Source organism: Fuscovulum sp. (assembly GCA_035192965.1).
Lineage (GTDB): Bacteria > Pseudomonadota > Alphaproteobacteria > Rhodobacterales > Rhodobacteraceae > Paragemmobacter.
In genome coordinates this window covers 3,101,678-3,157,557 of the sequence record CP136571.1, presented here as the reverse complement: position 1 = coordinate 3,157,557, position 55,880 = coordinate 3,101,678, and the positions used below count along the sequence as shown (strand labels likewise).

The following is a 55,880-nucleotide window of genomic DNA, read 5'->3' as shown; positions in this document are numbered from 1 at the left end:
TGGAGGCGTTGAAGACCACGGCGGTAAAGATCCCCAATGTCGACAACCCGATCCGCAACATGAGCGGGGGGCAGAGGCAATGCGTTTCCATCGCGCGAACGGCGGCCTTTGCGTCGAAGCTGGTGATCATGGATGAACCAACGGCGGCGCTGGGCGTGCAGGAAACCGCGCAGGTGGAAAACATCATCCGGGGGCTGAAAGAGCGGGGGGTGCCTTTGGTGCTGATCTCGCACAATTTGCGGCAGGTGTTTGATCTGGTGGACAGGATCGTCGTGTTCCGCCGGGGCCGGATCGTGGCGAGTCTGCGCAAGGATGAAACCGACGGCAATGACATCGTCAGTTACATCACCGGGGTTAAGGGCGGGCAGGACGCGGCGTAAAGATCACGCGGTCAGCGGTTTGCGCGCCAGACCCATGTAGAGGATCGCGGTCAGCGGCAGGGGACCGAAGGTCAGATCGAGCCTGCGGTTTATCCCGCGCGGGCCAAGCCCGGTGATAGGGCCGGGAACCAGCCCTGCACCCGTCAGGGCGTGGCGCAATTCGCGCGGCTTGATGAACATGGCCGGGTCATGGGTGCCGCGCGGCAAGAGGCGCAGTAGGTCTTCGGCCACCGTGATGGTGGCCAAACGGGCCAGCGGATTGCGGTTGATGGTGTCGAACAGGAACAGGCCGCCTGGGCGCAGGGTGCGGGCTACCTCGGCCAGCACGCGGTTCAGGTCTGAGACATGTTCCAGAACATCGACGCAGACCACGGCGTCAAAAGCGGCGGCGTCATAGGGCAGCGCCTCGCCTATCCCCACGTCATAGCCGATGCGCAGGTTGGAGGCGCGGGCGTGGCGGCGTGCGGCCTCGATCGCATCAGCCGCTGGATCAATGCCGGTGACATTTGCGCCGCGCAGGGCCATGGCTTCTGCCATGAAGCCCCCGGCGCAACCCAGATCCAGCACGTCTTTGCCGTGCCAGTCGATATGCCGGTCGAACCATGCCAGACGGCCGGGGACGAGATTTTTCAGCGTGCGGACCCAGCGGATATCATCCGACCACCATCGGTCGGCGACGCGGTCATAGATCGTCAGGTCATTGCGCATGGGTCTGGTCCTTGGCAGGCGCGCGGCGGGGCAGGGCATAGGGGACGCGGGCGCGATAGTGCAGGAACCGCTCGCCATAGCGTGCGGCGAAGCGGCGTTCCTTGAACCGGGGGGCGAGCAGGCAATAGGCGGTGTAGCTGATGGCGAGGGCCAATTGATCCGGGGTCCAGACGGGGACTGTCCAGAGCGTCAGGGCGAAGGCCACATAGATCGGCTGACGGATGAGGCGGAACAGGCCTTGGGTCGGCATGTCGGGAAAGACCGGGCGGATGCGGGCCATCAGGGACATCCAGCCCAGAGCGCCGGATTGCACCTCGGCCCCGGCATCGAAGCTGGCCTTGAGCAGCAGAAGCCAGCTTGCGCCATAGGCGGTGGTGATCAGCCAGAACACCGCGCCATCGGCCTGCCACCAGATGATGCCGGACGGCGTCCATAGTGTGAACAGCGCAAGGAGTTGGGCGGAGGCGATGATGGCATAGGTGGTGGTGGCCAGCGTTTTGCCATGTGGTCCGGGGATCAGGCGCGCGAGGAGGCGCCCGCCGGGCCCGGTAAGCAAAAGTGAATGGGCGAGCGGGAATTGCGCGATCAGGGCCGCGTTGGCAAGGATGGCCCAAGGCCATGGCACGGTGCCGAAGCTTTGGCTCAAGCCGAAGAACATGGCGATGATCATTGCAAGAACGGCCAGCGCAAAGACCGTATGGCAGATGACCCCGAGTGTCAGTGCCAGCGCGATGCGCCCAGCGCCCGCGGGCGGTTTAAGCGCCGCGCGGATCAGTGCCAGCAAGCGCGTGATGCGGGGGTCTGCCATCATGGGACCCGGGCCAGCATGTCCTGTGCGATTGCGGTGCCGCTGGTCCATGCAGCCTCGACCCTTGGGCCAAGGCACCAATCGCCGCCGAGGTAGAGCGAGGCATCAGACGTGGCGATAAAGGGTTGACCTAGGGGGGCGGTGACGCGCGCATAGCGCCAGCGATGGGCGGCGGCATGGGTGACGGCGTCGAGGTTTGCGCCGATACGGTCGCAGAGCAGGGGCAGCATCAGCGCGGCGATGGCGGTAGGGTCTTTTTCCAGATGCTGGGTGCTGAAGTCAGGGCTGGCTTGGGCGACCCAGAGGGTGGCATCGCCAGCGGGGCGTCCGGGTTTGCTGTTGTCCTGCGCGATCCAAGCGAGGTCGTCTTCAGGTTCATTGCGGGTGATGAAAGGGGCCGGCGCGCGGATGGCGGCCATGAGCGTGAGGCAGGGGGCAAGCCGGACGGCAGAGACTGCCCGCGCAAGCGGATGATCTGGACCCAGCAGCGAGGCGACCTGTGGGGCGGGGGCAGTGAGGACCACACGGGCGGCGTGTTGGTCGGTGTCGCCGATGCGCAGGTTCCAGCCGTCATCGCTGTGTGTGAGCGAGGTGACCTGCGCGTTCTGGTGGATGGTCAGGCCCGGGGCCATGGCCTTGGCCAGTGCGGCCATGCCGGGTGTGCCAACCGTATGGGTGCGGCCCATGCCATCTGCCCAGGGCGCAGCAGCTCCGGCGACGGTGAGTTGGTCCAGAAGCGCTGCAAAGCCCGGTGTATGGGCATTCACAAATTGTGCGCCATGGTCAAATTGCAGGCCATCGGCCCGGCGGGTGGCCAGACGGCCACCGATGCCGCGCCCCTTGTCAAAGATGACTGGGGCATGCCCGGCCTGCGCCAGATGCCGCGCGCAGGCCAGACCGGACATTCCGGCCCCGATGATGGCGATGGGGATCATGCAGGCACCAATTGGTTCAGGATTTGGGGGATTTGCTGTTTCACCTTGAAGAAACCTGCCGTGGCATGGGGCCAGATGGCGCGGTCCCAGTCACGTTGCCATTCCGTGAGGGTGATGCCGCGCGCGGAAAGGTAGGGGGCGGCCTCGGTCATCCAGTCGTGCAAGGGGCCACGCGTGACATAGGGGGTGACGATCTGGCTGGCCCCGGTCTGCACAGCCCATTTTGCCAGAATATCCGGGTGATCGGCGCTGAGCAGGGTCGGGGAAAAACCGGCGCGGGCGGCCGTATCAGTGAGCGCCCCGGTCTCAAACGCGGTCACAGCATCAGCCACGGCAAGGGGCGAGCGCAGGTGGCTGGTGGCGAGGGTGGCCACGCCACAGATGTCCAATGCGGAAAGGTCGAAGTCTTCGATGCGGCAATCTTCATCCGTGATCAGCAGGGCAGTGGGCTTGCCTCGTTGTGGCGGGGTGACGGCGCGCAGGGGTTGCACAGAGGGCAAGCCCTCGGGTTCGGTCGACTCCAGCCCTTGGGTTACCTCGGCCAGATCGGTGGGGCGCGGGTTAAAGCGGCCATGGGTAAAGGTGGCGATGTTGTCGGCGCGGGCGGGATAGGGTTTGCCGCGTGTGTGCAGGCCTGCCGCCCAGCGCCACCCCAGTGTGTTTGCGGCAGCATCCCCGTCCAGCAGATGACGGTAGAAGAAATCCGCCCCAAGGCGCCAGGGCAGACCGAGCGTGAAAATCCAGATTGAGGCGAACCACATGCGCGCATGGTTGTGGAGGTACCCAGTTTGAACAAGTTCCTCGGCCCAGGCATCGAAACAGTCCAGCCCGGTCTGGCCATCCTGTGCGCGCGTCACATCGCGGCGCAGGCGACGGTCACGGTCAAGGGCGGCAAGATCGGCCATCAGGCCCTGCTGATAAGTGCCCCAGACCTGTGGGCGGCGTTCCAGCCATCCCTTGAAATAGCCGCGCCAGACCACCTCTTCGACGAATTTCTCGGCGGTTTCCGGGCCATGCGCTGCCAGCGCGGCGGCGGTGACTTCCTGTTCGGTCACCAAGCGGCGGCGGATATAGGGGGAAAGGAGCGAAACGGCGGTGTGCCGCCCTGCGCCAAGGTCATAGTTGCGACCATTGGCATAGCGCCGCCCCATGGCCGGAACAAAGGCCTGAAGGCGCGCCAGTCCGGCGGCGCGGGTTGCAAGGGGCGGGTTTGTCATGGATGGTGCCTTCGTTAGCCGAGGGCGACAGATGTTTCACCGGGGCCGGAATTCAACGTGCTGCGGCACCGTGTCGTGGGCCGGATGTGGCAGGGGCGGGCCGGTGCCTCCAACACACTCAAGCGCGGAAGTGTGCTTGCCTGGGCTGGCGCCGGACCAGAGGGCCTCATGTGCGGAGGGGGAGACCCGGCAATGCTCATGGGCACCGCCGGGTTGCCGGCCGTGGCCCGACTACGGCCACGCTGCCGATGACGGACTGTCCGGTCATGCCCCAGAGCGAGACAGCACAAAATCGAAAGCAAGGTCAAGGAAGGGGCCGTCAAACCCGGCGGCCTTTGCGGCGTCGGGGTCGGTGACGGGCTGGAACTTGGCCATCAGGCTTTGCTTCACGCCAAAAACAGCATCTGAACGGATATAGGGATCGTCGGGATCAAAGATATGCGTGACGAGGCGATCAAATCCCGGGGCCTCGACGATGTAATGTAGATGGGCCGGGCGATAAGGATGGCGGCCCAGTTGCGCCAGCAGTTTGCCGACTGGACCATCATCGGGAATGGGATAGAATTTTGGCTTCACCCCGCGGAAGTGATAGCTGCCATCTGCCCCGGTGCGGAACACGCCGCGGAGGTTGAAATCGGGCTGGATGCCCTTTTGCTGCACATCGTAGAAGCCTTCGTCATTGGCTTGCCACACGTCGATCTTTGCCCCGGCAATCGGGTTTCCATCGGTATCCAGGATGCGGCCACGCACCCGCATCGGTTCGCCCTTCTGATCCAGGCAGATGTTGGACCCCATCGGCAGTTCCGGCGCATCGGCCACGTGAAAGGGGCCAAGGACGGTGGATTCGGACGCGCCCGAAGGTTTGCGGTTGTTGATCGCATCCACCAGCATCGACACACCCAGCACATCCGACAGCAGGATGAATTCCTGCCGCCAATCGTTGCACATATGGCCTGTGTCCGTGAGGAACATGATGGCGCGGAACCATTCCTCTTCGGTTGGTTCGATTTCCTTGACCGCCTCATGCAATTTGCGGGTGATGACGGCCATCACCTGTTTCAGGCGTTCATCCTGCGCGTTCAGGTTGCGGCTGATGACCACATCTGCGCTGTCGGCCTCGGTGAAGAATCCCTGTTCGGTGGTCATGGTCAGTGTCCCAGAATGGCGTGCAGGACGCGTGTGAGATCGGCCTGCGGATCGTTGGTGAGGGTGGCCGCGCGCCATGCGACGTGCTGGTCCGGGCGCACCAGAAGGCAGCCCGCATCGCGGATTTCGCTGGCGCGGGCCCAGTCGCCGCCGTGATCTTCGAATGCGCAGCGCGGGCCAATTTTTACGGTGCGGATGGGCAGGCCGAGGGTTTTCGACAGCGCCTCTGCTGCCGCAATCCAAGCTTCGCCGCCGATGCCGGTGATCAGGGTGAACTGGCCCTTTCCGGTAAGGTCGAGCGTCGAATGTTTCGCGCCATTCCGGTCAAAGACCCAAACATGGGGCATGCGCGCACCGGGATATGTGGTGGGCTGATAGTGCAGTTCCATATCCGCATTCGGGGCTGGCGGTTGCTGGCCATCGGTGACCACCGCGCCCGAAGTGTAGCGCTGGTTCATCTCTACCCCGTGGCAATCGAATTCGTACTTTTTGAATTCGATGGCTTTGCGCAGGGCCTCTCGCTGTGCCTCGGCCGCCGGGGTGGCATCGCAGCGGGCGGCCATGCTGCGCTGGATCTTGTCGTGATCGACGCCGCCATCCATGCCCAACGCCTCAAAAATCGGGCCGAATTCGGCGATGGACTGGTTGGCGCGGGTAACGATCTGGCGTGCGATGGGGGCGCGTTCCGCGCTGTAGCTATCAAGCAGTTTCGGTGTGGCTTGCCCTTTGACCACGGCAGCCAGTTTCCAGGCAAGGTTGTAGCCATCCTGAATGGAGGTATTGGACCCAAGCCCGTTCGACGGCGGATGGCGGTGGGCGGCGTCGCCCATGATGAAGACGCGACCCTTTTGCATATGGGTGGCAAAGCAGTTGTTGACGGTCCAGGTGTTGGCAGAGATCAGGTCGATCTCCAGATCCGGGTCACCAACAAGTTGGCGTGCCACTTGCGTGGCCATCGCAGCATCCACCACGGGGGCAGGCTGGTTGATGTCATAGCCCCACACGATCAGCCATTCATTCCATGGCCGCACCATCCGGACCAGACCCATGCCGATGCCGCCTACATCCGCGCCGGGCTGCATCACCCAATACAGGACCGAGGGGCGGTGCGCGACGTACCGCGACAGGTCGGCGCGGAACAGGATGTTCATCGACCCGCCCACGCCCATCTTGCCTTCGAACGGCAGGCCAAGATGTTCGGCGACAAGGCTGTTGCCGCCATCGGCGCCCACCAAGAATTTCGACCGCACGGTAAAGGTCTTGCCTGTCAGGCGATCCCGGCAGGTGGTGGTGACGCCGTCATCATCCTGTTCGTGGCTGACATACTCTGTGCTCATCCGCGCCTGCGCGCCGCGCGAACAGGCGGTCTTGAACAGGATGGGTTCCATGAAGGTTTGCGGCAGATCGTTCATCTCGCAGGGCGAGGACAGCAGGTGTTCGGCTTTGGACAGGGGTGAGGTGCCCCAGCTTTTCATCCGGCCCAGTTCCTCGCCCGCCAGACTTTCGCAAAAGACGTTTTCGCCCATCAGGTGCTGGGGGGCGGCGTGCATCATCGCCTCGGCTTCCACCTCGGCCCCCAGATCGCGCAGCACCTCCATCGTGCGCTGGTTGGTGATGTGCGCGCGGGGGGTGTTGGACAGCCAGCGATAGCGGTTGATGACCATGACCTCGACGCCGTAGCTGGCCAGCAGGGCGGCGGTGGCACTGCCAGCGGGGCCTGTGCCGATGATCAGGACGTCGGTTGTGATGTCTGCGGACATTGCGAAAGCCTCTTGTCAGGGGATGCCGCCGGGATCAGCCCGGCGGCGATGTGATCTCAGGCCGGGATCCAGCCGTAACGGGCGGTGTCCTTGCCGGCATAATCAGGGTCGAGATAGATGAACAACCGGGTGATCTTGCCGTCCTTGACGGTAAAGCAATCGCAGAAACGGCCTGCACCCCATTTGGGCTGATCAGCCATCCAAGGGCCATCGCGATGCTCGCCTTCGCTGGTGCCTTCGACGGCAAAACTGTCACTGCCGTTCATGTACCAGATGAACTTGTCATAATGGTGCGTGATGCCCTTCAGCGTGCCGCCGACATCCGAGAACATCTTGATCACTTCTTCCTTGCCGCGCGCGACACCCCATTTGGGAAAGAAAACCTCGGCATCGTCAGAGAAATGGTCGAACAGGCCAAGGCCGGTGGTGGGTGACACGCCGCCCGCATCCAGAGATTTCAGATAGCTTTCTGCGACGGCCTTGCGGTCATCATCGGTTGCGGATTGCGCGACGGCTGGCGCGGCCACGGCGGCGGCGCCTGCCGCAGCAACAGCGGCCAGTGCATCGCGGCGGGTCAGGCCGGTTTTTTCGTTGGTCATGATCGTTCCTCCCTTTGGGTCATGGACGGGCCAGCGTCGGGCCCGCTTTGGACGAGACGGCGTTGAACAGGGAACAGGTGCAGGCCGGTACGGTCGGACAAGAGGCCCCAGAGCCCGCGCGGGGCGAACAGCATCACCGCTATGGCGATCAGGCCAAGCGTCAGTAGATACCACGCACCATAATCGGCGAGCGTGGATTGCAGTATGTAGAAGACGATGACACCGACGATCGGGCCTTCGATGCGGCCGATGCCGCCGATGACGACGATGAAGATGACATAGGCGGTCCAGTCGGTGACGCTGAAGGCGGCATCCGGCGAGATGCGGGCGGTCTGGACATAAATCAGCGCGCCGGTCACGCCGGTGACGAAGGCCGCGATCAGGAACACCGCCCATTTGATGCGGCGGGCATCAACGCCCACGGATTTCGCGGCCTCGGTGTTGTCGCGGACGGCGGCAAGGGCCAGGCCGAGGCGGTTGCGCAAAAGCCAGTAGATTGCTGCGATGGTGACGGCGGCCAGCGCCAGTGCCAGCCAATAGGCGAGGATGTCGCGGGCGGCTGCTTCACGCACGTCGAACAGCGTGCGGATCGCCTCGACCCCGATGATATCGGAGGTTGCCTCGCGCGGGAGGGATGTGCCTGTGCCACCGCCCAGCGCCTTCCATTGGGCGACGAGCAGGCGGGTGACCTCGGCGATGACCCAGGTGCCAATGGCGAAATAGGCGCCTTGCAGGCGAAAGGCGAAGAAGGCGGTGGGGATCGACAGGGCCAGTGCAGCGATGCCGCCCAGCGGGATGGCAAGGACCGGGTCCATGCCCCACAGGATGACACCTGCAAACATGGCATAGGCCCCGATGCCGACGAAGGCCTGCTGGCCCACGCTGACAAGGCCGCCATAGCCTGCAAGCAGGTTCCAGAGCTGCGCAAGCGTGAGCAGGGTGAGGATGGTGAACAGATCTTGCATCAGCGCGCGGGGCGCGATGGCGGGCAAGGCAAGGCCCAGCACGATCAGTGCGAGCGCGGCGATGCCTGCGATGGTGCCGGTGCGGGTGCGGGTGGCGACGTGATGGGTCATGTCAATCCACCGCCCGTGGGAACAGGCCGCGCGGGCGAATGAGAAGCACGATCAGAAAGGCGATGTGGCCAGCCAGGATTTGCCATTCCGGGTTGATCGCCGCGCCCATCGTTTGCGCCACCCCGATGATGATGCCGCCCGCCAACGTGCCCCAGAGGCTGCCCAGACCGCCGATGATCACCGCCTCGAAGGCATAGATCAGGCGCGCGGGGCCGATGGAGGGATCGAAATTCGCCCGCATGCCAAGGTAGAGTGCTGCGATGGTGACCACGACCATTGCAAGGCCTGTGGCGATGGCGAAGATGCCCTTCGGGGCGATGCCCATCAGGCTAGCCGTGACCGGATCATCGCTGGTGGCGCGGAAGGCACGGCCAAGGGCGGTGCGGTAGAAGATCTGGTTCAGCCCCACGATCACTGCGATGGCGGTGGCAAAGGTCAATAGCGGCATCCAGCCCACGGTCATGATGCCGAGGTCAACTGACGCGCTTTCCAGTGGTCCTGCGGGGATGCGCTGGCTGTCGGCGGAGAAAGCCTCCAGCATTCCGTTCTGGAGCGCGACGGAAAGGCCGAAGGTGACCAGCAGAGGGGGAAGGATATCCTTGCCCAGCACGCGGTTCAGCACGAAGCGTTGCAGTGCCCAGCCCAGTGCGAACATCAGTGGCGCGGCGATCAGCGCGGCAAGGAACGGGTTCAGGCCAAGGCTGCCGGTGATCAGCAGGATGGCGAAGGCGGCAAAGATGATCATGTCGCCATGCGCCAGATTGACCAGCCGCATGATGCCGAAGACGAGGCTAAGGCCGGCTGCGAACAGGGCGTAAAGCCCGCCCAGCAGGATGCCTTGGACGAGGGTATCGATCCAGATCATGCGGCATCTCCGAAATAGGCGGTGTGGATGGCGGCACGGCTGACCGTGGCCGCAGGGGCGGCAAGGGTGACCCGGCCCTCCATCATGCAATAGACGCGGTCGGCGACTGAAAGCGCACGGCCGATGTCCTGTTCGACCACTATGATCGCGGCCCCCGATGCCTTGATGCGGGGCATGGCGGCATAGATGTCGCGGATCACGACGGGAGCGAGGCCGAGGCTGATTTCATCGCAGAGCAGAACTTCGGGGTTGGACATCAGCGCGCGCCCTATGGCCACCATCTGCTGCTGGCCCCCCGAAAGCGCGGTGCCGGGCACGTTCCGCTTTTCGCGCAGGATCGGGAAGAGGTCATAGATCGCGTCCAGCGACCAAGGGCCAGACGCCTTGCGGACCTGACCGCCGATCTTGAGGTTTTCTTCGACCGAGAGCGAGGGGAACAGTTTGCGCCCTTCGGGTACCATAGCAATGCCGCGCTGCATGACGGACTCGGGCGGCAGTGTCCCGATAGCGTCGCCCCTGTGAAGGACCATGCCTGCGTCATTGCGCAGGATGCCGGTGATCGACCGCAATAGGGTGGATTTGCCCGCGCCATTCGCGCCGATGATGGCGACGGTTTCGCCCGCCGACAGCGAGACATCCACGCCGAATAGGGCGCGGAACTGGCCATAGCTGGCGGTGAGGCCCTTTGTTTCCAGCAAGGTCATGCCTCGATCCCCAGATAGATCTCGCGCACTTCCTTGGAGGCCATGATCGCCTCCGGCTCGCCAATTCCGATGACTCGGCCAAAATCCAGCACCAGCAGACGTTCGACGACGGCGGTCAGGGCGTGCAGGACGTGTTCGATCCAGATGATTGTCATGCCCTGCGCGTGCAGCCCTTTGATCGTGGCGACCAGCGCCTTGCATTCGCCCTCGGTCAGCCCGCCCGCGATTTCATCCAAGAGCAGCAGTTCCGGCCCTGTGGCCATAGCGCGGGCCAGTTCCAGCCGCTTGCGATCGAGCAGGGAAAGCGCCCCTGCGGGCGTGTTGGCCAGGCGCATCAGTTCGGTGTCGTGCAGGATACGCACGCAGTCATCGGTAACCGCTGCCTCAGACTTGCCCTGTCCGAAACTGGCGGCCACGGCGAGGTTTTCATAGACGGTCAGCCCTTCGAACGGCTGGGGGATCTGAAAGCTGCGGCCCACGCCCATGCGGACGCGGTCCATCGCCGGGCGGCGCGTGACATCCTGACCGAGGAAGGTGATCTTTCCGGCATCGGGCGCGATATTGCCGGTGATCAGGTTGAACAGGGTGGATTTGCCCGCCCCGTTCGGCCCGATGATCCCCAGCGCCTGTCCGCGCGGCACGGAAAAGGACACGCCATCGGTGACCTTGAGGGCACCGAAGCTTTTGGACACGTCGCTGAGGTCGAGGATGGTCATGCACCGCTCCGAAAGTGGCCCCGGCCCTTGGATGGGCCGGGGCAGGGGGATCAGGCCAGCGCCTCCATCACGCCGCCGGTGGGGATGTTCGGCGCGGTCTGATTGTCGACCACGACGAGGGCAAAGGTGCCGTCGGCATTGCGCCGCCACTGGCCACCCACCAGTTGCGTCTTGCAGACGTTGGTGGCAGCAAAGGGCGGCAGGCCAGCGCCATCCCATGCGATCTTGCCCACCATCGTATCCATGTTGGTGGCGGCGATCGCAGCGGCCACGCCTTCGGCATCGGTCACGTCGTCGACGCGGCCCATGACGTTGGTCGCCACCTCGAACAGCGAATGAATGAAGCCGATAGGTTGCGTCCAGGGGCGGCCGGTCTGCGCGGTGAAATCGGCAGCAAGGTCGGCTGCCGACATGCCGGTGAGCGAGGATTTGAACGGGTGGGTGTTGGACCACCACACTTCGGATGACAGGTTATGCCCGGCCTCACCCAGCGCTTCCACCGATTGCGGGAAGAGGATGGCCTTGGCCACAGTGATGATCTTGGGATTGAAACCCTGCTGGATGGCCTGATTGCGGAAGGTGGTGAAATCGGGCGGGATCACAACGCCGGTGACGATTTCTGCGCTCGCGGCCTTGAAGGCGTTGATCTGGGCGCTGAAATCATCGGTCAGGTTCTGATAGCGACCCGGATCGGTGAGGGTGTAACCCGCCGCCGCGAAACCGGGGCCCACGCCCACATTCGGATCACCCCAAGCGTTTCCGTCGCCGTCATTTGGGAAAAGGCCGCCGACCATCTTGTTGGTCTCTATCTGGTTCCACATGTTCAGGAAGACGGCGATCACGTCCTCCAGCCCCCAGAAATAGTGGAAGGCGAAGTCGAAGGGCTTCCAGCTGGCCGGATCGCCGGGGTTGCCCTGCTGGCCGATGAACCACGGCTGCCAGGGCGCCTTGGTCGAGATGACGGGAACGCCCTCGGCTTCGCAAGTGGTGGCCACCGGGTTGGTGTTTTCCGGGGTAGAGGCGACCAGCATCAGGTCGATCTCATCGGACACGATCAGTTCCTTGGCCACTTCCGCCGCGCGGTTGGGGTTGGACTGGCTGTCCTTGACGATCACCTCAAAGTTCTTGCCCGCGTCGGTCGCGAGGAAGGATTTGATGTTGTAGTCGTCGCTTTCGGCAAAGCCTGCCAGCGGCCCGGATTGCGGGCTGACATAGCCCAGCTTGATTTTCGCCCCTTGCGCGATGGCGGGGGCGGCAAGGCCGGACGCGGCAATCGTCAGGCCGGTTGCGGCGGTGGAGTGCAGGAATTTCCGTCTGGTCAGCATGGTCGTCCTCCCTAGAAGTTCTGTTGGCCTTTGATTTCAGTTGGTTGGGCGGCGCCCTTCAAACGCCGCCTGAAGCAGATCGCGGATATCGTCGCGGCTGAAGGGGCGCGGGTTCCAATAGGCATTGCGCAGCGCGATGTCGGCGGCGCGGTCGAGGTCGGGTTCCGCAAGACCGAGATCAGCGAGGCGCTGGGGCGCGCCGATGCGAGCGGCGAAATCCCACAGCCCGGCGCCGGCGGGGGAGCCGAAGATGTCGGAGATCGGGGCCAAAAGCGCGGGCGCCGCCACTTCATTGAAGGCAGTGGTATGGGGAAGCAGCACGGCGTGGGTTTCTGCATGCGGCATCCCGAAAGACCCGCCCAGCACATGGGCCAGCTTGTGATGCAGGGCCATGCTGACCTGCCCCAGCGCGGTGGAGCAGCACCACGCGGCATAGAGCGCCTCGGCCCGCGCGTCGCGGTTAAGCGGATCGCTGTGCAGGACGGGCAAAGCGGTGTGAAAGGCGCGCATGGCATCGCGGCACATCGCCTCGATCACCGGGTTGCGATCGGGGGCATAGAAGGCCTCCATCGCGTGGGCGATGGCGTTCAGCGCCGAAGTCATGGTCAGGGTGACAGGCAACGACAGCGTCAGGTCGACGTCATAGATCACCACCTCGGGCCGGATGGCGGGGTCGCGGCGGGTGGTTTTCTCGCCAGCTGCAGTTTCGCCGAGGATGTCGGTCATTTCCGACCCGGCATAGGTGGTGGGGATCACCAGTTGATCGGCCCCTGTCCGCACGGCAATCGCCTTGCCCAGCCCCGTGGTGGAGCCGCCGCCCAAACTGATCACGCAGGTGGCCCCGCTGTCCGTGAAGGCCGCAACGGCGGTTTCGGTCACGTCTGTTGGCGTGTGCATCGCCGCCCCGGCAAAGACGCCTGCGGCAAGGGGGCCGAGCGTGTCGGCCAGCGATTGCGCCTGATCGGCCTGATGCGGGGTGGACAGGATCAGCGCACGGGCATGGCCCAAACGCTGCACCTCATCTGCCACTTGCGCGAGGGTGCCCGCCCCAAAGATGACGCGGGTGGTCAGGCCTGGAAAGGTGAAGGATCGGGTCATCTGGGGGCCGCCAATCCGGGCAGATGGCCCGATGCGAGGTCAGTCAGGATGGCAGCGAGCATGGCGCGTTCTGCGGCGCTGACTTCATGCCCGCGCCCTGGGAAAAGATCGGCGCGCAGCGCTGCGCCCTGCGAGCCAAGGTCGGCCACGGCTTCGGCAAACGCGGTGACAGGTATCCACGGATCGGCGTCGCCACCCGTCAAGTAGACCGGCAGACCGCGCGGCAGCGCACGCGGGCGGTTGTCCGCCGGAGTGCCGACGCGGCAGCCGGTAAAGGCGACCACAGTATCGGGCGAGGCAAGGCCGCTGCAGGCCAGTTCCAGCGATAGGCAGGCCCCTTGCGAGAACCCGGCCAGCACCAGCGGCGCGGATGACGCCGCACGCGCCGACGTGATGACCGAACGCAGCTGCGCCAGCGATGCCTCCAGCTCTGAGGCGGTGTCATCCGTAAGGGGATCCACGGCCCGTGCGGCATACCACGCCCCACCCTCCGCACGGGGCAAGACATAGGCCATATCCTGCGGCAGATGGCGGATCACGTGATCCGCCATCTCCTCAGGGCTTTGGCCACGGCCATGGACAAAGACGCAAACCGCCTTTGCCCTTGCCAGATCTGCCCCAAGATGCAGCCTGCCCGTCATGCCTAGAATGCCGCCTCTTCCAGACCCTGCATCAGTTCGGCGCGGCGGTCTTCGAACCACGGCGGGAAGACCAGCGATTGACCGATGGCATCGGGGGCCTCGTCCTTGGCCCAGCCTTCGGGGACGGTCCATGCGATTTCGAACAGCGCGCCGCCGGGGCTGCGGACATACATCGATTTGAAGTAGTTGCGGTCCTTTTGTTCGGAGACATCGGTAAACCCCATGCCCTCAAGCCGGGCCTTGAGTGCGATCTGGTTTTCCTCGGTTCCCGTGTTCAGGGCCATGTGGTGCACGGTGCCGCCTGCCAGCATCCATGTTCCCTGGCGGGAAGTGCGATCCTCCATGATTTCCACCACGGAATGCGGGCCAAGATTATCGGGGACGGAATACATCCGGCCCTCATCGCTGCTGGCTTCACGCTTCAGGCCGACACCGCCTTCGACGAATTCGTTCATGGAATCGATGTCGAACACGGCGATACCTGCGCCGTAGATGCCCTTGATGGCGGTCTGTGCCGTGGTTCCGGCGGCCTCATTCACGATGGGCGTCCGGGTGTCACCGGGGTTTTCCACCAGCTCATGCGGGATGCCGCATGGGTGGGCGAAAAGCACGCGGGTCAGGCCGAAGCGGCTGCCTTTGGTGGCGGGGATGCCGGCTGCATTCAGCCGGTCCACCCAGTAATCCGCTGCGCCGACCGGGATCGACTGCATGATCGTGCGCGTCTGGTTTGTGCCGCGACGGCCATAGATGCCTGGCTTGCGGAACGGGAAGGTGGTGATGATGGTAGAGGCATCGCCGTGCCGCGATCCGTAATAGAGGTGATAGACAGGGATGGTGCCATCGAACAGCACCGTGCGCTTGACGGAAAACAGGCCAAGCGTTTTCGTGTAGAAATCATAATCTTCCTGGGCGCCGTCGGTCGACAGGGTCAGGTGATGGTAGCCGCTGACAAGGGCCTGAACCATTTCAATGTTCCTTTCTTGATAGACGCGAGTTTTCAGAGCGTTGGGCCGCGTCCGTGCCTGCAGGGACAAGGACGAAGCAAAGGTCGAGATCATGCCGTGCACCGCCCGCATCCGAAGGGCTGGCGCGAAAATCGGCCAGAAGTTCGGGCCGGACGCCAAACAGCGCGTCGCGGTCGATGGCTGGATCGTGACGGTCGAAGATATGGGTGGTCAGGGTTTGAAATCCCGGAGCCGTAACCCGGAAATGCAGATGCGCCGGGCGTTCCAGCCGCAGGCCAAGCGCCATTAGAAGGCGGCCCACCGGGCCATCTTCGGGTAGGGCATAGCCACGCGGCTTGATCGTTTCAAAGGTGACATGACCTGCGCTGTCCGCAGTAAACCGACCGCGCAGGTTGAATTCGGGTTGCAGGTCCGGATCCTGATTTTCATAACGCCCAAGGGCGTTTGCATGCCACACTTCAACCTGCGCCTGCGGGATAGGGCGGCCATCTAGGCCGGTCAGTCGCAGGTGGACGTGCAGCGGTTCGCCAATCCCGTCGCGGGAAAGGGTTGCGCCAAGGGGCAGGTCTGGGACATCGGTCCGGTAGAAAGGTCCGGGAAGCGTGTTCGGCGTGGCGCCTTCGGGGCGGGGGCAATTGATATCTTCTACCCGCGTCGATACGCCGATCACATCGGCCAACAGCACCCATTCCTGACGGCGGGCATCGGCGGTGTGGCCAACCTCTGTCAGGAAGTCGATAACGACCTTCAACTCTTCGGTTGAGGGTTGCAGTTCTGCGACCAGATCATGCACGCGCCCAACGATGGCAAGGAAGGCCGAGGCCAGCCGGGACCGGGCGTCAGGCCCCACGCGCAAAGCAAGGTCTTCCAGGACCTTATGCGCATGCTTTTCCGGCGATCCTCCATCCATCCTCGACCGGGCCTCCCTTCCCGTGACACAAAGGTGGACCGATTTTCACGAAAGTGGATGATTTCTGCGCCGCTCACTATACCATAACGTTATGAAGTTAAGCGAAGCACATCTCATGCAGCTAGCCGCTGTGCTGGATGCGGGCAGCATCAGCGCGGGCGCGCAGGGGCTGGGTCTGACTCAGCCCGCGGTCAGCCGGTCGCTGGCGATGCTGGAGGCGCGTATTGGCGCGCCATTGTTCGTCAAGGGAAAGCGGCCATTGCAGGCCACGCCGCTTGGCGCGCAGCTAGCGGCGCATGGGCGGGCGATCCTGACGGCGTCGCGCCGGGCGTCAGACACAGTGACGGGCTTCCTGACCGGGACCAAGGGCCTTGTGCGGGTTGGGGGCGTGCCCTTCTTCATGGATGCGATGATCAGCCGGATGGTGGCGGATTTCCAGAATCTGGAGCCCGATGTCACCGTTCAGCAAAGCTATGGCAATCTGCCGGATCTATCTTCGGCGCTAGAAAATGACCTGATCGATCTGGGCATCGTGCCGATGGGCGCGCTGGAGGCCGCGCCAGGGTTTGAGTTCATCGAGATTCTGCCAGGCCGGAATATCGTGTCTTGCAGGCCGGGCCACCCGTTGCTGCGCAAGCGGCGGCTGCAAATTTCCGACCTCAGCGATTTTCCTTGGGTCGCGCCGCTGCCGGGATCGCCGCTGATGTCGGACCTGCATTCGATCCTGCTGTCCAACGGGATATCCGACATCAACATCCGCTATTCCGGTGGCAGTCTGATGAGCGTGATCAACTACATGGCTGAAACCAATGCGCTGGCCGTGCTGCCGTTTTCGGTGGTGTTTGCGCAGCGTAAGGAGAACCGCATCACCGTTCTGCCGCTGGATATTCCGCAGCCCAACCGCAGCCTTGGCATTCTGCGGCGGGCGTCCGCCAACCGGTCGCAAGCGGCGGATCGGCTGGCGAGTCACATCGGCACCGCGTTCGAGGAGTTGAAGCACCTTATCAAGCGGCACGAGAACGCGGTGGTCTGGGGCCGGTGACGCCTTACCCCCGGGACTCGACGCTGTGCTGATAGCTGTGCAGCGCGTTGATCAGGGCCGCGCCGGTGGGAACATCCTGCCTTGTGCAGAATTCTGCCCAGACGGCGGCGAAGGGAAGATCCTTCACTTCTTCGGTCCAGAGCAGGCGGGCGGTGAAATCCAGCCGTTCTTCCACAGATTTCAGGTGCGCCTGCGGCAGCAACAGTGCACGCAACAGCGCCTTTTGCATGTTGCGTGTGCCGATCACCCAGGCCGCCGTGCGGCTGATCGTGGCGTCAAAGAAATCCAGCCCGATGCGCGTGCGGTCCAGCAGGTTCGCAAAGACCAGTTCCTGCGCCATCGCCAGCAGATCGTCGTTCAAAAGGACCACATGGTCGCTGTCCCAGCGCATCGGGCGCGAGACGTGCAGCAAAATGTCAGCGATCGACAGCGCGACCGACGACAGCTTGTCGGCCACGCTTTCGGTGGGGTGGAAATGTCCCATGTCGAGGCAGAGCGCGATGCCCCTGCGGGCGGCATAGCCCAGATAAAACTCATGGCTGCCAACGGTGCAGGCCTCTACCCCGATGCCAAACAGCTTGGATTCCACGGCATCAAGCAGCGTGGCCGGATCATGTGGCGGGGCCAACATCGCGTCGAGTGATGCCCAAAGCCGCTGCCGCGCGGCCATACGGTCGATGGGGATGTCCTTGTAGCCGTCGGGCACCCAGATGTTGTTCACGCATTGGCTGCCCAGTTCCGCGCCGATGCGGGCGGCTATGTCGCGCGAGCGGCGGCCATGTTCGACCCAGAACTCGCGGATGCCCGCATCGGGATGCGACAGGGTCAGGTTGTCATCGGCCTTGGCATGGCCAAAGAAGGTGGGGTTGAAATCAAGGCCAAGACCGCGATCCTTTGCCCAATCCACCCATGGGGTGAAGTGGTGATATTCAATCTGGTCTCGGTCAGGGGTTTCTGTGCTGTCCAGATAGCAGGCGTGCAGGTTCAGGCGGTGCGTGCCGGGGATGTTGCCGAAGGCGAAATCGAGATCGGCGCGCAGTTCATCGGGGGTGCGGGCGCGGCCGGGATGATTGCCGGTTGCCTGAATCCCGCCGCCCGAAGTGCCGGATTTCCGCTCGAACCCGCCCACATCATCGCCCTGCCAGCAATGGACGGAAATCGCAATCCGCGCCAGCGCAGCGAGGGCGGTTTCGGTATCCACGCCCCATTCGGCAAAGGCATCTTTCGCCAGATCATAAGCCTTGGTCATTGGTCATCCCCCCGGATGCGCGTCAGCGTGTGAAGGCTTCCTTGTTGCCGGCGTCGACGTTCAGGATATTGCCCGTCGATTTTGCCGAAAGATCCGAGGCGAAGAAATAGACGCCTTCGGCAATGTCTTCGGGCAGGACCGCGCGTTTCAGAAGCGAGCGCTGGCGATACATCTCTTCCAGCCCTTCCTTGTCGGTCTTGTAGGTGGAGGCGCGCTGATCCAGCCATTCGCCGGACCAGATCTTTGATCCGCGCAGCACGGCATCGGGGTTGACCACATTCACGCGGATGCCCGCCTCGGCCCCTTCCAGAGCAAGGCAACGGGCCAAGTGAATTTCCGCCGCCTTGGCGGTGCAATAGGCGCTGGCGTTGGGGCTGGCGGCAAGGCCGTTCTTGGAGGCCACGAAGATCACCGCGCCGCCAATGCCCTGCGCGCGCAGCAGGCGGAAGGCGTCGCGGCTGACAAGGAAGTATCCTGTCGACAGGATATCCATGTTGCGATTCCACAGGGCGAGCGTGGTTTCCTCCACCGGGGCAGAGGAGGCGATGCCGGCATTGGATACCAGGATATCCATCCCGCCAAATTCCACCGCGATTTCGGTATGGGCGTGGGCGACTGCATCTTCGCGCGTCACGTCCATCACGACATGACGCACGACATCGCGGCCATGGCGTTTGGCGAGAGCCTCTGAAGTGGCGGCGAGGGCGGTCGCGTCGATATCGGCCAGCATGACGCAGGCGCCTTCGGAAAGCAGACGTTCCGCAGTGGCCGATCCGATCCCGCCCGCGCCGCCGGTAACCAGCGCCACCCGGCCTGCCAGTGCCTTGGGTTTGGGCATGCGTTGCAGCTTGGCCTCTTCCAAAAGCCAGTATTCAATGTCGAATGCCTCTTGTTCCGGCAGGCCCTGATAAGTGGACACGCTGCTGGCGCCACGCATCACGTTGATCGCGTTCACGTAGAATTCGCCCGAGATGCGGGCGGTGGCCTTGTCCAGCGCGAAGGTGAACATGCCCACGCCCGGCACGAGATAGACAACGGCATTCGGGTCGCGCAGGGCTGGGCTGTCTGGGTGTTTGCAGCGGTCATGATATGCGGCGTAATCGGCGCGATAGGCGGCGATTGCGGGTTCCAGCGAGGCCAGTGTTGCGTCGATATCCGGCTTGGCCGGGTCGAAATCCACCACCAGCGGTGCGATTTTGGTGCGCAGGAAATGATCGGGACAGGAAGTACCCATCGGGGCCAAGGTGCCCAGCATCTGCGAGCCTACGAATTCCAGCACGGCGGGGTTGTCATCGAAATGGCCCACCTTGTGGCGGTCTTTCGAGATCAGGCCGCGAATGGCGGGCATCAGCCGCGCAGCGATGGCGCGGCGTTCCTCGGCGGGCAGGGTGGGGCGGGCGGGGCCGCCAAAGGCGGGAGTGCCTGCCGTCCGCTCGGCCAGCCAGTCGGCCGCGATGTTGATGACATCGAGTGTCGTCAGATAGCAATCGCGCGCATCATCGGCCCAAGTGAACAACCCGTGGCTTTCCAGCACGCAACCGCGCGCCTGCGGGTTTTCAACTGCGAATTTCTCCAGCCACAAGCCGAGCTCAAAGCCCGGGCGCTTCCACGGCAGCCAGCCGATGCTGTCGCCGAAAATCTGTGCGGTCAGGTCGCGCGAGTTCACGGATGCCGCGATGGCGATGATCGCATCGGAATGGACATGATCCACATGGGCGCGCGGGACAAAGGCATGCAGCGGCGTGTCGATGCTGGCGGCGCGGGGGTTCAGGTTGAAGGTGCAATGGGGCAGGTAGCCCACCATTTCATCCTCATGCGCGAGGCCGCGATACAGGCCCTTTAGCGCGTGCAACTTGTCCATATAGAGGGTGGAGAACCCATCCATCTTCATGGAACCGATATCGCCGCCGGAACCCTTGACCCATAGAACCTGAACCATCTGGCCGGTCAGCGGATCGCGTTCCATGACCTTGGCGCTGGTATTGCCGCCGCCGAAGTTTGTGACCCGCTTGTCCGACCCCAACAGGTTGGACCGATAGAGCAGCTTTTCCGACTCGGACATCCCTTCGGCGCGGGCCGTATCCCACAGGTTTTCCAGCCGGTTACCGGTTCTGGTCATGTGCTTCCCCCCTGACGCTCTGGCCGTAACCCTTGTGGCAAATGTGCCAAGGAATAGGTGAATGTCAATCATAAACGATCAAAATCAATCATGCTGCATCGCAGAATGAATTTCTGTGATTGAAAATGATTGACAGTGAGCGATTCCAGTGGAAACTGTTTGCCAAGGGGAGGACGACATGCACGAAAGCGAAAGGCACCGGATCATTCTGTCGGCCATCGAGGGGCGCCCCGTGGTGACCGTGGCTGATCTGGTCACGCTGACCGGTGCGTCCGAGGCCACGATCCGCCGCGATATCGCCGCGCTGCATGTGCAAAAGCGCTTGCGCCGGGTCCGGGGCGGGGCGGAATCCATCGCGCCGCCGCAATATGTGGGCATCAACGCGCGCCCTTTCAGCGTGAACGAAGGGATCCGTCTGGCCGAGAAGCGCGCGATTGCGCGCGCAGCGGTGGAGCTGTGCGCGGATGGCGATGCGATCATCGTCAATGGTGGGACGACGACTTTCCAGATGGTCCACCCGCTGAGCGCGAAGCGGTGTCAGGTGTTCACCAACAGCTTTCCGATTGCCGAACATTTGCTGCGCCATTCCAAGAACACGGTCTTGCTGCCGGCAGGTGCGATCTATCGTGAACAGAACATCATCCTGTCGCCCTTTGATGAGGATGGCAGCCGCCATTTCTATGCCACCCGCATGTTCATGGGGTGCCGGGGCCTTGGCCCGCTGGGGCTGATGGAGGGGGACCCGCTGCTGGTGCAGGCCGAACAGAAACTGATCGGACAAGCAGATGAACTTGTGGTGCTGGCCGACAGCACGAAATTCGCCGCGCGGTCCAGCCTGCTGCTGTGTCCGCTGAAGCGGATCAGCACGGTCATCACCGATGAAGGCATCACCGACCGAGACGCCGCCATGCTGGAGGCGGCCGAGGTCAGGCTGATCGTGGCGCGCGTCGGCGCCGCAGACAAGACGGAGGAGCGCGCAGGCGACGCCTGATGCGAAAAGAAGCGGCTCATAGGGAGGAAAACATGAGCATCTGGAAAAAGGCACTGGCCACGGCAGCGGTTGCGACCGCGCTTATGGCGCAATCGGCTGCGGCGCAGGATGTAAAGATCGCCATCGTCGTCAAGGCGCTGGGCATCGGCTTCTTTGAAGCCGCCGCCAAGGGCGCCGAAGAGGCTGCGGCTGAACTGGGGGACGTGGAGATCATCTACACCGGCCCGACCGACACCACGGCGGAAGGCCAGATCGAGGTGATCAACAGCCTGATCGCGCAGGGCGTAAACGCAATCGCGGTTTCGGCCAATGACAAGGACGCGCTGGTTCCGACGCTGCAAAAGGCGATGGAACGGGGGATCACCGTCATTTCGTGGGATTCGGGCGTCGCGGCGGAAGGCCGCATGATGCACCTCAACCCGTCGTCCAACGCACTGATCGGTAACACGATCATCAAGCTGGCGGCCGATCACCTGCCCGAAGGCGGCGAAGTGGCAATCCTGTCGGCCTCGGCCACCGCGACGAACCAGAATATCTGGATCGAAGAAGCGACGAAGGTGCTGCCGAACTATCCGGGCATCAACCTTGTCGCCACCGTCTATGGCGATGACCTTGCCGACAAATCCTATCGCGAAGCGCAGGGCCTGATGGCGACCTATCCCAACCTGAAAGCAATCATCGCGCCGACGACGGTAGGTATCCTTGCCGCCAGCCAGGCGGTGACGGATGCGGGCAAGATTGGTGAGATCAATGTGACGGGCCTTGGTCTGCCGTCGGAAATGGCCGGGGCTGTGGCGTCGGGCGCGACCAAATCCTTCGCGATCTGGAACCCCATCGACCTGGGCTATGCTGCGACGATGATTTCCTACAACCTCGTCAAGGGCAACGCCAAGGCCGAGCCGGGCGCGGAAATCGGCATGGGCCGCATGGGCGCGGCCAAGCTGGATGATGGCAACGAGGCCGCCATGTCCGACCCGTTCACATATGACGCGTCGAATATCGACCAGTTCAAATCGATCTTCTGATCGGCATTGCCCCGGGCGGATACTGCTCTGCCCGGGGCCCCTTTTTCCCCTGAGAGAACCTGATGAACCCCGTCCTGCGTCTGCGCGGCATCTCCAAGTCATTCCCGGGCGTCAAGGCGCTGTCGGGCGTGCAGCTTGATCTGTATCCGGGCCAGGTGACTGCCCTGATCGGCGAGAATGGCGCGGGGAAATCCACCATCGTGAAGGTGTTGACCGGGACTTATCAGCCCGAGGAAGGCACCATTGAAATTGACGGACGCGAGACCCGCCTTGCCAGCGCCGATGCAGCAGCCAAGGCCGGAGTGACGGCGATCCATCAGGAAACGGTGTTGTTTGATGAATTGTCGGTGGCCGAGAACATCTGGCTGGGCCATGCGCCGCGCACAGGCTGGGGCCTGATCGACCGCCGCGCCATGCGCGCGGGTGCAGCGCGGTTGCTGGCAGAAATCGGTGCCAAGCTGGACCCGGATCAGCGCTTGGGCGATCTGGGCATCGCCTCGCGCCACATGGTGGCGATTGCGCGGGCACTGTCGATCGAGGCGCGGGTTGTGATCTTGGATGAACCCACGGCCGCGCTGAGCCACAAGGAAATTCACGAGCTTTACGAACTGGTTGAAACGCTCAAGGCGCAGGGTAAAGCGATCTTGTTTATCAGCCACAAGTTCGACGAGGTGTTCCGCATCGCCGACCGATACACCGTGTTTCGCGACGGGCAATTCGTGGGCGAAGGCCGCATGGCCGAGGTGACCGAAGGCCAGTTGGTGCAGATGATGGTGGGCCGGTCGGTCGATCAGATATTCCCTGCGCGCGATCACAATATCGGCCCGCCGGTGTTGACGGTATCGGGCTACAGCCACCCGACTGAATTCGCCGATATCGGTTTCACCCTGCATCGCGGCGAAATCCTTGGCTTTTACGGCCTTGTCGGGGCAGGCCGGTCCGAGGTGATGCAGGCGCTCTTCGGCATTACCACCCCGTCGAAAGGGGCCTGCCGGATCGACGATCAGGTGCGCGTGATCCGGTCTACATCCGAGGCGATCGAGGCGGGCATCGTCTATGTGCCCGAAGATCGAGGTCGGCAGGGCGCGGTGAAGGGCTTGCCGATCTTTCAGAATGTCACCCTGCCGTCGCTGGGCGCGGTAAGCCGGGCAGGGTTTTTGCGGATGGCGGAGGAACTGACGCTGGCGCGGGATTATACCCAACGGCTGGACCTGCGCGCGGCGGCGCTGGATCAGGATGTGGGGCTGCTGTCGGGTGGCAATCAGCAAAAGGTGGTCATCGCCAAATGGCTGGCCACCAAACCGCGGGTCATCATTCTGGATGAACCCACCAAGGGGATCGACATCGGATCCAAGGCGGCGGTGCATGCCTTCATGGCGGAACTGGCGGCGCAGGGCTTGGCAATCATCATGGTGTCGTCAGAGATCCCCGAGGTGCTGGGCATGTCGGACCGGGTGATCGTGATGCGCGAAGGGCGGATCGTGGATGAGGTAGCAGGCGACAGGATGACGCCCGAGGCACTGGTGCGCGCGGCGGCAGGATTGGCGGTGGCGGCATGACCGGGGGCACCCAAAATTCTTGGAAGAATTTTGCAAATTTGTTCCAACAAACTTGGATCGGGCGGGGGCCGTTGCAATGACCATTCTGAAAAGCCGTGAGGCCCTGCTGGCGCTTGCGATCCTGGTCTCTGTTGGCATCATCTCCACCCGCTTTCCTGCCTTTGTCATGCCCGGTAATCTGGCCAATGTGTTCAATGACACGGCGCCCCTGATGCTGTTGGCCATCGGGCAGATGATCGTGATCTTGACCAAGTGCATTGATCTGAGCGTGGCGGCCAATCTGGCGCTGACCGGTATGGTCGCGGCACTGATGAACGGGGCAGGGGTTCCACTGCCGTTGATCCTGTGTGCGGTGATCGTGCTGGGGGCGGTGCTGGGGGCGGTGAACGGGGTGTTGGTGTGGAAGCTGGGCATCCCGTCCATCGTCGTGACGCTGGGCACCATGACCATATATCGCGGCACCATCTTTCTGATGACCGAAGGCAAATGGGTGAACGCCCATGAAATGACCGACGGGTTCAAGGCGCTGCCGCGACTGGTGGTGCTTGGCCTGCCGGTAATGAGCTGGATCGCCATTGCCACCGTCTTGATCTTTGCGGTGGTGCTGACGCGCACGGCGCTGGGCCGGGCGTTTTATGCGGTGGGTGGCAATGCCCATGCTGCCGTTTATGCGGGCATCGATGTGGGGCGCACGCAGTTCTGGGCTTTTGTCATTTCCGGCGCGCTGGCGGGGTTTACCGGATACCTTTGGGTGGCGCGCTATGCAGTGGCCTATGTCGATGTGGCAGGCGGGTTTGAACTGGATGTGGTGGCGGCCTGCGTGATTGGCGGCATCGCGATTGCGGGCGGTTCGGGCAGTATCTGGGGGGCCATGTTGGGAGCTTTGTTCCTGGGGGTGATCAAGAACGCGCTGCCGGTGGTGGGCATATCGCCATTCTGGCAGATGGCGATTTCGGGTATGGCGATCATCCTTGCTGTGGCCTTTAACGCGGCGCAATCGCGCCCCAAGGGCCGCCTGATCCTGCGGGAGGCCGCACAATGACCGCGCCCGCGCCCGCGCCCCGGATCGTTGTAGACCGGTTGCATTCGCCGCTGCGTCGCGCCCTGCGGAGTTGGGAGACGATCCTTCTGGTGGTGGCGGTGGCGGTGTTCATCGGGAACACCTTCCTGTCGCCCTATTTCCTGAATGCCTGGAACCTGTCGGACGCGACTTTCAACTTTACCGAAAAGGCGATGATCGCCTTTGCCATGGCCATGCTGATCGTCGCGGGGGAGATTGATCTGTCCGTCGCCTCGATCATCGCGCTGGCATCGACCGCGATGGGGCTGGCCATGACGGCGGGGGCGGGGGTGCCGGTGATTGTGCTTGTGGGCATCGGCACGGGGCTGATCTGCGGGGCGGTGAACGGGTTTCTTGTGGCAGGGATGGGCCTGCCTTCGATCGTCGTGACCATTGGCACCATGAGCCTGTTTCGCGGCATCGCTTTCATCGTGCTGGGGGATCAGGCGTTCAACGGCTATCCGCCGGAATTCGCTTTCTTTGGGCAAGGTTACGTGTGGTGGGTGATATCCTTTGAGCTGGTCCTTTTCGCCATGTTCGCCCTGATCTATTGGGCGGTTCTGCACCGGTCCACCTTTGGCCGCGCGGTCTATGCCATTGGCAACAACGCCACTGCAGCGCAGTTTTCGGGTATCAGGGTGCAGCGCGTTCGGTTCATCCTGTTCCTGCTGACCGGTGTGATGAGCGGGGTGGCGGCAGTGTGCCTCACTTCGCGCCTTGGCTCTACCCGCCCGTCCATCGCGACGGGGTGGGAGTTGGAGGTGGTGACGATGGTGGTGCTGGGTGGCGTGAACATTCTAGGCGGATCGGGGACGATCCCGGGGGTGGTGCTGGCCGCTATCATTATGGGGATGGTGACATTCGGCTTTGGCCTTTTGAACGTGCCGGGGATTGTGATGTCGGTCTTTCTGGGCGTGCTGCTGATCGGGGTGATCGCGCTGCCGCGCCTGTTGCGGGGGAAATGATGGAGAAATTCGCCTTTCGCATGCGGCTGAACCCCGGCATGGAGGCCGAGTATCGCAAGCGCCATGATGAGATATGGCCGGAACTGGTGGACCTGCTGAAAGAGGCGGGGGTGGAGGATTATTCCATCCATCTGGACCGCGAGACAGGGCATCTGTTCGGTGTGCTGTGGCGGCGCACGGATCATGGGATGGCTGATCTGCCCCTGCATCCGGTGATGCAGCGCTGGTGGGCGCATATGGCCGATATCATGGAAACCAAGCCCGACAATGAACCTGTGGCGGTGCCGCTGGTTACCGTCTTTCACATGCCCTAGGCCATGCAGACCGTTGCCGTCATCGATATTGGCAAGACCAATCTGAAGGTCGCGCTGGTGGACCTGTCGCTGGGGGCCGAGGTTGCAGTGGAAACGCAGCCCAATGCCGTGATCCCCGGCCCGCCCTGGCCGCATTTCGATGTCGCGGGGCAGTGGGCGTTTCTGTCAGCCGCGTTGCGGCGGCTGGCGGCGGATACGCGGGTGGAGGGGATTGTGGTGACCACCCACGGGGCCTGCGCCGCGCTGCTGGGCCCCGATGGGGGGCTGGCCGCGCCTGTGCTGGATTATGAGCATACCGGGCCGGATGCGATGCGCGCCGCGTATGACGCGATCCGGCCGCCGTTTTCCCTGACAGGAAGCCCCGCCCTGCCGATGGGGTTGAACCTTGGTGCGCAACTGCACTGGATGCTGTCGCAGGACCCGGGCCTGCGCGACCGTGTGGCGCAGGTGGTGACATGGCCGCAGTATTGGGGGTACCGGCTGACGGGTGAGGCGGCATCGGATCTGTCGTCGTTGGGCTGCCATACCGATTTGTGGAACCCGTGGCGGGGGGAGTGGTCACCGCTGGTGGATCGGCTGGGGCTGGCGGGGAAGATGGCCCCGGCGCGCCGTCCGGGGGAGGTTTTGGGGCTGTTGCGCCCCGGCTTGCAGGCCGATCTGGGGATCGGTGCGGTGCCGGTATTGGTGGGGATCCACGATTCCAACGCATCGCTTCTGCCGCATCTTCTTGCGCGGAAGGTGCCGTTCTCTGTTGTCTCCACAGGGACTTGGGTCATCTCCATGGCCATTGGCGGGGTGCCGGTGATGCTTGATCCGGCGCGGGACACGCTGGTGAATGTCAGCGCGTTTGGCGAGGCGGTGCCTTCGGCCCGGTTCATGGGCGGGCGGGAGTTTGATCTGATCCGCGATGGATCGACTGTTGCAGGCGACGCGCAGGATGCCGAGCGGGTGCAGGGGCGGGGGGTCATGCTGCTGCCAGCCGTGGTTGGCGACAGCGGGCCGTTTCCGGGGCGCAGCCACCGCTGGACGGTGGCGCCCGAGGATGCGGGCGAACGGGCGGTGGCGCTTGGCTATTATCTGGCGCTGATGACGGCGGAATGTCTGGGGATGATCGGTGCGGCGGGGCCGAGCCTGATCGAAGGGCCGTTCTGTGGAAATGGGCATTTTCTGCGGATGCTGGCCACGGCAACGGGGCGGCCCGTCCATGCCTCGGCTGCGCGGACGGGCACGGCGCTGGGGGCGGCGATGCTGTTCGGGCAGGGTGCGCGGCCTGTGGTTGAGGTGGAGGCCGTCTTGCCGGACCTGGCGCTTGTGCCCTATGCGGGCGCGTGGAGGCAGGCGGTTCAGGGTGAGCCGCACTAGGACAAGGGTCGCCGCACCGGGCTTGCTTTTGTCCTGCGGATCGTGCTTCGGTTGCGGCAAGACGCCGGCAAGGCGCGGTTGGGATCGGGGGAAAGATGAACATATTCAAAGGCCTTTATGCGGCCCTTGCAGTAACCGCCTGCTTGGGCGGGACGCCTGTATCGGCCGGAGGTGCGGCGGATCAGCGGGCCGAGGTGTTGGGCAACTGGTACCGCATGATCCTGGAACTGGTGCGCCACACGCCCACCCAGACCCCGCCGGTGGCCAGCCGTTCCTTTGCCTATACCGCGATCATCGCCTATGAGGCGACGGCCTCTGGTTCGCCCGAGTTGCAGAGTTTGGCCGGGCAGTTGCCTTGGTTGGGGCCGGTGCCTGCGCGCGATCCGGCGCAGAGCTATGCTGATGACGTGGTTCTGAACGCCGCGATGGCGCGGGCGGTGGATGTCTATTTCGCCAATACCGGGCCGACCGGGCAGCGGGCCAAGGCTGCGCTGAATGCCATGCTGGAGGCAAAGGTGGCCGAGGGCGTGGATGCCGAAACGCTGGAACGATCGGCGGCCTATGGTCTTGCGGTTGCGGAACATGTGATTGCGGCCTCGGCGAATGATGGCGGGGCGGTGGTGGAAAACATGGGTTTTCCGATGACCTACACGCTGGGTGGCGAGCCGCAGGATTGGGTGCCCACCAACCTGATCCAGTTGCAGCAGGCCCCGCTTCTGCCCAACTGGGGCAAGAACCGCCCGATGGTCCTGCCTGATGGCGAGGCCTGCGCGCTGCCGCCGCCGCCCGCCTATTCCGAGGACCCTGCCTCGCCCTTCTTTATCGAGGCGATTGAGGTTTATGACACCTCCAAGGCGTTGACGGATGAGCAGAAACGGATTGCGCGGTTCTGGTCGGATGATCCGATGCTGTCGCCTACGCCGCCCGGGCATTGGGTGGCGATCCTGTTCCAGATCGCGGCGCGCGATCAGCGCCCGGTCGAGCACCAAGTGGATGCTCTGGTGCGGTTGGGGATTGCGGTGTCGGACGGGTTTATCGTGAACTGGCGCGACAAGTATCGCTATGATCTGCTGCGGCCTGTCACCTATATCCGCCGGGTGATCGACCCGAAATGGGAACCGCTGTTGAACACCCCGCCTTTCCCGGAATATCCGTCAGGCCATTCCACCCAGTCGGGCGCGGTGGCGCAGGTTTTGACGCAGGTGTTCGGCGAAGGTTTCGCCTTTACCGACAGCACGCATGTCGATGACGGGCTGGCGGCGCGCGATTTCCCGGATTTCTGGACGGCGGCGAATGAGGCCGGAATTTCAAGGCTTTACGGCGGGATCCATTTCCGCGCGGCAATTGAGAAGGGCCTTGATCAAGGGGCTTGCGTCGGGGATTTCGTCAACACCCTGAAGACATGGAAGTGATGCGGATGCGCGCCTTTAGCCTTTTGTTAACCACGATAAGCGCCTCCGCCGCGATGGCGCAGGATCCGGCCATTCCCCGCTTTGTGGAAGAGACCGAGGCCGCGGGTTTCACCCACAGCTTCACCGGGGAATGGGAGTTCATGGTGGGTGGCGGCGCGGCGGTATTCGACTGTTCCGGCGATGGGCGGCCCGAGGTTTTTGCAGCGGGCGGCACGGAACCGGCGCGGCTGTTCCGAAATGACAGTGAAACCGGCGGTGCGCTGCTTCTGACCCCGGTGGAGAGCGGGCTGGAGATGGACTCGGTGTCGGGCGGGTATCCGATCGACATTGATGGCGATGGTCTGATCGACCTTGCCGTGATGCGGGTGGGCGATGACCGGTTGATGCGGGGGCTTGGCGATTGCCGGTTCGAGGATGCCAGTGCCGAATGGGGATTTGACGGGTTGGACCTGTGGTCCACCGCCTTTGCCGCGACATGGGAGCGGGGGGCCGATTGGCCGACGTTGGCCGTGGGCACCTATATCGACCGAACGGAGGAGGCCTTTCCCTGGGGCAACTGCACAGCCAATCACCTGTATCGCCCTGCCGAAGGGGGTGGTTTTGCCGCGCCGCTGGCGCTTGAGCCCGGGTTTTGCGCGCTGTCGATCCTGTTCACCGACTGGGACAGACAAGGCACGCCCGACCTGCGAGTGTCGAATGACCGGGAGTATTACAAGGGCGGGCAGGAACAGATGTGGCGGATCGAACCCGGCCAGCCGCCCGTTGCCTTTACCGAAGCGGATGGCTGGCAACGGCTGCGCATCTGGGGCATGGGCATCGCGCAGGAGGACATCAATTTCGATGGCTTCCCCGAATTCTACCTGACCAGCATGGCCGACAACAAGTTGCAGACCCTGGCCGAGGTTCCGGCTGAAGGGCCGCCCTTGCCGCGGTATCGCGATATTGCGTTGAAGTCGGGGGTGACAGCGCATCGTCCCTATGTGGGCGATGATCTGCGCCCGTCGACCGCATGGCACGCGCAGTTTGGCGATGTGAACAATGATGGGTTGTCCGATTTGTTCGTGGTGAAGGGCAACGTCTGGGCGATGCCGGATTTTGCGATGGCCGATCCTAACAATCTGTTGCTTCAACGCCCGGATGGCACCTTCATGGAAGCTGGCGACACGTCCGGGGTGGCCTCGGTCCGCCAAGGGCGCGGGGGGGCGCTGGCCGATCTGAACGCGGATGGCTGGCTGGACATGGTGGTGATCAACCGCAATGAGCCGGCGCAGATCTGGCGGAATATGGGTGGAGAGTCAGGGCATTGGGTGCAAGTTGCGCTGTCGATGCCCGGGGCGAACCGCCATGGCATCGGGGCCTGGGTTGAGGTGAAGCTGGCCGATGGCCGCATCCAGCAGCGCGAGGTCACGCTGGGGGGCGGACATGTGGGCGGCAGCCTGGGGTGGCAGCATTTCGGGTTGGGTGCGGCGGAGGCGACAGAGGTGCGGGTGCGCTGGCCTGATGGGACCGAGGGGCCTTGGCAACCGATTGCCGCCGACGGCTTCTGGACGCTGTCCCCGATGCAGGAACCGCAACGGCAGTAGATCGGGGATAGGGTGAGCGGGGCCCATGCGTTGCGGTGGGGCCGGATGACTCACGGCTATTGGCTTGCGTTGTCGCGCTTGGTTTGCAGGCGGGCAGGGCATGGCTGCCGGCTATTTGACATACGAGAGTTTCCGTTTGGTTAAGGCGCGCGCTTTGCATCGGTTCGGGCTGCAAGGAGTTGAAACGGATGGAAAAGCCAGAAAATGCCTGTGCAGCGCGTGGTGCAGACGGCGGTGCAGCAAAGCGTATGCACGCAGCGGGCGGTCATGCGGAAATTGATTCATGATCTGGAAAGGTTATCCCTGCTTTTGTCGCGCTCGTCACCGTGCTGCATGGGGGCCTTTGGTCGGGGGTCAGCGCATCACGAAAGGGTCGGGGATCGGGTCGTCTGATGTCCGCAGCCAGACCGTTTTCGTGGTGGTGTAATCCAGTGCCGCGGCGAGGCCTCCTTCGCGGCCGTGGCCAGACAGGCCATGGCCACCGAAGGGGGCGATGGGCGACACGGCGCGGTAGGTGTTGACCCAGACCACGCCCGCGCGCAGGCCGCGGATCATGCGGTGTGCGCGGGTCAAAGATTTTGTGAATACCCCAGAGGCTAGGCCATAGGCTGTGTCATTGGCTTTGGCCAGCGCCTCGGCTTCGGTCGTGAAGGTGCTCACGGCGAGGACGGGGCCGAAAAATTCATCCGACAGCGCGGGCGCGTCGGGGGCGGTGGAGCAATCGAGGATGGTGGGCGGGAAATAGAAGCCGGGGCCGGGGAGCGGTTCACCGCCGGTGATCGGCGTGGCACCCTTGGCAAGGGAGGCTGCGATGGTGGCGGTGATGTGGTCGCGCTGGCGCGCGGTGCAGAGAGGGCCGATCTCGGTGGTCATGTCGTCGGGCGCTGCAATGCGGATCGCCTCGGCCTTGGCCTTCAGCTTGGCGAGGAAGGCCTCTTTGATGGAGGCCTCCACCAGCAAGCGCGATCCTGCGACGCAGCTTTGCCCGGTGGCAGCGAAGATGCCGGAGACCTGCGCGTTGGCAGCGCTGTCCAGATCGGCATCGGCAAAGACGATGAAGGGGGATTTGCCACCCAGTTCCAGCGAGGTGGAGGCGAGGTTTTCTGCCGAATTGCGCACCACGGCGCGGGCGGTGCCGGGGCCGCCGGTAAAGGCGATATGGGCCACCTTTGGATGGGTGGTCAGCACATGGCCACAGGTGGGGCCAAAGCCCGTAAGAATATTCACCACGCCGGGGGGGAAGCCCGCGGCATGGATGAGGCGGGCGAAGTGCAGGAGGGGGGCGGGGCCATCCTCGGATGCTTTGACCACCACGGTACACCCGGCGGCGAGGGCGGGGCCGATCTTGACGGCGGCGAGGAAGAGTTGCGAGTTCCATGGCACGATGGCCGCAACCACGCCAACAGGTTCGCGCCGCAGCCACACTTCCATGTCCGGCTTATCGATGGGCAGATGTGCGCCTTCGATCTTGTCGGCGAGGCCTGCGTAATAGCGGTAGTAATCGGCGACATAGGCGATCTGGGCGGTGGTTTCGCGGATGATCTTGCCCGTGTCGCGGGTTTCCAGCCGGGCGAGTTCTGGCGCGGCTTCCGTGACAAGATCGGCAAGACGCATGAGCAGTTTGCCCCGTTGCGTGGCGGTCATCGCGGGCCATGGGCCAGAGGTGAAGGCGCGGTGCGCAGCATCCACGGCGGCGTTCACCTGTGCCTCGCGCGCCTCGGGCATGTCGGCCCAAGGGGTGCCTGTGGCGGGGTTCAGGCTGGGGAAGGTGGCGGCGCCATCCTGAAACGTGCCATCGATGTAGAGCTGGAAGCGGTCCATGGGCTGTCCTTGCAGGGGCCTCAGGCGAAGGCGGGCATTACATCGTCGATGAAGCGTTTCAGGCTGTCGCGCTTTCGGGCGAAGGATTGGCCGCTGTCGATCCAGAGCGAGAATTCGTCATACCCCAGCGCCTTGATCGCGGCCAGCTTGTCGATCACCTCAAACTTGTCGCCGATCAGGAGGTTTTTCCGCATAACTTCGGCCGAATAGAAGGGATGGGCGGCGATCTCGGCGTTGGTCAGGGGTTCGATCAGGCCTTGGGTGACCGGGCGTTTGTTCAGGAACCAGGCGCCGAAATAGTTGTAGAAGTGGTTGAGTTCCTGCGCCGCGACATTGGCATCGGCAGCGTCAGAGGCGACATAGCCATGTTGCAGAACCATGATGCGCGGGCGGGGAATTTCGGGCGTCTTGGCGCAGGCATCATTGAATCGCTGCATCAGGCTGACCACCTCATCATGCGGGTTGTGCAGGGGCGTGCATTGGACGTTGCAGCCCTGTGAGACGGCGAATTCATGGCTGTTGGGATCGCGCGCGGCGACCCAGATGGGAGGGTGCGGCTGTTGCAGCGGTTTGGGGGCCGATGTGGTGGCCGGAAATTGCCAATACTGCCCGTCGAGCGCGTAATCGCCCGCCCAAAGCCCCTTTATTGCAGGGATCAGTTCGCGCATCCGCCCGCCCGCGTTCCAGGCATCCAGACCGGGAAGAATGCGTTCGTATTCAAAACTGTAAGCCCCGCGCGCGATGCCCAGTTCAAGCCGGCCATCCATGATCAGATCGGCCATCGCCGCCTCACCCGCCAGCCGGATGGGATGCCAGAAGGGGGCGATCACGGTGCCGGTGCCAAGGCGGACATGTTTGGTGCGGCGCGCGATATCGACAAGATTGAGCAGGGGATTGGGCGCGATGGTGAAGGACATGCCGTGGTGTTCGCCCGTCCAGATGGCGTGCATCCCGCCCTCATCGGCCATGTGGCACAGTTCCAGCATTTCTCGATACAGGCGCTGTTCGCCGTCAGAAGGGCTGATCCGTTCCATGTGCAGGAAGAGCGAGAATTTCATAGGGCCGTTCCTTCCGTGACTGGGCCTTCTGTGACCAGCGCGATGCGGCCAGCATTCTGATTGCCGAAATAGATGCCGTAATTGCCCATGCGCGATTCATCCGACAGCCGTTCCAGCATGGTGCGCAGGGCTTGATCGGTGACCTCGGCGAAAGAGGCGGGGGAGAGGTCGACGAAGGCTCCTTTGGCGGGTGTGCCTGCCGTGGCGGGGCACCGAAAGGCGATGTGCTGCTGGGCGCGGGCCACGTCTTCGTAAACGGAATAGAGTGGGCCGGGGGCGGCATCTATGCCGCTTTGCGCGATCAGCGCGGCCAGCGCAGCGGCGGTGCCGTCGCGGCCCACGCGGGCGGTGGGAAGGGTCAGACCGCCAAAACCATCGTCGATCAGCAGCACCTGCCCGTCGCGTTCGAGGATGGCTGAGACGATGATATCCGGCCCGGTTGGGACAGTGGCCTGCGTGGCGACGGGGGTGAAGTAGGTGCCGCGATAGTAGCCAAGGCCGGGGGCTGGGGTGGCGTGAAACGCCTCAATCCGGCCAAGAAGGATGGCGTGATCACCGGCGTCGATGATCTGGTGCGTGCTGCAATCGAACCAGGCGGCCACATCGGGCAGGATCGGTGCGCCATGGGGGCCGGGCTGCCAGTCGATCCCGGCGAAGCGGTCGGCAGCGGGGCGGGCGAAGGTGTTGGAGATGTCCTTCTGGCCTTCGGCAAGGATGTTCACGGCAAAGCCACGACCAGAGGTGAAGGCCGGATAGTTGGCGGAGGTTTTGGCGATCTGCACAAGCAGAAGCGGCGGGTCGAGCGAGACGGAGGCAAAGGAATTTGCGGTGAAACCCAAGGGGTGGTCTGCGTCATCCAGTGCCGTCACGACAGTGACCCCGGTCATGAAGGTGCCAAAGGCATCGCGCAGGGCCCGGCGGGGATCTTGCGGTTGGGTCATGCGCGCAGCCCTTCGGTTTCGGCCATCAGGGGCGTTTGCAACCAGTCGCGGAGTGCCGCTGTCACGCGGTCGGGGGCGGTGAGGTTGACCATGTGACGATGGCCTTCGATCACGATGGCGCGGCCGCGCGGGGCGGTGGCGGCCATCAGGCGGGTCATGTCGGGGGTGGAGTTCGGATCACCATCGCCTGTCAGGACAAGGGCGGGGCAGGTGATGGCGGCCCAGCGGTCGGCATAGATATCATCGCCGGTGGCGAAGGCGCGGTAGGCGGCGGCGTAGCCGTCGCGGCTGACCTCGGCCAGCCAGCGGGCGACTTGGGCGCGGGGGGTGGCATCCTGCGCGTCGTCGGTGAACCAGCGTTTGAGGGGGGCGATGGCGTCAAACTCGCCTGCGGCCATGGCATCGGCGCGGGCGGTGACGGCGGCGCGCGCCTCGGGCGTGCGGCGGTGGACGGCGTTCAGGATGGCGATGCGGCGGATGAGTTCGGGATAATCGGCGGCAAGCCCGGTGGCGATCAGCGCGCCCATGGAATGGCCTGCGACGTTCACCGCACCCACGCCAAGGGCAGTGATCACGCGCGCGGCCCAGTCGACGTAATCAGGCAGGCGCGCGCCTTGGGGCAGGGGGGCAGAGCGGCCATGGCCCGGCATATCCACGGCAAACACCCGGGTGGTGGCGGCCAGCGCCGCGATTTGTGGGGCCCAGGCGCGGGCGTTGAGGCCCACGCCATGGATCAGCAGGAGCGGTTCGCCGCCATTTCCCGGGGGGCCGACCTCGATGAGGCCGACCGCGGCCCCGTCAGACAGAGGCAGGGTTCGATACATCATGGCCCAGATCCTTGAGGTCTTGATATCGGTCACCGATGCGGTGATGCGGGCGGCCCCCGATAGAGGCGCCGAGGGCCACGACGATTTCATCGGCAGCGGGTGCGTCGGGGATGGCGAAATGGATTGTCAGGTAATGCGAGCGGCGGCCTTCGTCATTCTTGTCCATCAAGGGGATCATGACGGGCGTGTTGGCCCCGCCGCGGATGTTGGTGAAGGCGAGATAGGTCTTGGCCCCCACGGCCTGCCGGTAGTGGTTGCCAAAGCGCAGGGTGTGGATCAGGGCGGAGGCGTGTTCCACTTCGCCGTCGAGCCCCACGACTGCGGCCTTGCCGTAGCCTTCGACGGCATCGCCACCGCCTGCGGCATCAAGGATCATTCCGGTCAGCAATGCGCCAAGTTCGGGGGCCACGTCGTGAATGGCGGGTTTCAGGTCTTCGACAAAGCCCATCCCGGCCCAAGGGTTGCGGATCACGGCCGCCGCCGCGATCAGCTTCAGCGGTTTGGGCGCAGCGCGGCCGCCTTCGATCAGCGTGGTTTCGACATGAAGAAGGGTTTTGCGGATCTGGGCGGGCATCGGAACCTCGGGCTTTGCTGTTAGTTGTATGTTGGTATACCATAAGATCGTATGTCAATGAGTCGTTGCCCGGATGGGGCGCGGGCGCTAGGGTGGGGTGATGGAACAGGCAGCACATCCTGAAATGCAGGCGGAATTGCGCGCCGAATTGCGGATCGACCAGATGCCGCAGACCCTGCGCGAAATCGTGCTGGGCCGGATGCGGGCTGCGATCATCGCGGGGCGCTTTCCATCCGGCGCGCGGCTGGTGGAGCGGACGCTGTGCGATCAGCTGGGCGTCAGCCGGTCGGTTGTGCGCGAGGTGATCCGGATACTGGAGGCGGAAGGGCTGGTGGAAAGCCTGCCCAACCGGGGGCCGGTGGTGGCGCGGATGGACTGGGCGCAGGCGCGGCAGATCTATGACATCCGGCTGCTTCTGGAGGGATCGGCGGCGGCGGGTTGCGCGGCGGTGGCAGATGACGCGGTGAAGGCCGATCTGGCGGCGGCGCTGGCCGCGCTGGAGGCGGCGACGGGCGCCGAAGATGCCGTTTTTGAGGCGACGACGCAGTTCTATGAGGTGATCTTTCGCGCCGCCGGGCATGACATCGCCTGGGAGATTGTGCAGCGCCTGAACGGGCGGATCAGCCGGCTGCGCGCGCTGACGCTGACTGTGGCAGACCGGGCGGTGCCCGGCCGCGCGCGCATGGCGCGCATCGCAGCGGCGATTGCCGCCAATGATGCGGGCGCGGCGCGGCAGGCGGTGGAGGATCACTTGCGCGAGGCGGCCGAGATCGCGCGGCGGATGTTGGAGGGCGCATGATGGCGGCCTATTGGATTGCGCATGTCACGGTCACCGATCCCGAACGATACAAGGCGTATCAGGCCCTCGCCCCGGCGGCCTTCGCCCGGTTTGGCGGGCAGTTTCTGGCGCGAGGTGGGGAATCGTATGTGCTGGAAGGGCCGCAGCAAGCGCGGCATGTGGTGATCGTGTTTCCCGATCTGGCATCGGCGCGGGCGTGCTATGCGTCAGCCGAATATCAGGCGGCGCGTGCTGCGCGGGAGGGCGCGGCAGAGGTGGCCTTGGTGATTGTGGATGGCGTGTAAAGAAGCGATTTTTTTGCGAAAAATCTGCAGCAAGGTGGCGATCCGATGGAGCGGATCGCCACCTTGCTTTCAGTGGCTTGCCACCGGATCTTCCACCGGTTTCGCCAGTTCCTTGCGTGAAATCAGCGTATAGAAGGCCGGTACCACGAAGAGCGTGAACATCGTGCCGATGGTGATGCCCGAGAAGATCACCAGACCGACCGAATAGCGCGCGGCGGCGCCTGCGCCATCGGCGATGATGAGCGGGATCACCCCCAGTGCCATGGCGGCGGTTGTCATCAGGATCGGCCGCAAGCGGGTTTTGGCGGCGGCGACGATGGCCTCACGCGCGGACAGGCCGCGTTCGCGGCGGGCCTGATTGGCAAATTCCACCAGCAGGATGCCGTGTTTGGTGATCAGCCCGATCAGGGTGATCAGCCCCACCTGCGTGTAGATGTTCAGCGTGCCAAGGCCGAGGTTCAGCGGCACGATGGCCCCGAAGATCGACAGGGGCACCGACATCATGATGATGAGCGGATCGCGGAAGCTTTCGAACTGCGCGGCCAGCACGAGGTAGATCACCACCACGGCAAGGCCAAAAGCCAGCAGGATCGTGTTGCCTTCCGTCACCTCGAGCCGGGATTGGCCGGAATAGTCGATGAAGAACCCGTCGGGCATGACCTTTTCCGCCTCATCCACGATCACCTGCAGGGCATCGCCGGTAGAGACACCGGGGATGGGCAGCGCGCTGATGGTGGTGGAGTTGAGCTGGTTGAACTGTTCGATGGCGCTGGGGGCGACCTTGGTTTCCACTGTCACCACTGCCGAGAGCGGCACCATCTGGCCGCTGGCGGAACGGATGAAGAAATCGGTCAGCCGTTCGGGGTTGTTTCGGTATTCCTCGGGCACCTGCATGATCACATCATAGCTGTTGCTGTCGCGGTCGAATTGCGCGACGGCCCCGCCACCAACGAGCAACCCCAACGTCGTGCCGATGTCGCGCGCGGGCAGGTTCAGTGCGGCGGCGCGTTCGCGGTCAATCTTCATCGTGATCTGTGTGGAGTTGTAGGACAACGAGTTCTGCACCACGATGAAGCGGCCCGAGGCCTGTGCTGCGGCCTTGATCTCTTCGGCCACTTCGAAGATGCGGTCGGAAGGTCCAGTGGATTGCAGGATCACGCTAATGGGCAGGCCACCGCCCGCACCGGGCAGCGAGGGGGGCGCGAAGACAAAAGCCTGCACCCCGGCGACGGCGCTGATCTTGCCTTGAAGATCAGCTTGCAGTTCGGCCTGTGACCGATCCCGTTCGGACCAGTCCTTGAAGGCCCAGAGCGCGATGCCGGAATTCGTGGCCCCGCCAAACCCCACGATGGAGAAGTTGGCCGACAGCTCGGGCAGGTCCTTCGTGAGTTCGCGCATCTGGTCGATATAGGTGCGGGTGTATTCGGACGTGGCATAGGGCGGCGCGTTGACGAAGGCGAAAAGCGCGCCGGAATCCTCTTCCGGGGCAAGCTCGGTTGAGGTTTTGGTGAACAGATACCCCGTCAGCCCGGCCAGAACGACGACCATCAGGATGGTGATGGCGCGATAGTCGAGCGAGCCGTTGACGCGGCGTTCATACCAGCCTGCCAGCCTGTCGAAGGCGCGGTCGACGGCGATCTGGAAGCGGGAGTGGTTGCCCTTTTGCAGGAGGCGGGCCGACATCATGGGGGTGATCGTCACGGCCACGATGCCGGAAATGATCACCGCGCCGGCCAGCGTGACGGCGAATTCGCGAAACAGCGATCCGGTCAGGCCGCCGGTAAAGGCAAGCGGCGCAAAGACGGCGGCGAGGGTGATCGTCATGGCGACAACCGCGCCGTAGATTTCCTTCATCCCCATGAAGGCGGCCTGAATCGGGCGGAAGCCTTCCTCGATATGGCGGTGGATGTTTTCCACAACGACGATGGCATCATCCACCACAAGGCCGATGGCCAGAACCATGGCAAGCAGGGACAGAAGGTTGATCGAATAGCCGAACAGGTAGAGCACGAAAAGCACGCCCAGAAGGGACAGCGGGATCGTGACCACGGGCATCAGCACCGACCGGAAAGAGCCCAAGAACAGCAGGATGATCACGATGACGATGGCGACCGCCTCGGCGATTGTCTTGAACACTTCGTTGATCGAGGCGCTGATCTGCTCTGTCGCGTCATACATCAGCGTCATGCTCATGCCCTGCGGCAGGCTGGACTGGATGATGGGCAGTTCGGCCAGAACGGCGGTGGACATGTCCAGCGGGTTCGCCCCCGGGGTGGGGAAGACGCCGATGAAGGTGCCGGGTTCGCCGTTGAAGTTCACGATCGTGTCTGTGGACTCGGCCGCCAATTCCACCCGCGCCACATCGGCCAGACGGACGACATCATCACCCGTGCCGGAAATGGGCAGGGCGGCGAAAGCCTCGGGCGTTTGGAGGGTGGTTTCCATGGTGATGGAATAGGCGGTGAATTCGCCCTTGGTCTTGCCCGGAGCGGCAAGGAAGTTGGCGTTGTTCACGGCACCCAGCACCTCGGCCGCGGTCAGGCCACGGCCAGCAAGGCGGATCGGGTCGATCCAGATGCGCATGGCATAGGTCTGCCCGCCCAGCACCTGGATTTCGGCCACGCCGGGGATGGTGGACATGCGGGGGCGGATCACGCGTTCGATGTATTCGGTGACCTGTTCCGATGTCATATTGGGGTTCTGCATCGCCAGATACATGGTGGCGAAGGTCATCCCCGTGCCTTTGACGATGGTGGGATCCTCGGCCTCGGCGGGCAGGCGGGACCGCACCTGCTGCACCTTGGACATCACTTCTGTCAGCGCCACGTCGGGGTTGGCCCCCAGGCGCATGTTCACCGTGACGGTGGAGGCGGAAGGCGAGGAGGTAGAGGTGATGTAATCGACATTCTCGGTCGTCGCCACGGCGGCGGCGATGGGGGCGGTGATGAAGCCCTGAATAAGGTCGGGCGCCGCGCCTGGATAGACGGTGGTGATGGTGACCACCGTTTCCTCCACCTCGGGGTATTCCCGGATTTGCAGGTTGAAGAACCCTTGCAGGCCCAGAAGCAGGATCAGCAGGCCAAGGACGGTAGAGAGGACCGGGCGCTTGATGAAGATGTCTGACGGGCTCATTGATCTGCTCCGACAGCAGGGCCAGTTGCGGCGGCGGCGGGGTTGACCGCGTTGTCAACGATGGCAGGCTGGCCATTGCTCAGGCGGTTCTGGCCTGCGCTGACGACCTGATCACCGGAGGCCACGCCCTCGGCGATTTCCACCACGCCGCCTGAACGGCGGCCGGGTTTGACGAAGACCTGAGCCACGACAAGCTTTTCGGCATCCTCTTCCGAGGGGCGGACAAGATAGACGTAGTCACCATAAAGGCTGGTGGAGAGCGCTGTCTGGGGCAGGGCGATGACGCCTTCTTCGGCGGGCAAGCCCACCTGAATGCGGACGAACTGGCCGGGGGTCAGCTTTCCTTGGGCATTGGTGATGGACCCGCGCAGCGCGACAAGGCGGGTTGCGGGGTCGACGCGGGGATCGATCCCCGTCAGCTCGCCCGGGAAGGTTTCATCCAGACCTTCAATCTGCACTTCGATCTTCTGCCCGATGGACAGCAGCGGCAGATCCTGTTCCGGCAGGCTGAAATCCACCCGCATGGACGAGATATCCTGCAGTGTGGCTACGATGGTTCCGGGCGCGACGTACTGGCCCAGATCGACACGCGGCAGGCCTATGGTGCCAGCGAAGGGCGCGGCCAGCTGGCGCTGTTCCAGCACGGCATTGGCGCGGGCAAGCTGCGCCTCGGCGGCCTGCGCTGCGGCCTGAGTCTGGTCGAGCGAGACATTGGTGGTGACACCCCGGCGCGTCAGATCCTGTGCGCGGGCGAGATTGCCGCGTTCCAGTTCGGCCTGGGTACGCGCAGCCTCGACATCCGCGGTCTGCACCACATCATCGAGCCGCAGGAGAAGGGCGCCTGCCTCAACCGTCGTGTTGGGCTGGAACAGGATCTCTTTCACCACACCCGCGCTTTCCACGGTCAGGTCCACGCCCTGTGCGGCATTGACGGTTCCGATCGCCTCGATCACCGGGGTCCAGGTGACGGGCTTTGCTTCGACCGTCGACACGGTGGCGGGCTGTTGCGGCATGTTGGCGAAGATCTGGGTGATCATGTTGTCGCGGAACATGTTGAACCAGACGAGACCGCCGCCGATGGCGCCAAGCAGGATGATCGCGATGATGAGACGTTTGACCATGGGAATGGGCCTTTGCGCGGAATGGGCGACCAGACGTTGCGGTGAAATGGTCGTCTATTAAAATTGCTGAACCCTGCATTCACCTATGGATGGCCAAAGTCAAGAAAGGTGGAGGGAAATTGAACGTTACCGTGCAGCATTGCGGTTTCTTCGCCGCAAAATGCGCCATCGCATATTGATTGCGGCCCGCGCATCTGCCACAGGCGAAGGGTGATGGGTCCAGGTGCGAACGGGGGGAGACATGGCCGCAGTGATGACATTGATCCCCGAACTGGCGGTAACCGACATGGCCGCCGCAGCGGCGATGCTGCGTGACGTGTTCGGCTTTTCCGGCGATGAGGCGCTGCTGCGGCTGGGGGATCAGGCGGTCGCTCTGGTGGCGGCGGACAGCCCCGCCGGGCATGGCCGGATCGACCATCTGGCGCTGGCGGTGAGGGATGTGGATGCGGCGCTGGCCTCCTTGATCGCGCGCGGTGCGCGGCTGGAGGCGACGACGCCCAATGGCCCGCGCGAGATTGCCGAATTCTGGGGCACGGGTGTGCGCTATGTGTTCCTGCAGGGGCCGGAAGGGGCGCGGATCGAGCTTTGCGCGCGTCTGGGCGGCCCGGTCCGCGATGGCTTGCCCGGGCATGATCATCTGGGCATTCCCTGCACCGATCTTGCGGCGACCGAGGCGTTCTTTCTGGGGCTGGGATTTGCGCAGATGGCGGCGAATGATCTGCTGCGGGATGACGGGGTGACGCGGGTGCGTTTCCTTGGGCTGGGGGCATCTATCGTGGAACTGTATGAGCCGCCCGCGCTGCGCGGGAGGGTTGCGGATTTTGCCGAGGCTGCGCTGTGGCGTGGGATCAGGCTGGAAGGTTCGGCATTGGTGCCGGGACTGCGGCAGGGGCCGGATGGGCTGCGGGTGACGGTGGTCTGACGGCGAAATTTTACGCAAATTTCGCGGAAAATTCTGACGCAGAATTTTAAGGGGCCGGTGGCCCCTTTTTGATGTGCGCGTTTCGGGGTGATCGAAATCTGTGTCAGATTTCGGCGCGATTTCTGCGTCAGAAATCGTTTTGGGGGCGCAGCAGGGTGGGAAAGTCGGCCCAATGGTCAAAGGCGGCGTGATGCGGCAGGTCTGCCAGCGGCGTTTTGCGATATCCTTGGGTGAAAAGCAGAAGCGGCACGGCGGCGCGCTGTGCGGTTTCGGCATCCACTTCGCTGTCACCCACGAACCAGACAGGGCCACCGCCGATGGCGGCCACGGCGTGGTGCAGCGGCGCGGGATCGGGTTTGCGCACGGGCAGCGTATCGCCGCAGACCAGCATCGGAAAGCGATGCGTCCAGCCCAGATGCGCCAGCAGCGCGCGGGTCGGGCCTTCGGGTTTGTTGGTGCAAAGGCCCATAGGCAGGTCGATGGCATCCAGCGCGGCTTCCACCCCCGGATAGGGGCGGGTCAACCCGCCGGGATCATGTTCATACCCTTCGATGAAGCGGGCGCAGAGATCGGCGTGGCGGGCGGAATCGTCGGGCAAGCCGAGGGCGTGGATCACACGGGTGATCAGGATCGGCACGCCGCCCCCAATGAAGCCGCGCACAGTTTCAAATGACAGGGGGGCGTGGCCGTCTTCGGCCAGCAGGGCGTTGACCCCGGCGTGAATGTCGGGGGCGCTATCGACGAGCGTGCCGTCAAGATCGAAGATCAGGGCGCGGGTCATTCAGCGCCCCGTCAGCCAGTTGCCGAATTTCGCCAGCCGTGAGGGCGGGCCTTGTCGGGCAATCTCGCGCCGGTCGGCCATACCGTAGAGGCCATACATCCCGTGCACCCCGAGCCAGCGCAGCGGTTCGGGTTCCCATTTGCGCACCCGACGGTTGACCCAGGGCAGGCGGGTAAGGTCGGTTTCACGGTCTAGGGTAAGGTCCGTCAGCGTGCGGCCGGAGAGGTTGGAGGTTGAGACGCCCACCCCCACATAGCCCCCGGCCCAGCCGATACGGGTGACCGGGTCCAGCCCCGCCGTCGTGCACCAGTCGCGCGGCACGCCGATCACGCCGCACCAGGCGTGGTCGATGCGATAGCGTTTGGTGGCCGGGAAATGAGTGTGCAGGATGGCGGTCAGGCGGCGGATCGTTTCAGGATCTGGCGCACCGGAATTGTCGATGGCCGAGCCAAAGCGATAGGGCACGCCCCGTGCGCCTACGGTGATGCGGCCTTCGCGCGTGCGTTGGCAATAGCAATAGGCATTGGCGAAATCGCCAAGGATTTCATGGCCGTGCCAGCCGATCTCTGCCCAGACTTCGGGCGGCAGGGGTTCAGTCGCGATCTGCGCGGAATTGAGCGGGAGCCATTCGCGTTTCAGCCCCGGCAGGGTGGCGGTGAAGCCTTCCGTGCAGCGCAGGATGGTGTGGGCGGTGACGGTGCCGCGTTTGGTGGTGACGCGGCCGGGGGCGATGGCGGTGACCTCTGTTTCCTCGCACAGGCGGACGCCCATCGCCTCGACGATCTGCGCCAGACCCCGGACCAGTTTGGCGGGCTGCACGCGGGCCACGCCGCCCACGACCATCGCGCCCAGAACGCCGGGAATGTTCACGCGGCTCGCGGTCTGGCCTGCACCGATCATGTGGACGCGATCCTCGCCCCAGTGGCGGCGGTGGGCGACCTCGGCCTCACACCGCGCCAGTTGGGCCGGGGTGGTGGCGACCATCAACTCATCCGTGCGCAGGATGTCCGCCTCGATCCCCTCGACCCCTGCCACGCGGATGATCTCGTCCACGGTGCCGTTCATGGCCTGCACCATGGCGCGGACGGATGCCTCATCCGAGGTTGCAAGGTAGCGGTCGTGGTTCCAGGCAAAGCCGCCTGTCAGCCAGCCGCCATTGCGGCCCGACGCGCCGAAACCCGCGAAATCCTTTTCGCAGATGACAATATTCAGGCCGGGATCGGCCTTTTTAAGGTAATAGGCCGACCACAGCCCAGTGTAGCCCGCGCCGATGATGCAGACGTCAGCTTTGGTGTCGCCCGCCAGCGGCGCGCGGCGGGTTTTGGGCAGGCCGATATCGGCATACCAGAAGGAGATGCCGCCGATGCGGGTTGGTTGGGTCATCGGTGCATCTCACAGATACCAGTCATATTCGCGGGGCAGGACATCGGCCATGAACGCCTCGAACTCCGCGCGCTTGATGGTGGCATAGGCGGCGGGGTAGCGGGGGCCGAGGTATTCGGCCATGAGGGCGGAGCTTTCCAGCCGATCCAGCGCTGTCCAGAGCTTCAAGGGCATGGCGGGATCAGCCTCTTCGCCTGCATTGCCGGTGGAGGGGGGCGTGGGGGACAGGCGGTGTGCCAGCCCATGGTGGACGCCTGCCAGAACGGCGGCCATCGCCAGATAGGGGTTCGCCTCGGCCCCCGCAATGCGGTGTTCGATCCGCCGCGCCGCGCCGCCGCCAGCCGGGATGCGGAAGCTGACCGAGCGGTTGTTGGTGCCCCATGACGTGTTGACGGGAACAAACTGATTGGGCGCGAAGCGGCGATAGGCGTTCAGGTTGGGCGCAAAGATTGCCATGGCGTCATGGGTCGTGGCTTGCAGCCCGGCGATGGCATGGCCAAGAAGGGTGTCGCCCGTAGGCAGGCGATCATCAAAGACATTGCGGCCCTGATCATCCACGAGGCTGAGGTGGATGTGCAGGCCGGACCCGGACTGATCGGCAAAGGGTTTTGACATGAAGGTGGCGTCAAGCCCGTGGCGGCCGGCCACCCCCTTTACGATGCGACGCAGCATGAGGGCGTGATCGGCGGCGCGAACGGGATCGGGCAGGTGACCGAGGTTCACTTCGAATTGCGCACCGCCATATTCGGCGGTAGCAGCCCCTGCGGGGACGTCTTGCGCGATGCAGGCGGCGTCGATTTCGGCCAGCACTCCGGCCCATTCGTCAAGCTTGTCAAAAGCCAGCACGCGCGGCGCTTCCGGCGCACGGCCGGACTTTGCGGGGCGTGCAGGGGCAATGCGGCCCTGCGCATCGCGGGCGGGATCGACGAGGTAGAATTCCAACTCGCAGGCGACCACTGGCGTCAGGCCCAGATCGGCAAAGCGCGCGACGACATTGGCAAGGATGCTTCGCGGATCGAACCACCATTGCGCCAGCCCTTCGGGCGGGGCGGGCGCGATCAGCACCTGAGCTGTGTCGGCTTGCCAGGAAACTGGGGCCAGCGTACCGGGGATCGGATAGGAGGTCGCGTCGGGGTCACCATCCGAGAAGCCGATGCCTTCGACATCCCAGCAGGCCCCCAGCGCATCGAGCGTGGTAATGCCCGCGCAGAAGGCGACGCCAGAGGACCAAACCTTTGCCGCATCGCGGATGGGATAGCGTTTGCCGATGGCCGTGCCGCATAAATCGAACATCACCGCATCAAGAAAGCGGGTGCCGGGGTGGGCGGCCAGATAGGCATCAAGCTCGGGGATGGAATGCGCGTGTGTCATGGCCCTGAGCCTAGCCGCCAGAACAGCCATGTCATCCCTGAAAACGACAGAGACTTGTGCAGATCGGCACAGTGCGGAACGCCGAAAACTTTTCCGGAAAAGTTTTCTGCGGGGGGCCGGTAAATTCTTCTGGAAGAATTTACCGGTGCGGTGGCGGTCCGCCCGGTATTGGGGCGGTGGGGTGGCAAAATTCTTCGGGAAGAATTTTGCCCTATGGGGAGGGCGTCAGAAGAATGCCTGCACCCCGGTGATCGCGCGGCCGAGGATCAGGGCATGCACGTCATGCGTGCCTTCATAGGTGTTCACGGTTTCCAGGTTCACCATATGGCGCATGATCTGGAAATCTTCTTGGATGCCATTGCCGCCATGCATGTCGCGGGCCCAGCGGGCGGCATCCAGCGCCTTGCCGCAGTTGTTGCGCTTGATGATGGAGATCATTTCGGGCGCGGCGTTCGCTTCGTCCAGCAGGCGGCCAACGCGGAGGCTGGCTTGCAGGCCAAGCGAAATCTCGGTCATCATATTGGCGAGTTTCAGCTGGTAAAGCTGGGTTCCGGCCAGCGGTTTGCCGAACTGCTTGCGGTCGAGTCCGTATTGGCGGGCGGCGTGCATGCAGAACTCGGCAGCGCCCATGACGCCCCAGGAAATGCCATAGCGCGCGCGGTTGAGGCAGCCGAAGGGGCCTTTCAGGCCTTCGACATGGGGAAGAAGGGCGTCTTCGCCGACCTCGACATCCTTCATCACGATCTCACCCGTGATGGAGGCGCGCAGGGAAAGTTTGCCGCCCACCTTGGGCGCGGTCAGGCCTTTGGTGCCCTTGTCGAGGACAAAGCCCTTGATCTTGCCGCCATGCGCCTCAGATTTGGCCCAGACAACGAAGACGTCGGCGATGGGGGCGTTGGAAATCCACATCTTCGCACCGTTCAGCACGTAGCCGTTGGCGGTTTTCTTCGCCGTGGTCTTCATGCCAGCCGGATCGGACCCGGCATCGGGTTCAGTCAGGCCAAAGCAGCCGATCCATTCACCCGAGGCGAGTTTTGGCAGGTACTTCTGGCGCTGTGCTTCGGTGCCGTAGGCGTAGATGGGATACATCACCAGCGACGATTGCACCGACATCATCGACCGATAGCCGCTGTCCACACGCTCCACTTCGCGTGCGATCAGGCCGTAGGCCACGTAAGACGCACCGATGCCGCCGTATTCTTCGGGGATAGTCACACCCAGAAGGCCCATCTCGCCCATTTCGCGGAAGATCGACGGGTCGGTGGTTTCTTCGCGATAGGCCGCGACGACGCGGGGTTGCAGCTTTTCCTGCGCATAGGCGCGGGCCCCATCGCGCAGCATCCGCTCTTCTTCGGTCAGTTGGTCATTCAGGCGGAAGGGATCTTCCCAATCAAAGCGGGCCAGATCGGGCGCATCCTTTGCCTTCAGCTTGGGTTTGTCGGTGGTTTTCGGGGCGTCGAGGCTCATGGCCGTTCCTCCGGTTGGGTTTGGAGAGAGTGCCAGCAAGGCCTGAGTCGCGCCATGCCGGGGTTGAGCCTTGTATGAAGCCATATGTTGTGAATTTATAGCGAAACATTCTGTATGGTTGTTGAGGTAAGCTCACATGATCCCGCCGCGCCGCCATTTGCCCAGCCTGTCAGGCCTGTTGGCGCTGGAGGCTGTGGAGCGTTTGGGCACGGCCACGGCGGCGGCGGCGGAGTTGAATCTGACGCCAGGAGCGGTCAGCCGCGCCTTGCAGGAGGTGGAGGCGCAACTGGGCGTGACGCTGTTGATCCGCGACCGCCAAAGGCTGCGGTTGACGCCTGCGGCGCGGGATTACGTGGCGGATGCGCGGCGGGCGCTGGGCGTGTTGGGGCAGGCGGCGCTGCGGCTGCGGGCGGGGGATGGCGGGGAAAGTCTGTCGCTGGCCATTCTGCCCGCTTTCGGGATGCATTGGCTGGCCCCGCGTCTGCGCGATTTCCGGGCCGCGCATCCGGGGGTGGCGTTGACGTTGACCACTCGACTGCGCCCGTTCGACATGGAGGCCGAAGGGTTTGATGCCGCCATCCATTACGGGCGGGCAGATTGGCCGGGGGCCGATCATTTGCTGCTGATGGCGGAGGAGGTGCAGGCCGTCTGCGCGCCTGCGCTGCTGGCCACGACGGTGACGGCGCCGGGGGATTTGCTGGCGCTGCCGCTGTTGCAGATTGAAAGCCGCACTGGGGATTGGGGCCGCTGGTTCGCAGCGCAAGGCATGGCGGGGCAAAGGCCGGGAGGGATGCTGTTTGACCAGTTCGCCACGATGCAACAGGCGGCGGTGCATGGGTTGGGCGTGGCGCTGTTGCCGACCTTCCTGATCGAAGGGGATCTGGCGGCGGGGCGGTTGGTTCCGGCCTGGGGCGGCGCGGTGCGGGCGGCGGGCAGCTATTGGCTGGTCTGGCCCAAGGGCCTGCCGCCGCGCCCGGCGCTGGCGGCCTTTCGCGGCTGGATCGAGGGGGAAGTTGCGGCCGAGCCAACGGCGCGGCCTCGCCAGCGCGACGGGCGCTAGACCAACCCCGCCTGTCCATGACTGATGACCGGACAGGCAGGTCGGTGCTCTGTGTCAGCCGTGGTTCGGGGCATCATCCTTGCCACGCCCGCGGGTCTTGCCGCCGCCACGCGTGTGGCCTGCGCCGTCATCGGCCCCGCGGCCACGGCGTGCAAAGATCACGTCTTCAGTCTGCTGTTCCATCCAGCCGTGGTTCGGGGCATCGTCCTTGCCCCGACCGCGGGTCTTGCCGCCGCCGCGCGTATGGCCTGCGCCATCATCGGCCCCACGACCGCGCCGCGCGGTTTCGAAGCCGTCGGTGTGCAGCGAAGGCAGGGTTACGCCGAACTCTTGCGTCGCGAAGGGCTGGCCGGGCGAGGCGGCAGCCGGGCCGACAGTCAGGATGCCGCCCATGCCAAGCGCGATGGTCAGGGCGAAAGCACGATTCAGTTTGGATGTCATGATCAATCCTCCTTTTGGGGGCGCAATTGCCCGGTGAGGCGATCAGGCCACCGCTGCCAGCGTCGCGCCAGACGTGCCGGACCTGTGCCACCGCCCCTCGGACCACCGGTCCGCGCCGCCCATGGCCCCAAGGTCTGACGCCACGTCAGACCAAAGTCCGATCCGACATCCGACCGATGGCCAGAACGCGCGAAATCAGACAGATTCCCGGCATGACTCAGCCCCATCGCCCCAGCCTTGCCGCCCCTGTTCTGCCCGCGACGACCGCCGCCGCGCCCCGAATCGCATGGCGCGAGCGGTTTGCCGGGCTGGCGTTGCTGCACCGCTTTGCCCTTGTGGGCAGCGTGGTCAGCCTGATCGGGATGCTGGTAATCGGTGGGCTGGTCAGCCGATCCATCGAGATGGGGGTGGTGCGAAACTCGGCCATTTCGAGCGCAGTCTATATGGAAAGTTTCATTGCGCCGCTGTCGCAACCGCTGGCTGAGGCGCGCCAGCTTTCGCCAGAGGCGATTGCACACATGCGCGATATTCTGGAACGACCTCCGCTTTCCGAACGGGTCTGGTCGGTCAAGATCTGGCGCGCCGATGGATTTGTCGCCTTTTCCAGCGATCCCGGCGTGATCGGACAGACCTTCGTGCCCAGCGTCGAGTTGGAGGCGGCCTTGAAAGGCCAGCTGTCAGCCAGTTTTGACCAGCTGGACGATGCGGAGAGCGAGAATGAGCGCCAAAGCGGGGTGCCGCTGCTAGAGGTTTACAACCCGATCCATTCGATCCTTACGGGTGAGGTGATCGCGGTGGCAGAGTTCTATCTGGTAGCGACCGAACTGGAAGCGGATATCTGGATAGCGCAGGCGAGGGCATGGGCCATGGTGGCGGCTGTGACCGGGGTCACCTTTGCCGCACTGTTCGGCATCGTGCAGGCCGGCAGCCGCACCATTGAGGCCCAGACAAGCGCGCTGGCCAGCCGTCTGGCGGAACTGGCGCAGATTTCGGCCCAAAACGAAGCGCTGCGCGCACGGGTGCAAGAGGCCGCCAAGCGTGTGAGCGAGACGACCGAGCGCCAGATGCGCCGGATCAGTGCCGAATTGCATGACGGTCCGGCGCAGGCCCTCGCTTTGGCATCTTTGCGGCTGGATGCGCTGATGCGGCGGGCGCGGCTGTCGGCCGACGATACCGAGGCGCAGGCGCTTCGCGAAGCGCTGGATGAGGCGCTGGCCGATGTCCGCGATCTTTGCCGGGGTCTGACGCTGCCCGATCTGAGGGGCAGCACGGTGGCGCAAGTGCTGGACCGGGCGATTGGCGCGCAAGAGCGCCGCACCGGGATTGTTGTCATCCGTGACAGCACGCAGGGAGGCTGGCCCGATGTGCCAGCCTCGCATCCGATTCTGATCTGCCTGTACCGCTTTGTGCAGGAAGGCCTGATGAACAGCTATCGCCACGCCCCGGGGGCCGAGGTGCGGGTGGGGTGCACGCTTGACGCAGGGCGGCTGTCGGTGATCGTGGCGGATGCCGGGCCGGGCTTTGATCCGGCCGCGCAGGTAGAGCCGAATTCTGCAGGGACGGGGCTTGGCCTGTCCGGATTAAGGGAACGCGTCGAGAGTATTGGCGGCAGTTTCAGCATAGCCACGGCCCCGGGCCAAGGTGTGCGGCTGTTGCTGGAGTTGCCAGTTGAGGAAAGCTGAATGGACAGCATCCATATCGTTGTTGCCGACGACCACCCGCTCTTGCGCGGCGGGGTGGTTCTTTCGTTGCAGGAGCATGGCGGGTTCACCGTGGTGGCGCAGGCCGGAACCGCCGATGACGCGGTGACAGCCGTCGAGGCGCATATGCCCGACGTCGTGTTGCTGGACGTGTCAATGCCGGGGTCGGGGCTGGTGGCGGCGGCCACCATCGCACGGCGTTTTCCTGCCGTGGCCATCGTTATGCTGACTGTGTCCGAAGCGGATGACGATCTGCTGGCCGCGCTTCGCGCAGGGGCACGGGGGTATGTGCTAAAGGGGGTCGGCGCACAGGAATTGGTGGATGTGCTGCAAGGTGTGGTTCAGGGCGGTTCCTACGTATCGCCCGCGCTGGCCGCGCGCGTTCTGGCGGCGATGCAGGGGCAGGGCGCCCGCGATCTGCCCGAAGTGGAGGCGCTGGCATCGCGCGAGCAAGAGATTCTGAGACTGGTCGCGACAGGCCAATCGAACAAGGAAATCGCCCGTGCGCTGGATCTTCAGGAAAAGACCATCAAGCACCACATGACCAATATCCTGCACAAGTTGCAGGTGCGCAACCGCGTGGAAGCTGCGCTGAAGGCGCGGGAAATGGGGCTTTAAGCGGGCCGAAGGTCCAGCGGCTGAATCATCGCGCCTGCGGGAGATGCGTAGGGCCGGAGGGACTCGAACCCCCAACCAAGGCGTTATGAGCGCCCGGCTCTAACCATTGAGCTACAGCCCCGCACGCATTGGCCTAAGGCCATTGGCAGCAGGGGTCAAGGTGGCGGAAATGGTGTCAGTCACCATCGGGGGCCAACTGTCGCATCACGGCCCAAGCGGCGGGGACACCCAGCGCGAAACCAAGCGCGGCAGAGCCCAGGATGGCCTTGAGTGTGACCATCCCCATGGTCAGCACAATGATGACCCCGACCCCGGCAAGCGAGGGGCCGATCAGGGCGTAGAGCAGCAGGAACAGTCGGGACATGTGCGATCTTCCTCGGACGCGGGATGGCCCCTATTTGCCACCTTTGCGGGCGGTCTTCCTTGATCCGTGTCAAGCGGCGCGGGCTTTGGCCTTTGCGCCGTTGCGATGGGGCAGAGGCTGGTATATGGCCTGCGCGCAACAGCGGCACAGCGGCGGAGCGAGCGCGATGACGAACGGCCTTACCTATGCGCAGGCGGGTGTGGATATCGACGCGGGCAACGCGCTGGTCGAACGGATCAAGCCCGCGGCCAAGCGCACCGCCCGGTCGGGCAGCATGTCTGGCTTGGGCGGTTTTGGTGCGCTGTTCGATCTGAAGGCGGCGGGATACAGCGACCCGATCCTAGTGGCGGCGACCGATGGGGTGGGCACCAAGCTGCGCATCGCCATTGATACCGGGAATGTGGATACGATCGGCATCGACCTTGTCGCGATGTGCGTCAACGATCTGGTCTGTCAGGGCGCGGAGCCGCTGCTGTTTCTGGATTACTTCGCCACCGGCAAGTTGGACGTGGATCAGGCCACGCGGATCATCGAAGGCATCGCCACGGGCTGCGAGGCATCAGGCTGCGCGTTGATCGGCGGGGAAACGGCCGAGATGCCGGGGATGTATCACAAGGGCGATTTCGACCTTGCCGGGTTTGCCGTGGGCGCGATGGAGCGGGGGGCAGATCTGCCCGCCGGGGTGGCCGAGGGCGATGTGCTGTTGGGCCTTGGGTCCAACGGGGTGCATTCGAACGGCTACAGTTTCGTGCGCAAGGTGGTGGAACTGTCGGGGCTGGGGTGGGATGCGGCATCGCCATTCTCGGATGGCGCGCTGGGCGAGGCGCTGCTGGCGCCGACGCGGCTTTATGTGAAGCAGGCACTTGCTGCGATCCGGGCGGGGGGTGTGCATGGGTTGGCGCATATCACCGGGGGTGGCCTGACGGAAAACCCGCCGCGCGTGCTGCCCGAAGGGCTGGCCTGTGCGATCGACCTGAACGCCTGGACCCTGCCGCCGGTGTTCCGCTGGCTGGCGACAACGGCGAACATGACGCAGGCGGAACTGCTGAAAACTTTCAACTGCGGGATCGGGATGATCCTTGTGGTGGCCCCAGACCGGGCCGAGGCGATTTCCGCCCTGCTGGCAGAGATGGGTGAGACGGTCTTTACACTTGGTCATGTGGTGCCGGGGGAAGGCGTGGTCTATTCGGGCAAGATCCTGTGACAGCCCGCGTCGCCATCCTGATATCCGGGGGTGGGTCGAATATGATGGCGCTGGTGCGGGATATGCTGGGGGGGAACCATCCGGCACAGCCCGTTCTGGTGGCATCGAACGATCCGGGCGCGCAGGGGCTGACAAAGGCCGCAGCGTTCGGCGTGCCGGTGGCGGCGGTGGATCACCGCCCCTTTGGCAAAGACCGCGCTGCGTTCGAGGCGGCGCTGGTGGAGCCGATCCTTGCCGCGCAGCCCGATATCCTTTGCCTTGCCGGGTTCATGCGGGTGCTTACACCTGCATTCGTGAACCGGTTCGCGGGGCGGATGCTGAACATCCACCCGTCGCTTTTGCCAAAATATCCCGGCCTGCACACCCATCAGCGCGCGCTGGATGCGGGGGATACTGAGGCCGGTTGCACCGTGCATGAGGTGACGCCGGTGCTTGATGATGGCCCCATTCTGGGGCAGGCGCGGGTGCCGGTGCTGCCGGGGGACAATGCCGACATGCTGGCCGCGCGGGTGCTGGTGCAGGAGCACCGTCTTTATCCTGCTGTGCTGCGCCGCTTTGCGGTGGGGGAGCGCCGGCCGCTTTACCTGTAGCCGGACGCAGCGTTTCTTCATGATGCCTTTCATTTTCCCGCTGTCCCGCCTATAGCGATAGGGCGGGATGACCCCGTGCCACCCAGGCCAACCGGAAGGCATGATGCGTACAATAACAACGACCGAAGACCTCGCCGCCTTCTGTGAAGCCGCAAAATCCCAGCCCTATGTGACCATCGACACCGAATTCCTGCGGGAACGGACCTATTGGTCAAAGCTGTGCCTGATCCAGATGGCGCTGCCGGGCAAGACCGGGGATGCCGTGCTGGTCGATCCCATCGCGGGCGAAGACATGAGCATGGAGCCGCTTTACGACCTGTTCCGCCACAAGGCGACGGTCAAGGTGTTCCACGCCGCGCGGCAGGATCTGGAAATCTTTTTTGTCGAAGGCAAGGTGTTCCCCGATCCGCTGTTCGACACGCAGATCGCCGCCATGGTCTGCGGCTTTGGCGAACAGGTGGGCTATGAAACGCTCGTCAAGAAGATTGCCAAGGAAAACCTCGACAAGACATCGCGCTTTACTGATTGGTCGCGGCGGCCCTTGTCGAGCGCGCAGCAGGAATATGCCCTGGCCGATGTCACCCATCTGCGGGTGATCTATGAATGGCTGGCGGGGCAGTTGGCCAAGAATGGCCGCACACGCTGGGTGGAAGAAGAACTGTCGATCCTGACCGATCCAGCCACCTATACGGTGCATCCTGATGAGGCCTGGCTGCGGGTGAAGACGCGCACCACCTCGGGGCGGTTTCTGGCGGTGGTCAAGGAACTGGCGCGCTTCCGCGAGGAATATGCCCAACGTCTGAACGTGCCCCGGTCGCGGGTGATGAAGGATGATGCTCTGCTGGAGCTGGCATCGACCCGGCCCACATCCATGGAAGAGCTGGGCCGGTCGCGGCTGCTGCTGCGCGAGGGGCGCAAACCCGAGATTGCCGATGGCATTCTGGCCGCGATCAAGGCGGGGATGGAGATGAAATCCGAAGACATGCCCAAGCCCGACCTGAGCCGCGAACAGTTGCAGGTCAACCCGGCGCTGGCCGATCTGCTGCGGGTGCTGCTCAAGGCCAAATCGGAACAGTTGGGGGTGGCGTCGAAGCTGATCGCCTCTGCCGCTGATCTGGATGCCATCGCGGCGGGCGAGCGCGAGGTTGAGGCGCTGACCGGATGGCGGTTTGAGGCGTTTGGCGAGGATGCGCTGCGCCTGTGCAAGGGCGAGATCGCCCTGTCTGCCAAGGGAACGGAAGTGCGGGTGGTGCGTCTGTGACGCACCGCCTGACTTAGCGGCGCGACGACAGCGCGTTGGTCGCGCCCTGCACCACGATTTCGCGGACCTGATCCAGCTTCACGTTCGACAGCGAAATGGCGACCGTAATCTCGCGTGAGCGGGGGGTACCTTCCGGCGTTTCGGTGATCGGCGGGAAGACGCGGAAATCAAACACCAGAACGCCGTTTTCATCGATCGGGCGGGGAACAAGCTCTGCGTCCCACCAGCCTTGCGAAGGCGGGATGCCCTTGGCGCGGACAATGGCCCCGGCGCTGTAGGGATCAACCGAGAGGGTCAGGACCTGCGATACCAGCAGGCGCTGGTCCTGCGGGGCGGCGGTGGTGACCGTCTCGCGCGGTTCGGCCCGGCCAAACCAGTTGAACGGGTTCAACCGCGATTCCCGGATCATGCCGCAGCCCGATACCACCAGCACCACGCCCAACGCCGCCAGAACTGTTCGTTTCATCCCGGTCCCCTGTCTGTTGCCTCTTGGGTAGCCGATGGCGGCGGATTTGAAAAGCACCCGGTTGCGACAAAGCCTTGGGGCGCGGGCTGGACCTTTTGGTCGGCAGACCCTAGGTCTTGGCCCCAATACAGGAGCGTGTGATGGCCACCCCCGCCTTTGAAGACCTGACTGAGACCTTTGAATTCCTGGATGACTGGGAAGACCGCTATCGTCATGTGATCGAACTGGGCAAGGCCTTTGCCCCGATGGATGACGCGCTGAAGGTGCCTGCAACCAAGGTGCAGGGCTGTGCGAGCCAGGTGTGGATTCAGCCGGTCATCAGCGATGGCCGCTTCGATTTTCAGGGCGACAGCGACGCGATGATCGTGAAGGGGCTGATCGCCGTGCTGCATACCCTTTACGCCGGATTGCCGGTGGCCGAAGTCGTAGCGGTGGATGCCCCTGCCGAGCTTGGGCGGCTGGGGTTGACGGATCATCTGTCGTCGCAGCGGTCCAACGGGCTGCGTGCGATGGTGGAACGCATCCGGCACGTGGCGGCAGAGGCAGCGGCCTAGCGCGGTTCGACCCGGACTTTGTCTTCGTAAAAGGCCAGATGCCCCGCGATGGCCTCGGCCCCCGCAATGGGGTTTTCGTAAGACCAGACCGCGTTGTCGAGCCGCGCTTCGGGCGTGGTAACGCTGTAATAACGGGCCTCGCCCTTGTGCGGGCAGGTGGTGTGTCGGTCGCTGGCATCAAGCAGCGCCATCGCAACATCTTCGCGCGGGACATAGATCACCGGGGCGCGCGATCCCTCGATCAGTTCAAGCGCGCGATCCGTTTCGCCGATGATGGCCCCGCTGGCCCTGATGATATAGCGGCCCGGGACGGGCCTGATTTCCAAGGTCGTTGTCATGACATCCTCCCCCATCAAGGTTGAAAGGATGATCCTACCCAGAGGTTGCGGCAACGAGTCGTTCTGGAGTCGGCGTCCTTCTGCCCGAAACCGCCAGAGTTGCGCAGGATTCTGCCTTAAACTTGGGCGCAGGCGGTTTGCAGCCAGTCTCGCGCTGTCGCGGACAGGCGGGGGGAGAGCCGCGCCAGCACCTCGGCATGATAGGCGTTCAGCCAGTCGCGTTCATCCGGCGACAGGCGGTCAGTGCGGATCAGGCGGCGGTCGAACGG

55 protein-coding genes and 1 tRNA gene (2 of these 56 running past the window's edge) are annotated in these 55,880 nt (G+C 64.0%); 21 read left to right on the top strand and 35 right to left on the bottom strand.

Going from position 1 to position 55,880, the window contains the following annotated elements; all coding sequences use genetic code 11:
- Positions 1–380 carry the end of an ATP-binding cassette domain-containing protein gene (locus RSE12_15435; protein ID WRH61751.1) on the top strand. 382 nt of this gene lie to the left of the window's left edge, so the window shows 380 of its 762 coding nt (coding positions 383–762); the start codon falls outside the window, past its left edge; the stop codon is at positions 378–380.
- Positions 381–383: 3 nt separating this feature from the next.
- Here the strand turns inward: RSE12_15435 and ubiG are convergent, their stop codons facing one another.
- The 16 genes from ubiG to RSE12_15355 all read right to left on the bottom strand — a co-directional run bounded on the left by ubiG (position 384) and on the right by RSE12_15355 (position 15,853).
- Entirely contained in the window at positions 384–1,088 is a 705-nt protein-coding gene (gene ubiG / locus RSE12_15430; protein WRH61750.1) for a bifunctional 2-polyprenyl-6-hydroxyphenol methylase/3-demethylubiquinol 3-O-methyltransferase UbiG, read from the bottom strand.
- Positions 1,078–1,899 carry an isoprenylcysteine carboxylmethyltransferase family protein gene (locus RSE12_15425; protein ID WRH61749.1) on the bottom strand — a complete coding sequence of 274 codons (822 nt, stop codon included), beginning with the start codon at positions 1,897–1,899 and terminating at the stop codon, positions 1,078–1,080. Before RSE12_15425 ends, ubiG begins: the two co-directional genes overlap by 11 nt.
- Positions 1,896–2,831, bottom strand: coding sequence for an FAD-dependent oxidoreductase (locus RSE12_15420; GenBank protein WRH61748.1), 936 nt, complete (start codon positions 2,829–2,831; stop codon positions 1,896–1,898). Before RSE12_15420 ends, RSE12_15425 begins: the two co-directional genes overlap by 4 nt.
- Positions 2,828–4,048 carry an FAD-binding domain-containing protein gene (locus tag RSE12_15415; GenBank protein ID WRH61747.1) on the bottom strand — a complete coding sequence of 407 codons (1,221 nt, stop codon included), beginning with the start codon at positions 4,046–4,048 and terminating at the stop codon, positions 2,828–2,830. The genes RSE12_15420 and RSE12_15415 overlap by 4 nt, the downstream gene beginning before the upstream one ends.
- Positions 4,049–4,312: 264 nt before the next feature.
- On the bottom strand, positions 4,313–5,194 hold the full coding sequence (locus tag RSE12_15410; protein WRH61746.1) for an intradiol ring-cleavage dioxygenase: 882 nt from the start codon (positions 5,192–5,194) through the stop codon (positions 4,313–4,315).
- Positions 5,195–5,196: 2 nt separating this feature from the next.
- Positions 5,197–6,954: an FAD-dependent monooxygenase gene (locus RSE12_15405; protein WRH61745.1), complete on the bottom strand. Its 1,758-nt coding sequence runs from the start codon at positions 6,952–6,954 to the stop codon at positions 5,197–5,199.
- 56 nt (positions 6,955–7,010) lie between these two features.
- Positions 7,011–7,553, bottom strand: coding sequence for a nuclear transport factor 2 family protein (locus tag RSE12_15400; protein WRH61744.1), 543 nt, complete (start codon positions 7,551–7,553; stop codon positions 7,011–7,013).
- Positions 7,550–8,629, bottom strand: coding sequence for a branched-chain amino acid ABC transporter permease (locus RSE12_15395; protein ID WRH61743.1), 1,080 nt, complete (start codon positions 8,627–8,629; stop codon positions 7,550–7,552). The genes RSE12_15400 and RSE12_15395 overlap by 4 nt, the downstream gene beginning before the upstream one ends.
- A 1-nt stretch (position 8,630) precedes the next feature.
- On the bottom strand, positions 8,631–9,494 hold the full coding sequence (locus RSE12_15390) for a branched-chain amino acid ABC transporter permease (GenBank protein ID WRH61742.1): 864 nt from the start codon (positions 9,492–9,494) through the stop codon (positions 8,631–8,633).
- Positions 9,491–10,198 carry an ABC transporter ATP-binding protein gene (locus RSE12_15385; GenBank protein ID WRH61741.1) on the bottom strand — a complete coding sequence of 236 codons (708 nt, stop codon included), beginning with the start codon at positions 10,196–10,198 and terminating at the stop codon, positions 9,491–9,493. Before RSE12_15385 ends, RSE12_15390 begins: the two co-directional genes overlap by 4 nt.
- The gene (locus tag RSE12_15380; protein WRH61740.1) at positions 10,195–10,914 is read right to left on the bottom strand and encodes an ABC transporter ATP-binding protein; all 720 of its coding nucleotides are present in this window, start codon (positions 10,912–10,914) and stop codon (positions 10,195–10,197) included. The genes RSE12_15385 and RSE12_15380 overlap by 4 nt, the downstream gene beginning before the upstream one ends.
- Before the next feature lie 50 nt (positions 10,915–10,964).
- Positions 10,965–12,239 carry an ABC transporter substrate-binding protein gene (locus tag RSE12_15375; protein WRH61739.1) on the bottom strand — a complete coding sequence of 425 codons (1,275 nt, stop codon included), beginning with the start codon at positions 12,237–12,239 and terminating at the stop codon, positions 10,965–10,967.
- Positions 12,240–12,275: 36 nt separating this feature from the next.
- Positions 12,276–13,337: a maleylacetate reductase gene (locus RSE12_15370; GenBank protein WRH61738.1), complete on the bottom strand. Its 1,062-nt coding sequence runs from the start codon at positions 13,335–13,337 to the stop codon at positions 12,276–12,278.
- Positions 13,334–13,978: a dienelactone hydrolase family protein gene (locus RSE12_15365; GenBank protein WRH61737.1), complete on the bottom strand. Its 645-nt coding sequence runs from the start codon at positions 13,976–13,978 to the stop codon at positions 13,334–13,336. The genes RSE12_15370 and RSE12_15365 overlap by 4 nt, the downstream gene beginning before the upstream one ends.
- A gap of 2 nt (positions 13,979–13,980) precedes the next feature.
- Positions 13,981–14,943 (bottom strand): VOC family protein, encoded by a 963-nt coding sequence (locus RSE12_15360; protein WRH61736.1) that lies wholly within the window; start codon positions 14,941–14,943, stop codon positions 13,981–13,983.
- 1 nt (position 14,944) lies between these two features.
- Positions 14,945–15,853 (bottom strand): dioxygenase, encoded by a 909-nt coding sequence (locus RSE12_15355; protein WRH61735.1) that lies wholly within the window; start codon positions 15,851–15,853, stop codon positions 14,945–14,947.
- Positions 15,854–15,968: 115 nt separating this feature from the next.
- On the opposite strand from RSE12_15355, the gene RSE12_15350 reads away from it, so the two are divergent.
- On the top strand, positions 15,969–16,895 hold the full coding sequence (locus RSE12_15350; GenBank protein ID WRH61734.1) for a LysR family transcriptional regulator: 927 nt from the start codon (positions 15,969–15,971) through the stop codon (positions 16,893–16,895).
- Between the two features lie 4 nt (positions 16,896–16,899).
- Here RSE12_15350 and RSE12_15345 read toward each other — a convergent pair whose 3' ends face one another.
- Both RSE12_15345 and RSE12_15340 read right to left on the bottom strand, forming a co-directional pair.
- Complete coding sequence (locus tag RSE12_15345; GenBank protein WRH61733.1) at positions 16,900–18,144, bottom strand: L-rhamnose isomerase; 1,245 nt, start codon at positions 18,142–18,144, stop codon at positions 16,900–16,902.
- Between the two features lie 22 nt (positions 18,145–18,166).
- Entirely contained in the window at positions 18,167–20,263 is a 2,097-nt protein-coding gene (locus RSE12_15340) for a bifunctional rhamnulose-1-phosphate aldolase/short-chain dehydrogenase (protein ID WRH61732.1), read from the bottom strand.
- Positions 20,264–20,441: 178 nt separating this feature from the next.
- Here RSE12_15340 and RSE12_15335 point away from each other — a divergent pair, with 178 nt between their 5' ends.
- The 9 genes from RSE12_15335 to RSE12_15295 all read left to right on the top strand — a co-directional run bounded on the left by RSE12_15335 (position 20,442) and on the right by RSE12_15295 (position 30,534).
- Positions 20,442–21,254 (top strand): DeoR/GlpR family DNA-binding transcription regulator, encoded by an 813-nt coding sequence (locus tag RSE12_15335; GenBank protein ID WRH61731.1) that lies wholly within the window; start codon positions 20,442–20,444, stop codon positions 21,252–21,254.
- Positions 21,255–21,286: 32 nt separating this feature from the next.
- On the top strand, positions 21,287–22,279 hold the full coding sequence (gene rhaS / locus RSE12_15330; GenBank protein WRH61730.1) for a rhamnose ABC transporter substrate-binding protein: 993 nt from the start codon (positions 21,287–21,289) through the stop codon (positions 22,277–22,279).
- Between the two features lie 62 nt (positions 22,280–22,341).
- Entirely contained in the window at positions 22,342–23,838 is a 1,497-nt protein-coding gene (locus RSE12_15325; protein ID WRH61729.1) for a sugar ABC transporter ATP-binding protein, read from the top strand.
- Between the two features lie 76 nt (positions 23,839–23,914).
- Complete coding sequence (locus tag RSE12_15320; protein WRH61728.1) at positions 23,915–24,880, top strand: ABC transporter permease; 966 nt, start codon at positions 23,915–23,917, stop codon at positions 24,878–24,880.
- The gene (locus tag RSE12_15315) at positions 24,877–25,863 is read left to right on the top strand and encodes an ABC transporter permease (GenBank protein WRH61727.1); all 987 of its coding nucleotides are present in this window, start codon (positions 24,877–24,879) and stop codon (positions 25,861–25,863) included. Before RSE12_15320 ends, RSE12_15315 begins: the two co-directional genes overlap by 4 nt.
- A complete protein-coding gene (gene rhaM / locus RSE12_15310) occupies positions 25,863–26,177 on the top strand; it encodes an L-rhamnose mutarotase (protein ID WRH64838.1) in 315 nt (104 codons plus the stop codon). Before RSE12_15315 ends, rhaM begins: the two co-directional genes overlap by 1 nt.
- Positions 26,178–26,180: 3 nt before the next feature.
- Positions 26,181–27,539 carry an FGGY-family carbohydrate kinase gene (locus RSE12_15305; protein ID WRH61726.1) on the top strand — a complete coding sequence of 453 codons (1,359 nt, stop codon included), beginning with the start codon at positions 26,181–26,183 and terminating at the stop codon, positions 27,537–27,539.
- A gap of 95 nt (positions 27,540–27,634) precedes the next feature.
- A complete protein-coding gene (locus tag RSE12_15300; protein ID WRH61725.1) occupies positions 27,635–28,951 on the top strand; it encodes a vanadium-dependent haloperoxidase in 1,317 nt (438 codons plus the stop codon).
- On the top strand, positions 28,942–30,534 hold the full coding sequence (locus RSE12_15295; protein ID WRH61724.1) for a CRTAC1 family protein: 1,593 nt from the start codon (positions 28,942–28,944) through the stop codon (positions 30,532–30,534). Before RSE12_15300 ends, RSE12_15295 begins: the two co-directional genes overlap by 10 nt.
- A gap of 354 nt (positions 30,535–30,888) precedes the next feature.
- Here the strand turns inward: RSE12_15295 and RSE12_15290 are convergent, their stop codons facing one another.
- From RSE12_15290 to RSE12_15270, 5 genes are read right to left on the bottom strand one after another with little or no spacing between them, the layout of a single operon-like run.
- A complete protein-coding gene (locus RSE12_15290) occupies positions 30,889–32,355 on the bottom strand; it encodes an aldehyde dehydrogenase (GenBank protein WRH61723.1) in 1,467 nt (488 codons plus the stop codon).
- Positions 32,356–32,375: 20 nt separating this feature from the next.
- Entirely contained in the window at positions 32,376–33,413 is a 1,038-nt protein-coding gene (locus tag RSE12_15285; protein ID WRH61722.1) for an LLM class flavin-dependent oxidoreductase, read from the bottom strand.
- Positions 33,410–34,354: a flavin reductase family protein gene (locus RSE12_15280; GenBank protein WRH61721.1), complete on the bottom strand. Its 945-nt coding sequence runs from the start codon at positions 34,352–34,354 to the stop codon at positions 33,410–33,412. The genes RSE12_15285 and RSE12_15280 overlap by 4 nt, the downstream gene beginning before the upstream one ends.
- Positions 34,351–35,181 carry an alpha/beta fold hydrolase gene (locus RSE12_15275; GenBank protein WRH61720.1) on the bottom strand — a complete coding sequence of 277 codons (831 nt, stop codon included), beginning with the start codon at positions 35,179–35,181 and terminating at the stop codon, positions 34,351–34,353. The genes RSE12_15280 and RSE12_15275 overlap by 4 nt, the downstream gene beginning before the upstream one ends.
- A complete protein-coding gene (locus tag RSE12_15270) occupies positions 35,153–35,755 on the bottom strand; it encodes an amino acid synthesis family protein (protein WRH61719.1) in 603 nt (200 codons plus the stop codon). The genes RSE12_15275 and RSE12_15270 overlap by 29 nt, the downstream gene beginning before the upstream one ends.
- A gap of 100 nt (positions 35,756–35,855) precedes the next feature.
- On the opposite strand from RSE12_15270, the gene RSE12_15265 reads away from it, so the two are divergent.
- The gene (locus tag RSE12_15265) at positions 35,856–36,554 is read left to right on the top strand and encodes a GntR family transcriptional regulator (protein WRH61718.1); all 699 of its coding nucleotides are present in this window, start codon (positions 35,856–35,858) and stop codon (positions 36,552–36,554) included.
- A complete protein-coding gene (locus tag RSE12_15260) occupies positions 36,551–36,838 on the top strand; it encodes a DUF1330 domain-containing protein (GenBank protein ID WRH61717.1) in 288 nt (95 codons plus the stop codon). Before RSE12_15265 ends, RSE12_15260 begins: the two co-directional genes overlap by 4 nt.
- Before the next feature lie 69 nt (positions 36,839–36,907).
- On the opposite strand, the gene RSE12_15255 is transcribed toward RSE12_15260, so the two are convergent.
- Complete coding sequence (locus tag RSE12_15255) at positions 36,908–39,970, bottom strand: efflux RND transporter permease subunit (protein WRH61716.1); 3,063 nt, start codon at positions 39,968–39,970, stop codon at positions 36,908–36,910.
- Complete coding sequence (locus RSE12_15250) at positions 39,967–41,091, bottom strand: efflux RND transporter periplasmic adaptor subunit (protein ID WRH61715.1); 1,125 nt, start codon at positions 41,089–41,091, stop codon at positions 39,967–39,969. Before RSE12_15250 ends, RSE12_15255 begins: the two co-directional genes overlap by 4 nt.
- Positions 41,092–41,332: 241 nt before the next feature.
- On the opposite strand from RSE12_15250, the gene RSE12_15245 reads away from it, so the two are divergent.
- Positions 41,333–42,013 (top strand): hypothetical protein, encoded by a 681-nt coding sequence (locus tag RSE12_15245; protein WRH61714.1) that lies wholly within the window; start codon positions 41,333–41,335, stop codon positions 42,011–42,013.
- A 127-nt stretch (positions 42,014–42,140) separates the two neighbouring features.
- Here the strand turns inward: RSE12_15245 and gph are convergent, their stop codons facing one another.
- The 4 genes from gph to RSE12_15225 all read right to left on the bottom strand — a co-directional run bounded on the left by gph (position 42,141) and on the right by RSE12_15225 (position 47,015).
- Entirely contained in the window at positions 42,141–42,794 is a 654-nt protein-coding gene (gene gph, locus RSE12_15240; GenBank protein ID WRH61713.1) for a phosphoglycolate phosphatase, read from the bottom strand.
- Positions 42,795–44,177, bottom strand: a complete 1,383-nt coding sequence (locus tag RSE12_15235) for an FAD-binding oxidoreductase (protein WRH61712.1) — start codon at positions 44,175–44,177, stop codon at positions 42,795–42,797. It abuts the gene before it with no gap.
- Between the two features lie 9 nt (positions 44,178–44,186).
- Positions 44,187–45,548, bottom strand: coding sequence for a glutamine synthetase family protein (locus tag RSE12_15230; GenBank protein WRH61711.1), 1,362 nt, complete (start codon positions 45,546–45,548; stop codon positions 44,187–44,189).
- A 225-nt stretch (positions 45,549–45,773) separates the two neighbouring features.
- A complete protein-coding gene (locus tag RSE12_15225; protein WRH61710.1) occupies positions 45,774–47,015 on the bottom strand; it encodes an acyl-CoA dehydrogenase in 1,242 nt (413 codons plus the stop codon).
- A 136-nt stretch (positions 47,016–47,151) separates the two neighbouring features.
- Here RSE12_15225 and RSE12_15220 point away from each other — a divergent pair, with 136 nt between their 5' ends.
- Complete coding sequence (locus tag RSE12_15220; GenBank protein WRH61709.1) at positions 47,152–48,075, top strand: LysR substrate-binding domain-containing protein; 924 nt, start codon at positions 47,152–47,154, stop codon at positions 48,073–48,075.
- 54 nt (positions 48,076–48,129) lie between these two features.
- Here the strand turns inward: RSE12_15220 and RSE12_15215 are convergent, their stop codons facing one another.
- Positions 48,130–48,516 (bottom strand): hypothetical protein, encoded by a 387-nt coding sequence (locus tag RSE12_15215; GenBank protein ID WRH61708.1) that lies wholly within the window; start codon positions 48,514–48,516, stop codon positions 48,130–48,132.
- 212 nt (positions 48,517–48,728) lie between these two features.
- On the opposite strand from RSE12_15215, the gene RSE12_15210 reads away from it, so the two are divergent.
- Complete coding sequence (locus RSE12_15210; protein ID WRH61707.1) at positions 48,729–50,198, top strand: sensor histidine kinase; 1,470 nt, start codon at positions 48,729–48,731, stop codon at positions 50,196–50,198.
- On the top strand, positions 50,199–50,834 hold the full coding sequence (locus tag RSE12_15205) for a response regulator transcription factor (protein ID WRH61706.1): 636 nt from the start codon (positions 50,199–50,201) through the stop codon (positions 50,832–50,834).
- A 48-nt stretch (positions 50,835–50,882) separates the two neighbouring features.
- Here RSE12_15205 and RSE12_15200 read toward each other — a convergent pair.
- Both RSE12_15200 and RSE12_15195 read right to left on the bottom strand, forming a co-directional pair.
- Positions 50,883–50,955, bottom strand: a tRNA-Ile gene (locus RSE12_15200).
- A 54-nt stretch (positions 50,956–51,009) separates the two neighbouring features.
- Positions 51,010–51,198, bottom strand: a complete 189-nt coding sequence (locus tag RSE12_15195; protein ID WRH61705.1) for a hypothetical protein — start codon at positions 51,196–51,198, stop codon at positions 51,010–51,012.
- Between the two features lie 166 nt (positions 51,199–51,364).
- Here RSE12_15195 and purM point away from each other — a divergent pair, with 166 nt between their 5' ends.
- The 3 genes from purM to rnd all read left to right on the top strand — a co-directional run bounded on the left by purM (position 51,365) and on the right by rnd (position 54,253).
- A complete protein-coding gene (purM, locus tag RSE12_15190; GenBank protein ID WRH61704.1) occupies positions 51,365–52,402 on the top strand; it encodes a phosphoribosylformylglycinamidine cyclo-ligase in 1,038 nt (345 codons plus the stop codon).
- On the top strand, positions 52,399–52,992 hold the full coding sequence (gene purN, locus RSE12_15185) for a phosphoribosylglycinamide formyltransferase (GenBank protein WRH61703.1): 594 nt from the start codon (positions 52,399–52,401) through the stop codon (positions 52,990–52,992). The genes purM and purN overlap by 4 nt, the downstream gene beginning before the upstream one ends.
- A gap of 103 nt (positions 52,993–53,095) precedes the next feature.
- Positions 53,096–54,253 carry a ribonuclease D gene (rnd, locus tag RSE12_15180; protein WRH64837.1) on the top strand — a complete coding sequence of 386 codons (1,158 nt, stop codon included), beginning with the start codon at positions 53,096–53,098 and terminating at the stop codon, positions 54,251–54,253.
- Positions 54,254–54,266: 13 nt separating this feature from the next.
- Here rnd and RSE12_15175 read toward each other — a convergent pair whose 3' ends face one another.
- Positions 54,267–54,719, bottom strand: coding sequence for a hypothetical protein (locus tag RSE12_15175; protein ID WRH61702.1), 453 nt, complete (start codon positions 54,717–54,719; stop codon positions 54,267–54,269).
- 140 nt (positions 54,720–54,859) lie between these two features.
- Here RSE12_15175 and RSE12_15170 point away from each other — a divergent pair, with 140 nt between their 5' ends.
- Entirely contained in the window at positions 54,860–55,273 is a 414-nt protein-coding gene (locus tag RSE12_15170) for a SufE family protein (protein ID WRH61701.1), read from the top strand.
- On the opposite strand, the gene RSE12_15165 is transcribed toward RSE12_15170, so the two are convergent.
- Together RSE12_15165 and RSE12_15160 are read right to left on the bottom strand one after the other, a co-directional pair.
- Positions 55,270–55,611 (bottom strand): DUF427 domain-containing protein, encoded by a 342-nt coding sequence (locus RSE12_15165; GenBank protein ID WRH61700.1) that lies wholly within the window; start codon positions 55,609–55,611, stop codon positions 55,270–55,272. The genes RSE12_15170 and RSE12_15165 overlap by 4 nt on opposite strands.
- 116 nt (positions 55,612–55,727) lie before the next feature.
- On the bottom strand, positions 55,728–55,880 hold the 3' portion of the coding sequence (locus RSE12_15160) for an aminopeptidase P family protein (GenBank protein ID WRH61699.1). The gene runs 1,644 nt beyond the window's last position; 153 of the gene's 1,797 nt are visible here — the last part of the coding sequence; its start codon lies beyond the right edge, outside the window; the stop codon is at positions 55,728–55,730.

Coding starts and splice junctions, on each gene's coding strand:
- ubiG (WRH61750.1), bottom strand. CDS start 1,088: ATGCGCAATGACCTGACGATCTATGACCGCGTCGCCGACCGATGGTGG.
- RSE12_15425 (WRH61749.1), bottom strand. CDS start 1,899: ATGATGGCAGACCCCCGCATCACGCGCTTGCTGGCACTGATCCGCGCG.
- RSE12_15420 (WRH61748.1), bottom strand. CDS start 2,831: ATGATCCCCATCGCCATCATCGGGGCCGGAATGTCCGGTCTGGCCTGC.
- RSE12_15415 (WRH61747.1), bottom strand. CDS start 4,048: ATGACAAACCCGCCCCTTGCAACCCGCGCCGCCGGACTGGCGCGCCTT.
- RSE12_15410 (WRH61746.1), bottom strand. CDS start 5,194: ATGACCACCGAACAGGGATTCTTCACCGAGGCCGACAGCGCAGATGTG.
- RSE12_15405 (WRH61745.1), bottom strand. CDS start 6,954: ATGTCCGCAGACATCACAACCGACGTCCTGATCATCGGCACAGGCCCC.
- RSE12_15400 (WRH61744.1), bottom strand. CDS start 7,553: ATGACCAACGAAAAAACCGGCCTGACCCGCCGCGATGCACTGGCCGCT.
- RSE12_15395 (WRH61743.1), bottom strand. CDS start 8,629: ATGACCCATCACGTCGCCACCCGCACCCGCACCGGCACCATCGCAGGC.
- RSE12_15390 (WRH61742.1), bottom strand. CDS start 9,494: ATGATCTGGATCGATACCCTCGTCCAAGGCATCCTGCTGGGCGGGCTT.
- RSE12_15385 (WRH61741.1), bottom strand. CDS start 10,198: ATGACCTTGCTGGAAACAAAGGGCCTCACCGCCAGCTATGGCCAGTTC.
- RSE12_15380 (WRH61740.1), bottom strand. CDS start 10,914: ATGACCATCCTCGACCTCAGCGACGTGTCCAAAAGCTTCGGTGCCCTC.
- RSE12_15375 (WRH61739.1), bottom strand. CDS start 12,239: ATGCTGACCAGACGGAAATTCCTGCACTCCACCGCCGCAACCGGCCTG.
- RSE12_15370 (WRH61738.1), bottom strand. CDS start 13,337: ATGACCCGATCCTTCACCTTTCCAGGCCTGACCACCCGCGTCATCTTT.
- RSE12_15365 (WRH61737.1), bottom strand. CDS start 13,978: ATGACGGGCAGGCTGCATCTTGGGGCAGATCTGGCAAGGGCAAAGGCG.
- RSE12_15360 (WRH61736.1), bottom strand. CDS start 14,943: ATGGTTCAGGCCCTTGTCAGCGGCTACCATCACCTGACCCTGTCGACC.
- RSE12_15355 (WRH61735.1), bottom strand. CDS start 15,853: ATGGATGGAGGATCGCCGGAAAAGCATGCGCATAAGGTCCTGGAAGAC.
- RSE12_15350 (WRH61734.1), top strand. CDS start 15,969: ATGCAGCTAGCCGCTGTGCTGGATGCGGGCAGCATCAGCGCGGGCGCG.
- RSE12_15345 (WRH61733.1), bottom strand. CDS start 18,144: ATGACCAAGGCTTATGATCTGGCGAAAGATGCCTTTGCCGAATGGGGC.
- RSE12_15340 (WRH61732.1), bottom strand. CDS start 20,263: ATGACCAGAACCGGTAACCGGCTGGAAAACCTGTGGGATACGGCCCGC.
- RSE12_15335 (WRH61731.1), top strand. CDS start 20,442: ATGCACGAAAGCGAAAGGCACCGGATCATTCTGTCGGCCATCGAGGGG.
- rhaS (WRH61730.1), top strand. CDS start 21,287: ATGAGCATCTGGAAAAAGGCACTGGCCACGGCAGCGGTTGCGACCGCG.
- RSE12_15325 (WRH61729.1), top strand. CDS start 22,342: ATGAACCCCGTCCTGCGTCTGCGCGGCATCTCCAAGTCATTCCCGGGC.
- RSE12_15320 (WRH61728.1), top strand. CDS start 23,915: ATGACCATTCTGAAAAGCCGTGAGGCCCTGCTGGCGCTTGCGATCCTG.
- RSE12_15315 (WRH61727.1), top strand. CDS start 24,877: ATGACCGCGCCCGCGCCCGCGCCCCGGATCGTTGTAGACCGGTTGCAT.
- rhaM (WRH64838.1), top strand. CDS start 25,863: ATGGAGAAATTCGCCTTTCGCATGCGGCTGAACCCCGGCATGGAGGCC.
- RSE12_15305 (WRH61726.1), top strand. CDS start 26,181: ATGCAGACCGTTGCCGTCATCGATATTGGCAAGACCAATCTGAAGGTC.
- RSE12_15300 (WRH61725.1), top strand. CDS start 27,635: ATGAACATATTCAAAGGCCTTTATGCGGCCCTTGCAGTAACCGCCTGC.
- RSE12_15295 (WRH61724.1), top strand. CDS start 28,942: ATGGAAGTGATGCGGATGCGCGCCTTTAGCCTTTTGTTAACCACGATA.
- RSE12_15290 (WRH61723.1), bottom strand. CDS start 32,355: ATGGACCGCTTCCAGCTCTACATCGATGGCACGTTTCAGGATGGCGCC.
- RSE12_15285 (WRH61722.1), bottom strand. CDS start 33,413: ATGAAATTCTCGCTCTTCCTGCACATGGAACGGATCAGCCCTTCTGAC.
- RSE12_15280 (WRH61721.1), bottom strand. CDS start 34,354: ATGACCCAACCGCAAGATCCCCGCCGGGCCCTGCGCGATGCCTTTGGC.
- RSE12_15275 (WRH61720.1), bottom strand. CDS start 35,181: ATGATGTATCGAACCCTGCCTCTGTCTGACGGGGCCGCGGTCGGCCTC.
- RSE12_15270 (WRH61719.1), bottom strand. CDS start 35,755: ATGCCCGCCCAGATCCGCAAAACCCTTCTTCATGTCGAAACCACGCTG.
- RSE12_15265 (WRH61718.1), top strand. CDS start 35,856: ATGGAACAGGCAGCACATCCTGAAATGCAGGCGGAATTGCGCGCCGAA.
- RSE12_15260 (WRH61717.1), top strand. CDS start 36,551: ATGATGGCGGCCTATTGGATTGCGCATGTCACGGTCACCGATCCCGAA.
- RSE12_15255 (WRH61716.1), bottom strand. CDS start 39,970: ATGAGCCCGTCAGACATCTTCATCAAGCGCCCGGTCCTCTCTACCGTC.
- RSE12_15250 (WRH61715.1), bottom strand. CDS start 41,091: ATGGTCAAACGTCTCATCATCGCGATCATCCTGCTTGGCGCCATCGGC.
- RSE12_15245 (WRH61714.1), top strand. CDS start 41,333: ATGGCCGCAGTGATGACATTGATCCCCGAACTGGCGGTAACCGACATG.
- gph (WRH61713.1), bottom strand. CDS start 42,794: ATGACCCGCGCCCTGATCTTCGATCTTGACGGCACGCTCGTCGATAGC.
- RSE12_15235 (WRH61712.1), bottom strand. CDS start 44,177: ATGACCCAACCAACCCGCATCGGCGGCATCTCCTTCTGGTATGCCGAT.
- RSE12_15230 (WRH61711.1), bottom strand. CDS start 45,548: ATGACACACGCGCATTCCATCCCCGAGCTTGATGCCTATCTGGCCGCC.
- RSE12_15225 (WRH61710.1), bottom strand. CDS start 47,015: ATGAGCCTCGACGCCCCGAAAACCACCGACAAACCCAAGCTGAAGGCA.
- RSE12_15220 (WRH61709.1), top strand. CDS start 47,152: ATGATCCCGCCGCGCCGCCATTTGCCCAGCCTGTCAGGCCTGTTGGCG.
- RSE12_15215 (WRH61708.1), bottom strand. CDS start 48,516: ATGACATCCAAACTGAATCGTGCTTTCGCCCTGACCATCGCGCTTGGC.
- RSE12_15210 (WRH61707.1), top strand. CDS start 48,729: ATGACTCAGCCCCATCGCCCCAGCCTTGCCGCCCCTGTTCTGCCCGCG.
- RSE12_15205 (WRH61706.1), top strand. CDS start 50,199: ATGGACAGCATCCATATCGTTGTTGCCGACGACCACCCGCTCTTGCGC.
- RSE12_15195 (WRH61705.1), bottom strand. CDS start 51,198: ATGTCCCGACTGTTCCTGCTGCTCTACGCCCTGATCGGCCCCTCGCTT.
- purM (WRH61704.1), top strand. CDS start 51,365: ATGACGAACGGCCTTACCTATGCGCAGGCGGGTGTGGATATCGACGCG.
- rnd (WRH64837.1), top strand. CDS start 53,096: ATGCGTACAATAACAACGACCGAAGACCTCGCCGCCTTCTGTGAAGCC.
- RSE12_15175 (WRH61702.1), bottom strand. CDS start 54,719: ATGAAACGAACAGTTCTGGCGGCGTTGGGCGTGGTGCTGGTGGTATCG.
- RSE12_15170 (WRH61701.1), top strand. CDS start 54,860: ATGGCCACCCCCGCCTTTGAAGACCTGACTGAGACCTTTGAATTCCTG.
- RSE12_15165 (WRH61700.1), bottom strand. CDS start 55,611: ATGACAACGACCTTGGAAATCAGGCCCGTCCCGGGCCGCTATATCATC.